38 protein-coding genes and 3 pseudogenes are annotated in these 48,243 nt (G+C 70.6%); 13 read left to right on the plus strand and 28 right to left on the minus strand.

The window, feature by feature from the left end; genetic code table 11:
- The 3 genes from NFU81_RS31190 to NFU81_RS31200 form a co-directional block, all read left to right on the plus strand.
- On the plus strand, nt 1-865 hold an 865-nt coding region (locus tag NFU81_RS31190; RefSeq protein ID WP_251497449.1), incomplete at its 5' end, for a helix-turn-helix transcriptional regulator.
- Between the two features lie 134 nt (nt 866-999).
- A complete protein-coding gene (locus tag NFU81_RS31195) occupies nt 1,000-1,587 on the plus strand; it encodes a TetR/AcrR family transcriptional regulator (RefSeq protein WP_251497453.1) in 588 nt (195 codons plus the stop codon).
- A gap of 151 nt (nt 1,588-1,738) precedes the next feature.
- Nucleotides 1,739-2,536, plus strand: coding sequence for an SDR family NAD(P)-dependent oxidoreductase (locus tag NFU81_RS31200; protein WP_251497456.1), 798 nt, complete (start codon nt 1,739-1,741; stop codon nt 2,534-2,536).
- A gap of 4 nt (nt 2,537-2,540) precedes the next feature.
- Here NFU81_RS31200 and NFU81_RS31205 read toward each other — a convergent pair whose 3' ends face one another.
- Nucleotides 2,541-4,022, minus strand: coding sequence for a glycosyltransferase family 39 protein (locus NFU81_RS31205; protein WP_251497459.1), 1,482 nt, complete (start codon nt 4,020-4,022; stop codon nt 2,541-2,543).
- Nucleotides 4,023-4,985: 963 nt separating this feature from the next.
- Between NFU81_RS31205 and NFU81_RS31210 the strand changes: the two genes are divergently transcribed.
- On the plus strand, nt 4,986-8,372 hold the full coding sequence (locus NFU81_RS31210; RefSeq protein WP_251497462.1) for a lectin: 3,387 nt from the start codon (nt 4,986-4,988) through the stop codon (nt 8,370-8,372).
- 369 nt (nt 8,373-8,741) lie between these two features.
- Here the strand turns inward: NFU81_RS31210 and NFU81_RS31215 are convergent, their stop codons facing one another.
- Nucleotides 8,742-9,011 carry a hypothetical protein gene (locus NFU81_RS31215; protein ID WP_251497465.1) on the minus strand — a complete coding sequence of 90 codons (270 nt, stop codon included), beginning with the start codon at nt 9,009-9,011 and terminating at the stop codon, nt 8,742-8,744.
- Nucleotides 9,012-9,165: 154 nt separating this feature from the next.
- On the minus strand, nt 9,166-9,564 hold the full coding sequence (locus NFU81_RS31220) for an ArsR/SmtB family transcription factor (RefSeq protein ID WP_251497468.1): 399 nt from the start codon (nt 9,562-9,564) through the stop codon (nt 9,166-9,168).
- A gap of 103 nt (nt 9,565-9,667) precedes the next feature.
- Between NFU81_RS31220 and NFU81_RS31225 the strand changes: the two genes are divergently transcribed.
- The gene (locus tag NFU81_RS31225; protein WP_251497471.1) at nt 9,668-11,626 is read left to right on the plus strand and encodes a heavy metal translocating P-type ATPase; all 1,959 of its coding nucleotides are present in this window, start codon (nt 9,668-9,670) and stop codon (nt 11,624-11,626) included.
- Between the two features lie 20 nt (nt 11,627-11,646).
- Here the strand turns inward: NFU81_RS31225 and NFU81_RS31230 are convergent, their stop codons facing one another.
- A complete protein-coding gene (locus NFU81_RS31230) occupies nt 11,647-12,036 on the minus strand; it encodes a MerR family transcriptional regulator (protein ID WP_251497474.1) in 390 nt (129 codons plus the stop codon).
- A gap of 121 nt (nt 12,037-12,157) precedes the next feature.
- On the opposite strand from NFU81_RS31230, the gene NFU81_RS31235 reads away from it, so the two are divergent.
- The gene (locus NFU81_RS31235) at nt 12,158-13,231 is read left to right on the plus strand and encodes an alkene reductase (RefSeq protein ID WP_251497477.1); all 1,074 of its coding nucleotides are present in this window, start codon (nt 12,158-12,160) and stop codon (nt 13,229-13,231) included.
- 113 nt (nt 13,232-13,344) lie between these two features.
- Here NFU81_RS31235 and NFU81_RS31240 read toward each other — a convergent pair whose 3' ends face one another.
- From NFU81_RS31240 to NFU81_RS31260, 5 genes are all read right to left on the minus strand, one after another.
- Entirely contained in the window at nt 13,345-14,184 is an 840-nt protein-coding gene (locus NFU81_RS31240) for a hypothetical protein (protein ID WP_251497480.1), read from the minus strand.
- A gap of 185 nt (nt 14,185-14,369) precedes the next feature.
- On the minus strand, nt 14,370-14,948 hold the full coding sequence (locus NFU81_RS31245) for a hypothetical protein (RefSeq protein WP_251497483.1): 579 nt from the start codon (nt 14,946-14,948) through the stop codon (nt 14,370-14,372).
- Between the two features lie 177 nt (nt 14,949-15,125).
- The gene (locus tag NFU81_RS31250) at nt 15,126-15,539 is read right to left on the minus strand and encodes a PIN domain-containing protein (RefSeq protein ID WP_251497486.1); all 414 of its coding nucleotides are present in this window, start codon (nt 15,537-15,539) and stop codon (nt 15,126-15,128) included.
- Complete coding sequence (locus NFU81_RS31255; RefSeq protein WP_251497489.1) at nt 15,536-15,799, minus strand: CopG family transcriptional regulator; 264 nt, start codon at nt 15,797-15,799, stop codon at nt 15,536-15,538. The genes NFU81_RS31250 and NFU81_RS31255 overlap by 4 nt, the downstream gene beginning before the upstream one ends.
- Nucleotides 15,800-15,907: 108 nt before the next feature.
- Nucleotides 15,908-16,462: a hypothetical protein gene (locus NFU81_RS31260; protein ID WP_251497492.1), complete on the minus strand. Its 555-nt coding sequence runs from the start codon at nt 16,460-16,462 to the stop codon at nt 15,908-15,910.
- Between the two features lie 245 nt (nt 16,463-16,707).
- On the opposite strand from NFU81_RS31260, the gene NFU81_RS31265 reads away from it, so the two are divergent.
- Entirely contained in the window at nt 16,708-17,973 is a 1,266-nt protein-coding gene (locus NFU81_RS31265; protein ID WP_251497495.1) for an MFS transporter, read from the plus strand.
- A 126-nt stretch (nt 17,974-18,099) separates the two neighbouring features.
- Here the strand turns inward: NFU81_RS31265 and NFU81_RS31270 are convergent, their stop codons facing one another.
- The 6 genes and pseudogenes from NFU81_RS31270 to NFU81_RS31295 form a co-directional block, all read right to left on the minus strand.
- A complete protein-coding gene (locus NFU81_RS31270; protein WP_251497498.1) occupies nt 18,100-19,035 on the minus strand; it encodes a quinone oxidoreductase family protein in 936 nt (311 codons plus the stop codon).
- 39 nt (nt 19,036-19,074) lie between these two features.
- On the minus strand, nt 19,075-20,214 hold the full coding sequence (locus NFU81_RS31275) for a glycine amidinotransferase (protein ID WP_251497501.1): 1,140 nt from the start codon (nt 20,212-20,214) through the stop codon (nt 19,075-19,077).
- Nucleotides 20,215-20,336: 122 nt separating this feature from the next.
- Nucleotides 20,337-21,698, minus strand: coding sequence for a preATP grasp domain-containing protein (locus NFU81_RS31280; RefSeq protein ID WP_251497504.1), 1,362 nt, complete (start codon nt 21,696-21,698; stop codon nt 20,337-20,339).
- A 143-nt stretch (nt 21,699-21,841) separates the two neighbouring features.
- A pseudogene (locus NFU81_RS31285) lies at nt 21,842-22,363 on the minus strand (MaoC family dehydratase); the annotation flags it as partial.
- Nucleotides 22,364-22,527: 164 nt separating this feature from the next.
- Entirely contained in the window at nt 22,528-23,763 is a 1,236-nt protein-coding gene (locus tag NFU81_RS31290) for an aminotransferase class I/II-fold pyridoxal phosphate-dependent enzyme (protein WP_251497507.1), read from the minus strand.
- A gap of 118 nt (nt 23,764-23,881) precedes the next feature.
- A complete protein-coding gene (locus NFU81_RS31295; RefSeq protein WP_251497510.1) occupies nt 23,882-24,715 on the minus strand; it encodes an HpcH/HpaI aldolase/citrate lyase family protein in 834 nt (277 codons plus the stop codon).
- A 355-nt stretch (nt 24,716-25,070) separates the two neighbouring features.
- Between NFU81_RS31295 and NFU81_RS31300 the strand changes: the two genes are divergently transcribed.
- Entirely contained in the window at nt 25,071-26,843 is a 1,773-nt protein-coding gene (locus tag NFU81_RS31300) for an nSTAND1 domain-containing NTPase (protein WP_251497513.1), read from the plus strand.
- Nucleotides 26,844-27,202: 359 nt separating this feature from the next.
- Here the strand turns inward: NFU81_RS31300 and NFU81_RS31305 are convergent, their stop codons facing one another.
- From NFU81_RS31305 to NFU81_RS41410, 4 genes and pseudogenes are all read right to left on the minus strand, one after another.
- Entirely contained in the window at nt 27,203-27,727 is a 525-nt protein-coding gene (locus NFU81_RS31305) for a hypothetical protein (protein ID WP_251497516.1), read from the minus strand.
- Nucleotides 27,728-27,754: 27 nt separating this feature from the next.
- Nucleotides 27,755-33,538, minus strand: a complete 5,784-nt coding sequence (locus tag NFU81_RS31310; RefSeq protein ID WP_251497517.1) for a ricin-type beta-trefoil lectin domain protein — start codon at nt 33,536-33,538, stop codon at nt 27,755-27,757.
- Between the two features lie 529 nt (nt 33,539-34,067).
- The gene (locus NFU81_RS31315; protein WP_251497520.1) at nt 34,068-34,367 is read right to left on the minus strand and encodes a hypothetical protein; all 300 of its coding nucleotides are present in this window, start codon (nt 34,365-34,367) and stop codon (nt 34,068-34,070) included.
- Nucleotides 34,368-34,700: 333 nt separating this feature from the next.
- Nucleotides 34,701-35,172 (minus strand): annotated as a pseudogene (locus tag NFU81_RS41410) (transposase); the annotation flags it as partial.
- An 805-nt stretch (nt 35,173-35,977) separates the two neighbouring features.
- Here NFU81_RS41410 and NFU81_RS31325 point away from each other — a divergent pair.
- Entirely contained in the window at nt 35,978-36,886 is a 909-nt protein-coding gene (locus NFU81_RS31325; protein WP_251497526.1) for a hypothetical protein, read from the plus strand.
- Nucleotides 36,887-37,020: 134 nt separating this feature from the next.
- Nucleotides 37,021-37,362, plus strand: a complete 342-nt coding sequence (locus tag NFU81_RS41415; protein WP_422665334.1) for a DUF6928 family protein — start codon at nt 37,021-37,023, stop codon at nt 37,360-37,362.
- A gap of 45 nt (nt 37,363-37,407) precedes the next feature.
- On the opposite strand, the gene NFU81_RS31335 is transcribed toward NFU81_RS41415, so the two are convergent.
- The 5 genes and pseudogenes from NFU81_RS31335 to NFU81_RS31355 form a co-directional block, all read right to left on the minus strand.
- On the minus strand, nt 37,408-37,674 hold the full coding sequence (locus NFU81_RS31335) for a SpoIIE family protein phosphatase (protein WP_251497529.1): 267 nt from the start codon (nt 37,672-37,674) through the stop codon (nt 37,408-37,410).
- Nucleotides 37,563-39,377 (minus strand): SpoIIE family protein phosphatase, encoded by a 1,815-nt coding sequence (locus NFU81_RS31340; protein ID WP_251497532.1) that lies wholly within the window; start codon nt 39,375-39,377, stop codon nt 37,563-37,565. The genes NFU81_RS31335 and NFU81_RS31340 overlap by 112 nt, the downstream gene beginning before the upstream one ends.
- Before the next feature lie 127 nt (nt 39,378-39,504).
- The gene (locus NFU81_RS31345) at nt 39,505-39,843 is read right to left on the minus strand and encodes a hypothetical protein (RefSeq protein ID WP_251497534.1); all 339 of its coding nucleotides are present in this window, start codon (nt 39,841-39,843) and stop codon (nt 39,505-39,507) included.
- Nucleotides 39,844-39,859: 16 nt separating this feature from the next.
- A pseudogene (locus NFU81_RS31350) lies at nt 39,860-40,585 on the minus strand (nucleotidyl transferase AbiEii/AbiGii toxin family protein); the annotation flags it as partial.
- A gap of 57 nt (nt 40,586-40,642) precedes the next feature.
- Nucleotides 40,643-40,969, minus strand: a complete 327-nt coding sequence (locus NFU81_RS31355) for a hypothetical protein (RefSeq protein WP_251497538.1) — start codon at nt 40,967-40,969, stop codon at nt 40,643-40,645.
- 520 nt (nt 40,970-41,489) lie between these two features.
- Between NFU81_RS31355 and NFU81_RS31360 the strand changes: the two genes are divergently transcribed.
- Together NFU81_RS31360 and NFU81_RS31365 are read left to right on the plus strand one after the other, a co-directional pair.
- A complete protein-coding gene (locus tag NFU81_RS31360) occupies nt 41,490-41,675 on the plus strand; it encodes a helix-turn-helix transcriptional regulator (protein ID WP_251497540.1) in 186 nt (61 codons plus the stop codon).
- 64 nt (nt 41,676-41,739) lie between these two features.
- Nucleotides 41,740-43,119, plus strand: coding sequence for a tyrosine-type recombinase/integrase (locus NFU81_RS31365; protein WP_251497543.1), 1,380 nt, complete (start codon nt 41,740-41,742; stop codon nt 43,117-43,119).
- A gap of 224 nt (nt 43,120-43,343) precedes the next feature.
- Here NFU81_RS31365 and NFU81_RS31370 read toward each other — a convergent pair whose 3' ends face one another.
- From NFU81_RS31370 to NFU81_RS31385, 4 genes are all read right to left on the minus strand, one after another.
- Complete coding sequence (locus tag NFU81_RS31370; RefSeq protein ID WP_251497546.1) at nt 43,344-43,856, minus strand: hypothetical protein; 513 nt, start codon at nt 43,854-43,856, stop codon at nt 43,344-43,346.
- Between the two features lie 480 nt (nt 43,857-44,336).
- Complete coding sequence (locus NFU81_RS31375; RefSeq protein ID WP_251497549.1) at nt 44,337-44,810, minus strand: hypothetical protein; 474 nt, start codon at nt 44,808-44,810, stop codon at nt 44,337-44,339.
- 74 nt (nt 44,811-44,884) lie between these two features.
- Entirely contained in the window at nt 44,885-45,478 is a 594-nt protein-coding gene (locus NFU81_RS31380; RefSeq protein ID WP_251497551.1) for a 2'-5' RNA ligase family protein, read from the minus strand.
- Between the two features lie 41 nt (nt 45,479-45,519).
- Nucleotides 45,520-46,770 carry an IS256 family transposase gene (locus tag NFU81_RS31385; protein WP_251497554.1) on the minus strand — a complete coding sequence of 417 codons (1,251 nt, stop codon included), beginning with the start codon at nt 46,768-46,770 and terminating at the stop codon, nt 45,520-45,522.
- A 394-nt stretch (nt 46,771-47,164) separates the two neighbouring features.
- On the opposite strand from NFU81_RS31385, the gene NFU81_RS31390 reads away from it, so the two are divergent.
- Nucleotides 47,165-47,923, plus strand: a complete 759-nt coding sequence (locus NFU81_RS31390) for a DUF6928 family protein (protein WP_251497557.1) — start codon at nt 47,165-47,167, stop codon at nt 47,921-47,923.
- Nucleotides 47,924-48,243: the final 320 nt, after the last annotated feature.

The following is a 48,243-nucleotide window of genomic DNA, read 5'->3' on the forward strand; positions in this document are numbered from 1 at the left end:
CCCCGGCTCCGCGCCCGGGGCCGCGGCCGCCCGGCGCCACCTCACCCGGCGGCTCGCGTCCGTCCTGCGCGACGCGGGCGATCTGCCGCGGGCCCGCGAACTGGCCCTGTCCGCCCTGGCGGAGGAGCTGGGCGGCGGCGACGCGCCGGTCCCGGTTCCGGCCGTCGGGGGAGACGGTGCGGCGGGCGCGGGTCCAGGCGGTGACGGTCCGCCCGGGGGGCGCGGCGCGCTGCTCGCACGCTACGTCCTGGCCACCGTCCGCTGGCGGGAGCACGACTCGGCGCAGGCCCGAGCGCTCTTCGCCGACGCCGCCGAGCAGATCGGCACCCTGCCGGAGTCCGCACCCGAGCGCCCGGAGTGCCTGGAACTCCTGGCGATCACCCTTCACGCATGGCGCCGCGTCACCGACTGGCGCCGGCTGACCGCGACCCTGGCGCTGGCCGACCACCTGCGCCGCCAGACCGGCCGGCCCCGCCCGAAGCCGCTGCGGGACCTGGTCGCCCCGATCCTCGCCGCCGCCGCCCAGGAGCTCACCGCCGCCGAGTACGCCCGGGCCGTCCGCTCCGGTCCGGGGCTGCCCTGGCAGACCCCCCTGCGGCTGATCCCGTCCGACCCTCCGGCGCCGCCACCGCCCCCGGCGCCGGCCCCCGCCCAGGAGCCCGACGTCCCCACCGGCGTCGCGACCGCCCTCACCAAGCGCGAGCTGGAGGTCGCCCTGCTGGTGGCCGAGGGCATGACGAACCGCATCATCGCCCGCGAGCTGGGCATCGCCGAATGGACCGTGGTGAACCACCTCCGCAAGGTGATGCGCAAGCTCGGCTGCCAGTCCCGCGTCCAGGTCACCCGCCGCCTGTCCAGCCCCTGACCCCGCGGGTTCAGGGGCCCGACCGAGAATGGACCGCCTGGTTCACACCAGAGACCAGGGCGGGGCCGCCGGCGGGCGGTTCTGCGGCCGCATGAGTGGACCATGAGGTCCAGCCGGGTGCGACAATGGACCGCATGAACCGAGGTATCACCGCCAAAGGCCTGGCGACCCGGCAGCGCATCGTGGTCGCCGCCGCCCTGCTGGCACGGGAGAAGGGTGCCGCGGAGACCACGCTCGACGACGTGCGCGCGGCGACGTCCACCAGCAAGAGCCAGCTCTTCCACTACTTCCCCGACGGCCGCGCCGACCTGCTCGTGGCCGTCGCGGAACACGAGGCCGACCAGGTCATCGAGGCGCAGCAGCCCTACCTCGGCGACCTCGCGACCTGGGAGTCCTGGCAGGGCTGGAGCCGTGCGGTGCTGGCCCACTACGCGGAGCTGGGCGAGCGCTGCCCGCTGAGCAGCCTCACCTCCGAGCTGGGCAAGTCCTCGCCCGAGGCGCGTGCCGTGGTCGGTGCGCTGTTCGCCACGTGGGAGGCCGCGCTACTGCGCGGCACCATGGCGATGCTCCCGGACCGGGTGGCGGCCGTCCGGCAGGCCAGGAGCATCCTGGCGGCGGTCCAGGGCGGCGTCGCGATGCTCCAGGGTACGGGCAGGACCGAGTACCTCGAAGCCGCCCTCGCCGCCGCGATCGCCCCCTTGAAGACCGGGGCCGCGGCCTAGCCCAACTCTGGACTTGCCAGTCCAGTCTTTTTGGTGCACGGTGGTGTGAGGCAGCGCCGCGCCGGACCCGTCAGGGTCCGCGTCGGCCAGGCCCCACCTGTCCACCCGCGCTCGCGCCCCGCGGGAGCGCGCATCAGAAGGAAGCAGCCCGATGGCATCGGATTTCGAAGGCAAGCGCGCACTGGTCACCGGTTCGAGCAGCGGCCTCGGCGAGGAGATCGCCCGGCGGCTGGCGGCGGAGGGCGCGTCCGTCGTCGTCCACGGCCGGGACGCCGCCCGTACCGAGGCGGTCGCCAAGAGCGTCAGGGACGCCGGCGGGGACGCGTCGGTCGCCATCGGCGACCTCGCCACCGACGAGGGCGCGGACGCGGTCGCCGCGGCGGCGCTCGCCGGCGGCCCGGTGGACATCCTGGTCAACAACGTCGGCGTCTACGACCCCAGCCTGAGCTGGACCACCGTGTCGGCCGCCGACTGGGCCGACATCTACAACGTCAACGTGATCTCCGGGGTGCGCATGATCCAGCGCCTCGTGCCGGCGATGCGCGAGCGCGGCTGGGGCCGGGTGATCCAGATCAGCAGCGTGACCGGCCACCGCCCGCAGGCCAGCCAGCCCCACTACGCCGCCACCAACGCCGCCCGCAGCAACCTCGCCGTCTCGCTCAGCCGCGAACTGCGGGGCACGGGCGTCACGTCGAACGCGATCGCCGCCGGCGGCATCCTCGTCCCCAACTCCGTTGACCACCTGGTCTCCATGGGCAGGGAGCAGGGCTGGGGCGAGACCTGGGACGAGATCGAGCCGAACCTCGTCGCCGCCCTCGGGCCCAACGACGTCGGCCGCATCGGACGGATGGACGAGTACGTCGGCATGGTCCTCTTCCTGGCCGGCCCGGCGTCCGGCTACGTCACCGGCGCGAACCTCCACGTCGACGGCGGCTGGCGCGACGCCTGACCGCTCATCCGGCGCGAGGGGCTCGACGTCCCGGCGCCTGGCGGTGCCCCCCTGCCGGCGGGGCGGCACCCGCGCTCCTCCGGCTCGGCGCTTTCGCGCCCGCCCGCTCGTAGACCGTCACCCTCCGGCCGCGCACCTGCCTGTCGGCCACCACGACGAAATAGTCCCTCAGCACCGCCATCTTCGCCCTGTCCCGCTTCGTGACCACCGGTTGCGCCACCGGGACGGCGTCCGTCACCAGCAGGATCCGCTGCTGCGCGAGCATCGCGGCCCGTATGCGGTCGGGTCCCGCCTCCACGCCCGCCAGGGTCGCCGACCTCTCCGGGCTCTCGGCCAGCGCGATGTCGCGCAGGCCGGAGAAGGCGCCGGGGGAGACGGACGCGGCATCGCGGCGCGTCGACGGGACGAAGACCACCGCGTTGCCTTCCTCCTTCATCCGCTGCACGTCGGACGCCATGGCCAGGACGTCGTCCACCCGGCTGGCCGGGGACCGCTCGGCGCGCGACTGCGGCAGCAGCGCCGCCAGCGCCACGGCGACGACGCCGGGGAGAACCACCGCCGACACCCTCGGGAAGCGGGGCCGCGCCGCCCGTGCCGCCGAGTCGACGGCCCCGCCGATGAGCAGCGCAAGCCCCAGCAGGCTGAAGAGGACGTACCGGTCGAGGAACAGTGGCTGCACGAAGGACAGCCCCACCAGGCCGAGTTGCGGCACCGCGAGCAGCGGCAGCCCCACCGTGGCCACCGACACCCGTCCCGCCCGGGGCCGTTCCGCGGCGGCGCATACCCCGCCGATCAGCAGCAGGACAGCGGGGCCGATCATCATGTGCCAGGTCAGCGGCGGTATCCAGGCCACCTGCTGTGACTGCCCGCGGCTGAAGAGGATCAGCGGCAGCACGCCCGCCGCGGCACCCACGGCCGCCGCCCCCCACCGCAGCCGCACCCCGCGCCCGGCCCTCGTCCAGACCAGCGTCGCCAGGTGGGCCGGCAGGATCAGCAGCGAGAGCCAGTTCAGCAGCCCGCACGCCAGGACGGCGCCGCCGTATCCGACCCAGTGCGCGGTACGGGCCTGCCCTCTGAGCACGGTCACCAGCAGCAGGGTCGCGAGGGCGGCCCCGGCCGCGACCAGCGCGTAGGACCGGCCTTCCTGGAGGTAGAACTGCACCGGCGGGAGCAGTCCCAGGGCCGATCCGGCCGCCAGCCCCGCGGTCCGCCCGGCCAGCCGGTCGCCCACCACCGCCAGGCAGCCCGCCGCCCCCGCCATCGCGAGCACCGACGGCAGCCGCAGCGTGGTCGTACTGGCCCCGAACACCTCGAACACCCCGTGCATCAGCAGGTAGTAGAGCCCGTGCACGACATCGTCGTTCCCCAGCGTGCGCCATATCTCGCCGGTGGGCCGCTGCGCCACCAGCCAGGTGGCGGCCTCGTCGCGCCACACGCTGTTCTGCCGGGAAAGCCCCCACCACCCCAGGCCCGTGGTCCACAGCACGGGAACCAGCCAGACGGGCAGGGCGGGGCGCCGCCGGTTTTCCGGCGCGGCCGCCGGCGCCTTTCCGCTCCGCGAGTAACGGCGCGTCGGCCGAGAGGTGGTGTCTGAGGGCAAGTGGATTCCCGGGGCGGGTCATGGAAGAACACGGAGTGCCGGAGAGCGGGGTTCCGGAGAGCGGGGTTCCGGAAAGCCGAGTGCCGGAAAGCGGAGTGCCGGAAAGGCGAATGGGCCGATCCCTGAGGGCGAAGCGTACGTGTCGTTGCCTGTCCACGGCGTCTCCCTTTGGTGGTTGGTGTGTTCGGATGCAATTCCCCTTGCGGCAGGAGTCATTGACGCCATCCGCCGATCATCGGCATGAATTCGCAGTTCTGCGTGGTGATGCGGGCACGTCGCCGCAGCCCCGTCCGTGTGCTCTGCGAATTCCGTTTGCCGCTGGTGAACTCGCACGGGATTCATAGTGATTTCTCTCACCGGGCCGTATGTCAACCAAATGGCCGGGAGGCGCGTCAGCCTCTCAGTTCGGCGCGGCGCGTAGTAACGCGCGTCAACCGGCTTCACTTCGATCGGACTCGTAGCCACGGCAACCCCCGGGAGTAGCTGGAACACCCTCTTGCTCACTCAAAGCTATCGACTTGCTCACGCAGTGTCACTGCCTCGAACGGGTGATCGTACGTTCACGCGATTGCCGCCTCGCGGTGAGCGCGGTCGCCTCGCTCGGCGAGCGAGGCGCCGCGGACCGCCGTCCGCCAGACGGGTGGAACACGCACCCGACTCGTGCACGAGCATTGACATGGCCTCGCCATTCACGTTTGACTCGTCGCTCGTGCAGGCCTGGCAACGTTGTCATCGCTTCGCCCCAGCCTCCTGGGCCACAGAGGGCGAAACGCGTGCCGCCGTTGCCGGCCGAGGACGCCATCAGTCCTCCCTGGGCACCCGTGCGCACGAATCGCGGAGGCAGTCTCGATGATTCCCTTGCGTCGCCCGGACCACCCTCGCCCCAGCGGCCGTTCCCGGACCGGCGGTGCCGCGCTGCGGCGGCTCGCCGTGGTCGGGTCCCTGCTGAGCCTGGCGGCCCTCCCGCTGCAGTCCCTGGAGAGCGCGTCGGCCGCCGCGGCGCCGTCGCCGGTCACGGACCCGGCGTCCCTCGTCAACCCGCTGATCGGCACCTCGGGCGCGGTCAACACCTTCCCCGGCCCCGACGTGCCGTTCGGAATGATGCAGTGGGGTCCCGACACGACCCCGCACCGCGCCCAGGGCGGCGGCTACGAGTACGACAGCACGAAGCTCTCCGGCTTCAGCCTCACCCACGTCTCGGGTCCCGGCTGCGACGTCGCGGGCGACGTGCCGATCCTGCCGGTCTCAGGGGCGCTGTCCGGCAACCTGTCCGACACCACTGCGCAGTTCGCGCACAGCGACGAGAAGACGGCCATCGGCTCGTACACGGTGACCGACGCCTCCGGCGTCACCACCGAGCTGACCGACACCACCCGCGCGGGCCTGGGCCGCTTCACCTTCCCCGCCGGCTCGGACGGCAACCTGCTGCTCAAGCTGAGCGGCGGCGCCACGCAGGTGGACGGGACGCGGGCCAAGGTGGTCAGCGACCGCGAGGTGAGCGGCTCGGTCGACAGCGGGCACTTCTGCGGTGCGGGCAACCGCTACACCCTCCACTTCGACATCAGGTTCAACCGCCCCTTCGCGGCCAGCGGCACCTGGGTCGGCAGCACCGTCAACCCCGGCGCGAAAGCGCTGACGGCGGGCCGTACCGCCGCTCCGGCAGCGAGCGCGGGCCGCAACGGCAGCGCGCTGAAGGAGCAGGGCTTCACGGTGCCCGCCTCGCCCTCCCCGGTCGTGCACCCGGCGGGAGCCAAGGGAACCGCGGCATCGGCGGCCGCCAGTGCCCCCGTCACCGGCGCCAACGGGATGTACCTGACCTTCGACACCGCGTCCTCAGCCGCGGTGACCGCGGCCGTCGGCATCTCGTACACCAGCGACGACAACGCCTCCGCCAACCTCTCCACGGAGATCAGCGGCTGGAACCTCGACAAGTTGCGCACCGCAAGCCATGACGCCTGGAACGGCGTCCTCGGCCGTATCGCGGTCGGCGGCGGCAGCCACGACCAGCAGGTGCAGTTCTACACCGCGCTCTACCACGCGCTGCTGCATCCGAACGTCTTCTCCGACGACAACGGCCAGTACATGGGCATGGACAACCAGGTCCACCGGCCGGCGAAGGGCCAGAAGGCGCAGTACGCCAACTACTCGGGCTGGGACACCTACCGCTCGCAGACCCAGCTGATGGCCGTCGTCGCCCCGAAGGTGACCGGCGACATCGTCACCTCGATGCTCAACGGCTACGACCAGACGGGCCTGTTGCCCAAGTGGGCCTCGAACAACGGCGAGAGCTACGTCATGGTCGGCGACCCCGGCACCTCGATCATCGCCGACGCCTACGCCTTCGGGGTGCGCAACTTCGACTCCGCGCACGCCCTCGAAGCCATGAAGCACCAGGCGACCACGCCCAACCAGGACCGCCCCGGCGAGGCCGTACGCGCCGCCAAGGGCTACCTCCCGCTGGACGAGAACGACTACGGCTGCTGCAACTTCTACGGCCCGGTGTCCACCCAGCTGGAGTACGACAGCGCCGACTACGCGCTGGCCTCGTTCGCCAAGTCGCTGGGCAGCACCGCGGACTACACGGCCTTCGCCACCCGCGCCCAGGACTGGATGAACGTCTTCAACCCGCAGACCGGCTACATGCAGGGCCGCAACAAGGACGGCAGCTTCGCCGGCGGCTTCACCCCCGGCACCTCCAACGGGTTCGTCGAGGGCACCTCGGCGCAGTACACCCCGATGGTCCCGTTCGACCTCAGCCAGCTGATCACCGCCCGCGGCGGCTCGGCGGCGTACGCCTCGTACCTCGACAGCCTGCTGGACGACATCACCGAGCCCGGCGGCACCGACGCGGACCTCTCCAACGAGCCGAGCCTGGAGATCCCCTGGGAGTACGACTACCTCGGGCAGCCTTGGAAGACCCAGGCCGCGGTGCGGCAGGCGCAGACGAAGCTCTACTTCAACGCCCCGGTGGGCTCGTTCGGCAACGACGACCTGGGCGCGATGAGTTCCTGGTACGTCTGGTCGTCGCTGGGCATGTACCCCGAGACGCCCGGCACGGACACCCTGGCGCTGGGCAGCCCGGCCTTCCCGGTCGCCAAGGTCACCTTCGGCAACGGCAAGCAGGTCACGATCAACGCCCCGCAGGCCGCGCCGGACGCCCCCTACGTGCAGGCGCTCGACGTCAAGGGCAAGGAGTGGAACGCCGCCTGGCTGACCTTGGACCAGTTCCGCTCGGCCACGTCGATGGACTTCGCGCTCTCCACGCAGCCGAGCACCTCGTGGGCGACCGGCCCCGACGCCGCTCCGCCGTCCGACACCACCGGCGGCGAGCGGGTGCTGGCCGCGACCGGCCCGACCAGCGACGGCCTCATCGTCGCCCCGGGCGCGAGCGGTGACGCGACGCTGCGGCTGACCAACCTCGGCAGCAAAGCCGCCACCGTCGACTGGACGGCGACCGCGCCGGACGGCGTGACCGTGGACACCTCCGCCGGCTCGCTGACCGTGCCGCCGTCGGGCTCCGCGCAGGCGCAGGTCCCGGTCACCGCGGGCGCCACGGAGGGCGCGTACTCCGTCGACTTCGCGCTCACCGACCACACCAGCGGCGCGGACCTGGGAGGCGCCACCCTGCGGGTGGCCGTCGCGCAGCCCGGCGCGCTGTGGCCTTACGAGTCGAACGAGGGCGTCTACGCCGACGGCACCCACTTCAGCGGCGGGTTCGACGACGGCGGCTGGGCGTACTCGCAGAACGCCCTGACCGCCGCGGGCGTCACCAGCGGCGGCAAGGTCACCGCGGACGGGATCACGTACACCTGGCCCACCACCGCCGCGGGCCGCCCCGACAACCTGGAGGTCAGCGGGCAGACCATTCCCCAGCCGGCAGGCTCCTCCGGCGCCTTCCTCGGCCTGCTCGGCGCCGCCGCCAACGCGCCGACCGACGGCAGCGGCGTCCCCGGCGAGCTGACCGTCACCTACACCGACGGCAGCACCGCCAAGGCGACCGTGGCCTTCTCCGACTGGACCCTCAACGGCGGTGCCCGCCAGCCCCTTCCGGGCAACACCGCGGCAGCCACCACCGCCTACCGCAACACCGGCAGCGGCGGCCGGGACACCGTCAAGGCGTACGTCTTCTCGGTGAAGGTGCCGCTCGACCCGGCCAAGACGGTGGCGTCCCTGACCCTCCCGGTCACCGGCGCCTCCGGCACGGTCCACCTGTTCGCCTTCGGCTACGGGAGCTGAGCCCCGCCGTACCGCCCGGGGCCGCGCAGGTCCCGGGCGGTACGGCCCCCGCGCGGCGAGATCCGCCGGACCTCGGCCGGGCGCGGTTGGCGGCGCAGGAATGGGTACGCGCACCGTATGACCGAAGCTGCGCACACGCACATGACCCCCGACCTCCCACCAGCAGTCAAGGCCCCGGACCTGCCAGGCGCCGTACGGAGCGACGGCGACCGCCGAAAGCGCAGACCGAGCCACGAGGACAAGCCCCCCGCACCCGCCAGGCGTCCCGCCGGCCCCCGGCCGACGTCCTGAAGCACCGCTGCCGGCGCCCGCCGCTGCCTCGTGGCGGCGGCGGGCGCCTGCTGTGCTGAAACGCCCGTCGGTCAGGCGCTAGTGGGAAGCCGCGGGTTCGTGGTGGCCGCGGTGGATGAGGACGGCGGCGTCGACCGCCGCGACGACGAAGAGCACCGCGCAGATCGCCGCGAGGATGGAGAGCGACGCGCTGCCGTCCGGGCCGGCGCCCGACGCCCACCAGGCCAGCAGGCCGGACGCGATGAGCAAGACCGGCGCGCAGATCAGGGAGAGCATGACGCGCGGGTCGCGGGCCGACTGGGCCTGCACGGGCTCGGTGCCCGAGCGGCGGTTGGCGGTTGTGGTCACGGGGCAGCTCCTTCGCTCCGGGGGCCGGGGACCGGCGCACCTCAGCTGGGCTCTGCTGGCGCGGACCGCAGACGGGCATCCCCGGGCGACGCGCCCTTTTTGCCAGGCTACGCCCGATTGGCGGCGCGCGTCCGCCCACCGGAACTGCCGGAGCCTACGGTGCCGCCTGCGCCTGCGCCTGCGCCTGCGGCCCGGCGACCGCGTCGGTGACGCCGAGGCGCAGGTGCTCGACGTGGTAGAGGGCCTGGTCGAGCAGCTGGGCGACGTGGTCGTCGTGGAGGGCGTAGACGACGGAACGGCCGCGCCGGGTGCCGGTGACCAGGCCGAGGTTGCGCAGTAGCCGGAGCTGGTGGGAGCAGGCGGACTGCTCCATGTCGACGGCGGCGGCCAGTTCGGTGGCGGGCAGCGGGCCTTCGCGCAGCCGGGCGAGGATCAGCAGCCGGGAGGGCGTGGCCAGGGCCTGGAGGGTGGCGGCGACCTTCGGCGCGTTCTGCGGGGTGAGCGCGGCGCGTGGTACGGCGTTCTCGGTCGGCGTGCTCGCTCCGTGGCCCATGAGCTCATTCTATGGATATGAACGAATGAATGGCTGTTCAAGTATTCCTGTACGGTGGGTGGCTCCTCCGGTCCGACGCACCGCACGAAGGGCTCGTCCTGCCATGTCCACCACCGAGACCAAGCCCCCCGAGCCCCGGCCCGCCCCGCCCCCGGCGCCCCGGCGGCGTACCCGGGTGCTGGCGCTGCCGGAGGCCCGCTGGGCGCTGGCGGCCCTGGTGCTCTTCCTGGCCGCCCTGCCGCTGGACCTGGCAGGCGCCCCGGCGTGGACGTGGGGGCCGCTGTACGCCGCCGCCTACGCCGCCGGTGGCTGGGAGCCGGCCTGGGCCGGGCTCGGAGCGCTGCGGGACAGGACGCTCGACGTCGACCTGCTGATGGTGGTCGCCGCGATCGGCGCCGCCGCCATCGGGCAGGTGCTGGACGGCGCGCTGCTGATCGTGATCTTCGCGACGTCCGGCGCCCTGGAGGCGCTGGCCACCGCTCGCACCGCGGACTCGGTGCGCGGCCTGCTCGACCTCGCACCGGCCACGGCGACCCGGATCAGCGACGGCGGAGCCGAGGAGGCCGTGGCCACCGACCGGCTGGCGGTCGGCGACACGATCCTGGTGCGGCCCGGCGAGCGGATCGGCGCCGACGGCCGGGTCCTGGACGGCGCAGGCGACGTCGACCAGGCCACCATCACCGGCGAACCCCTGCCGGTGGCCAAAGGCCCGGGCGACGAGGTCTTCGCCGGCACCCTGAACGGCACCGGCGCGCTGCGGGTGAAGGTCGACCGCGACCCCGCGGACTCGGTGATCGCCCGGATCGTGGCCATGGTCGAGGAGGCCTCCAGGACCAAGGCCCCGACGCAGCTCTTCGTCGAGAAGGTCGAGCAGCGCTACAGCCTGGGCATGGTCGCCGCCACGATCGCCCTGTTCGCGGCCCCGCTGCTGTTCGGCGCCGCCCTGCAGCCGACGCTGCTGCGGGCCATGACGTTCATGATCGTCGCCTCGCCCTGCGCGGTGGTGCTGGCCACGATGCCGCCGCTGCTGTCGGCGATCGCGAACGCCGGACGCCACGGCGTCCTGGTGAAGTCCGCGGTCGTCATGGAGCGGGTCGGGCAGGTCGACGCGGTGGCGTTCGACAAGACCGGCACCCTGACCGAGGGCACCCCGCGCGTCACCGACGTCCGCCCGCTGGCCGGGTCCGGCCTGGACGCGGCGGCCCTGCTGCGGCTGGCCGCCGCGGCCGAGCACGCGAGCGAGCACCCGCTGGCCCGAGCGGTCGCCGACGCCGCGCGCGGCCTGGACGTCCCCCCCGCCGCCGACTTCGCCTCCACCCCGGGCGTCGGCGTCACCGCCACCGTCGAGGGCCGGACCGTCGCGGTCGCCAACCCCGCCCGCCTGCCGGACGCGGCAGCGGGCCGGGCCGCCGCCGAGGTCGTCGCCGGGCTGGAGGACGAGGGCCGTACGGCGGTCCTGGTGCTGGTCGACGGCACGGCCGCCGGGGTGCTGGGCATCGCCGACCGGCTGCGGGAGGAGGCCGCCGGCACGGTGGCCGCACTGACCGCGCTGACCGGTACGAGCCCGTTCCTGGCCACCGGCGACAACCCGCGTGCCGCCGCCCGCCTGGCCGCCGAGGCCGGCATCGCCGACGTACGCGCCGGGCTGCTGCCGCAGGACAAGGCGGCCGCCGTCCGGGAACTGGCGGAAACCGGGCGGAAGGTGCTGGTGGTCGGCGACGGCGTCAACGACGCGCCCGCACTGGCCGCCGCCCATACCGGCATCGCCATGGGCCGGGCCGGCTCCGACCTCGCGCTGGAGACCGCCGACGCCGTCGTCGTCCGCGACGAACTGGGGACCGTCCCGACCCTCGTGAGCCTGTCGCGGGCCGCCCGGCGCCTGGTGGTCCAGAACCTGGTGATCGCCGGCGTGTTCATCACCGGCCTGGTCGTCTGGGATCTGGCAGGCCGCCTCCCCCTGCCGCTCGGCGTCGCGGGCCACGAGGGCTCCACCGTCATCGTCGGCCTCAACGGCCTGCGCCTGCTGGCCGACAGCGCCTGGCGGCGGGCCCGCCCGGCGTAACCGTCGGCAGGTCCTGCCCGTCAGGCGGCGGGCGCGCAGGCCCGCTGCTCCTCCTGCGCCTGCTGGCCGTTGCGCGCAACCTCCATCGTCGCGTCCAGCGCGTCGCGGGTACTGATCAGCAGCGCGATGTGGGACGAGAGCTTCTCGCGCTCCTGGGCCATCCGTTCGAGCGCGGCCCGCGAGTTCTCGATGCTCGGCGAGTCCACGCAGGGCAGCAGCTCATGGATGGTGCGGCTGGACAGTCCGGCGGCATACAGGCGCTGCAGGAAGAGGACCCGCCCGACGTCGCCCTCCTGGTAGTGGCGCTGCCCGCTGGGGCTGCGCTCGCTCGTCAGCAGGGCCTGCTCCTCGTAGTACCGCAGGGACCTGACGCTGACGCCGCTGCGCCGTGCGAGCTCTCCGATGCGCATTCCGCCACTCCTCGCGTGGTGCCGCTGTGACGTGCGCCACGCCACTTGCCTCTCACATCAATGTCAGGTTTTAGCGTAACCAGTGGCCCGGACATGGGAACCGAACACGAAGGAGTCCCTCATGACGACGCTGCTCAGCGGCTACCGCCTCGGCGAGCTGGCCCTGCCCAACCGCGTGGTGATGGCACCGATGACGCGGGGGCGCGCCACCCCTGACGGCCACGCCACGCCGTCCATGGCCACGTACTACGCCCAGCGCGCCACGGCCGGGCTGCTGGTGACCGAGGGGGTGCAGCCGAGCCTGATCGGCCAGTCCAACCCCGGCACCCCGGGGCTGCACACGGACGCGCAGACCGCCTCCTGGCGGCAGGTCACCGACGCCGTGCACACCAACGGCGGCCGCGTCTTCGCGCAGTTGATGCACGGCGGCCGCGTCTCGCACCCGGACACCACAGGCCTGCAGCCGGTCGGCCCCTCGGCCGTACCTGCCGCCGGCGCGGTGTTCACCCCCACCGGCCCGCAGCCCGCGCCGGTGCCGCGCGCCCTGGAGACCCACGAGGTGCCCGAGCACGCCGAGTCCTACGCGCAGGCCGCGCGGCGCGCAGTCGAGGCGGGCTTCGACGGGGTCGAACTGCACGGTGCCAACGGATACTTGATCTCGCAGTTCCTCTCCTCGAACGCCAACCTGCGCAGCGACCGCTACGGCGGCCCCGTCACCGGCCGGATCCGCTTCGCCGTCGAGGCCGCGGCCGCCACCGCCGACGCGATCGGCGCGGCCCGCACCGGCATCCGCCTCTCGCCGGGCGGCACCTTCTGGGGCGTCCAGGAGAGCGACATCCCCGAGCTCTACGCGGCGCTGCTGACCGAACTCGCGCGCCTCGACCTCGCTTACGTGCACATCGAGGCCACGGCGGACGAGCCGACGCTGGTGGCGCTGCGGCACGCCTGGCCCGGCGCGCTCATCGTGAACCCGGCCCTCCCGCTGTCCCCGAAGCAGGCCGACCGCGCCGCCGCCGACCACTGGCTCGGCCTCGGCGCCGATCTGATCAGCTTCGGCCGCGCCTTCCTCGCCAACCCCGACCTCGTCGACCGCCTCCGCACCGGAGCACCGATCGCCCCGGCCGACGAGTCCACCTTCTACACCGGCGGCGACGCGGGCTACCTCACCTACCCGACGCACCAGTACGCCGCGTAGCCGCAGCCTCTCGTGACGCAACGCCGACCGGCCTGCCGCCCGTCTTCCGCAGCGACGGCGGGGGGCCGGGCTGTCCCGGCCCCCCGCTTCGGCGTCGTGGAAGTCGCGGTGCGTCAGGGCTTCTTCGGCTCCAGGGTGATCGGCGGAATGCCGGGGGTGGTGGGCAGCAGACCGGGAAAGCCGTTGGCACCAGGTGTGACGGGGTCGGGCTTGCGGACCGGGCGGCCGGCGCTGTCGCAGACCTCAGGCGCGGACGGCGGGGCGAGTTGGGAGTACGCGACGCGCTTGGTCGGGAACGAGATCTGCTGGCCGATGAGCCCGCCGGTGGTGATGTCGGTCGGCAACTCCCGCTCGGTCAGCGGCTTGCCGACGTAGATCGCCCACATGTACCCGACGCAGGGGGTCGTGGCGCCGGAGGCCGCGCTCTTCGGCGCGTAGACGTTCCGCACCGACCGCCCGTCGACCCGCACCTGGCTCCGGGCCAGCGAGGCGGTGGTGAAGGCGTACTTCGGCGTGCCGCCGTCCGCCACGGAGCCGTTGCCGGCCGCCCGGTAGGTGACCTTCCAGTACTGCACCTGGACGGTGACCGGAGAGCACAGCGGCCCGTCGAAGCCGGCCGAGGACTTGTCGAACCGGACATGGCCCCACTTGCCGTCGGTCCAGGTCGTGGAGCCGATCTGCCCGAACTTCACCCATTCCGCCGCCTGCGTGTCGGACCACCCGCGGTCCTGGTGGCAGCCGCCGGGCCCGGTCGGGTACACGGGCGACGGCGGGGCGTGCACGGACGGCGAGGCGGACGACGCGGCCGCGGACGGCGACGCGGCCGTGACCGAGGGGTCCGGCGACGGTGCGGCGTCGTCGCCCCCGCCGCCCGAACACCCGGTCACCAGCAGCCCCGCCGCGACGAGGACGGCGGCTGGCAGGCCGCGGGCAGGGCCGTACAGCCGGTTCATGCGCATTCCCCCTGATACCCCCGGAAGCAGGCGGCCCCTCGCCGCCCGGCTCGTCTCACGCGCCCGCCCGCACGGCGGCGACCGGGTCCGGCCATTCTTCCATTCGCGCGGCGCCGCGCATGGCCCGAACTCACTTTGTGCCGAGCTGAATTGGGCCAGCCCGGCACACCGCCGCAGGCTCCCGGTCAGGCCTCGGGCACCCACTCCGTCGGCGGGGGCAGCCGGCTGTAGTGAACGCCTCTGCCGCTGTAGAAGGCGAGGTGCAGGGTCTCGCCGTCGAGCTCGATCTCCAGGGGCGGCGGGTTGGGCACCCCGGCGATCGGGTGGCGGACGCCGTCGACGTGGACGCGATCCCCCTTGACGTTCCAGGCGTCGGCGTAACTCTGGGCGCGTTCACGGGTCCAGGGCCGCCGCAGCTTGCGGGGAGTGGCCGGGTCGTGGTCGTAGCCGTTGAGGCCGCGGACGAGGCCCTCGCTGTAGACGCCCTTGACCCGGAAGTTCTCCAGGTCGTCGACGCGCAGGATCATGTTGACGTAGCGGCGGGTGTTCCCCCGGTGCCGCCCGACCGCCCGCACGCGCCGCCAGCCCGGGTCCCAGGGGACAGGCGGAATCCACAGCAAGGCCCCTGCCGCGAAGTGCTTGGTGCCCCGCTGGAGTTCCAGCCCGAACTCCCCGCGGGCGATCTCCTGCGACACATTGGCCACCAGGCACCACCCCAACAACCCGTCCGGTACGTCGTCTTCGCTCACCTCTGCGTCTGCCACGCGCAAATCATCGCGCCTGGCCAGGCACGTGCGAAAGCCGTTATCGCGCGTGTGAGCACCTGGGTGCGGAGAGCAGCAGGAGGAGAACAGGCCCGTCTGATCCGCGGGATGGGACAGGGTGCCCGCTGCCTCTCGACGCGAACGACGGACGTGATCGTCGCTCGGGACCGGTGAGGATCAGACTTTGATGACGGTGGCGTGCCCGTCGCACAGGGCCGCGAGGTCATCCGGGTCGGAGGTCAGAATCGTGACCGGGCCGGGGGCGGCGAGGGCGGTGGCGCTGAGCATGGCGTCGATGGCGTACTTGTGGCCGTGCAGCCCGGCGCCGGCGAGGAGGGCGGCGGCATGGCGGGCGACGGGCTCGGTGACCGGTTCGACGATGAGGCGGGCCAGCGTCCACTCCAGGGCCGGACGGTTGATCCGCGGGTGGACCACCTCCACCAGCGTGGCCGCCGACGTGATCACCCGGAGATCGTCGGCTCGGGCGAGTGCGAGCCATCCCGTGACGGATCGGTCACGCAGAACGGCCTTCGCGAGCCCCTCGCTGTCCAGGACCAGCGTGCCGCCGGGAGCGGCCGGAGAGCGGCTCACGCGGCGTTCGCCCCGCCCGGTGTCTGCTGCTGCCGGGCCTGATGGAGCTGGTCGCGCAACGCCTGGACCTCCTCGTCGGTGACGGGGCCGTGCTCGGCCTCGGCGACGCCGATGAGCTCGTTGAGGTTGTCGCGCTCGATCTGCCGGGCGACGGCGGCGGCGACATAGGCGGACAGGCCGGAGGGGCCGCTGCGGGCCTTGGCGGCCTCGGCGATATCGCGCGGCATGGTGATCGAGTACTTGCCGGTGGGCTCACTCATGCTACTCATCTTACCGCGAATCCTCCCGAGGCCGCGTTCCCCTGAGCGCGGAGGAGTTCCTCCGCGGGACAGCCGTAGTCTTCCCGGCTTTCGGCAGGTCCCTGCACGTCAGGGCTCCTCGTCGTCGAACTCCTCGACGCTCGGCGGCAACCACGACTGCCGCGCACGGTCCGCCCGCCAGGCCTCCTCCACCTTGGCCATGGCGGCGGGGTGTTGGCATTCGGCGGTGTGCGCGGGTATCACCACGTCGTCCGGCAAGGACTCGAACCCGCTGACCCGGACCGCGATCTTCGCCACGGGGTGGGCCGAGTGCCGAGCGGGGAGCGTCACCACGCGCCACCAGTACCGCCGCGGCACTTCCTTGGCCCGTGCGGGGACGATCGAGAGGTTCACCCACCGGTCGTAGTTGGTGGGCATCGTGCGCACTTCCATCCCGCACCTGGGACACCCGGCAGGCTCGATCCACCCGACGTCATCGGGATCGGGTTCGGGTCTCGGCGGGTCCGTGGCGTCGTCGATCTCCGCCAGCTCGTTGGCCAACCGGTTCCAACACCGGTCACACCGAACGACGTCCAGCGGTATGACCCCCCGCTCGTACGCCTCCCGTCCCGGGTCGCGGCACTCCTCGCACACAAGCTCCTGGTCGGTGCGTTCTCTGCCCATACGTTCGAGTGTGAGCACCTGGGTGCGGAGAGTAGTAGGGCGAGAACAGGCCCATCTGGTCCGGGAGATGGGGGCGAATCTCGTTCCGGGGCTCCGTCCGACCCCGTCGCACTAGGCGGAGGGGTTCGGCGCCCGGCATACTCGCGTGAGCGGCATGCCGCCGGCGGCGGGTACGGGGAGTGGTGCCGGGCCGACGGCAGGGGACGTTCAGCTGCGGTACCGGAAATCCTGCGGAGGGACCCGGCATGGGCATGAGGAACACGCTGCTCGACGTCGCCCCGTTACGGTCGTCACCCGCATTCAGGCGGCTGTGGGCCGGACAGGCCCTCTCCGGGTTCGGCAGCCAGATGTCGCTCGTGGCCGTGCTGTACCAGGTCTGGCAGAAGACCGGCAGTACGGTCTGGACCGGCGCTGTCGGACTGGCGCAGGCGCTTCCGCTCACCGTGCTCGGGCTCTTCGCCGGCACGCTGATCGACCGGGTGGACAGGCGAAAGTTCTATCTGGCCACGACGAGCGGGCAGGCCCTGTGCGCGCTGCTGCTGGCGCTCCAGGGATTCCTCGGGCACGTACCCCCGGGCGGGTTGCTGCTTCTGGTCACGGTGCAGTTCTGTTTCGTCGCCGGCAGCGGTCCCGCCTCACGCACCTTCGTCCCCCGGCTGCTCCCCGCGCACCAGCTGTCCGCCGGGCTCGCACTGAACCGCATCTCCTTCCAGAGCGCCATGCTCCTCGGGCCGGCCGCGGGCGGCCTGCTCATCGGCGGCGTGGGCGTCGGCGGCTGCTACTCGGCCGACGCACTCACCTTCGCCGCGGCGATCTACGGCGCCCTGGGCCTGCCCCCGATGCCGGCCACCCGCGACGCCACGCGGCCGGGGCTCAGCGGCGTCAGGGACGGTCTGGCCTTCGTGGTCCGCACCCCGGTCATCCGGGGAGCGCTTCTCACCGACCTCGCCACCACCGTGCTGTCGATGCCGGTCAGCCTCTTCCCGCTCATCAACGAGGAGCGCTTCGGCGGAAATCCGCGCACGCTGGGGCTGTTCCTGTCCGCGATAGCCGTCGGCGGGGTCGCCGCGTCCGTCCTCTCCGGAGCCTTCACCCGGCTTCCGCGCCCCGGCCTGGTGATGCTCGGCGGATCTGCCTCCTGGGGCGGCGCACTCGTGCTGTTCGGCCTCACACCGCTGGCCTGGCTCGGCCTCGGCTGCCTCGTGCTGGCAGGCGCGGCCGACACCGTCTCCGTGGTGACCCGCGGCGCGATCGTTCAGCTGCACACCCCGGACGAACTCCTGGGCCGGGTCGCGGCCGCCGAGCAGATCGTCGGACAGGCCGGACCCGACCTCGGCAATATGGCGGGCGGCCTCGTGGCGGCCGCCACGACAGGCGTGACGGCCCTGATCGGCGGCGGCCTGGCCTGCATCTGCGCCGTGACGTGGATCGGGACGGCCACGCCGGGACTTCGCAGGCTCCAGGCACCCGCTCCGCAGCCGGCGGCACCCGCCGACCCGCAGGTGGCGTGATCCGGTACCGCCGCCGGGCGTACGACCCGCGGGCAACTGAACGTGCCACGCCGCGTCCTGGCTGCCGGCCGGCACGACCCGCCGCCGGGGCCACCGCCCGCCAAGCCCGCCTGCCAAGCCCGCACGTCAAGCCCGCACGTCGACCAGAACCTTGCCCATCGTCTCGCGTGCCGCCATCGCCGCGTGGGCCGCGCCCACCCCGGCGAGCGGTACGACCCGGTCGATCCGGGCGGTCAGCAGTCCGCGGCTCGCCAGCGTGAAAAGCACCTGCGAGGCCCGCGCGAACACCGCAGGTGCCGCCAGGATCTGCCGCATCCACAGCCCGTGCACGCCCACGGACCTGCCGGTCAGGTCGTCGAGGGCCACCGTGTCGGAGGCCCCGCCGCGCGCGCCCACCGACACCAGCCGGCCGAACGGGGCCACGGCGGCCAGACCCGCCCGCAGCGCCGGGCCGCCGACCGAGTCGAGGTAGAGGTCGACGCCGTCGGGCAGCGCCTCGGTCAGCTCCTCGGGCCGGGCGACCGCCACGTGCGCGCCCAGGGAGCGTGCGAACGCCTGCTTCTGCGGGGTCGACGCGATGGCCGCCACCGGACCGGCGCCGAGCGCGAGCGCCAGCTGCACGGCGAGGTGCCCCACTCCGCCGGCCGCGGCGGTGACCGCCACGCTGTCACCCGGCCGCAGCCGCCCGGCGGTGACAAGGGCGCCGTACGCGGTGCACCCCTGCTCCAACAGGCCCACCGCCTGCATGTCGTCGATGTCCTCGGGGACCTCCACCGCATACGCGTCGCGTACGGCGGCCACCTGGGCGTACCCGCCGCCTTCGCGCAGCAGCGCGACAACCCGGCGCCCGTCGGAACGGCGCCGCCCGACCACGTCGGCGCCGAGAACGGCGGGGAGCCGCGGCGGCGCGTACACCCCCTCCCGGATCTCCAGGTCGGCGAAGTTGAGTCCGGCGAGGCTGACGTCGATGACCGACTCGCCCTCGCCGGCCTCGGGTTCCGGCACCGTCTCGGGCCGCAGTTCCTCGGGCCCGCCGAAGCCCCGCAGCACCACGGCCCGCATGGTCGTCCTCCTTCGGTCGTGGCGCGGACGCCGGGTCGCTCAGTAGTCGAGGTAGTCCTCGGGTCCCGAGCCCTCGCGCACGGTGTCGAGGGTGAAGCAGTGCAGGCCGCCGCCGAACAGCCGGCGGTGCCGGTGGCGCACCGGGACCACGGTGAAGCCGCGGCCTTCCAGGGTGCGGGCCAGTTCCGGACAGGCGGCGTTGACCATCACGGTGTCCGGCGACACCGACAGCACATTGAGGTCGATGTAGCGGCTGGTGAGGATGAGATCGCCGTCGTCGTAGTCCGGGAAGTTGTTGTCCTCGGGCTCGGGCGGGAAGATCATGTCCCATCGCTGGAGTGCCTTGGGAAGCTGCTCGGCGACATCCGGGGTGCGCACCAGCAGCAGACCGGGCCGCAGCGCCAGGACGGTGCTGTCGATGTGGCTGTCCGCGAGCCGGTGCAGCCGGTGGACGCGGAAGCGCCCCTCCAGGTGTCGTTCCAGCCAGTCGCAGCCCAGGGCGTGGTTGGCGTTGGAGACGTTGACGAACACGTCCCGGCCCAGCCGCAGGCACTGCGCCCCGTCGATCATCATCTCGAACCCGGTGTCGTACGGCGAGGGCCGGGGATCGGTGATGGTCTCGAAGAGGGAGCCCTTGTCCGCCTCGGCCACGTAGGACAGGTCGAAGGACGCGTCGGTCATCATCGGGCGGGGCATCACCGTCCAGCGTCCGCCGCGGCGGAAGTACTCGGCGTAGACGGGCTTGAGGAACTGCGTCTCGAAGTAGCGCGAACGGACCAGCGGAGGGGTCTCGATGATCTCGTCGCCGAACACGATGCTGTTGTCACGGATGTTGAGCGGCGGGACGACGGCGGCGGCGAAGGCGGGCGTGTGCACCTCACCGGTCGCGGCGTCGAGTGGCAGCGGACGGTGGACGGTGATCGAGAGCTGGGCGAAGGTGTCGGCCATCTGTTCGACGTCCTCGCGCAACTCCTCCACGTAGCGCTGCTTGATGGGTGAGCGCCTCCCCGTGCCCGCCCCGGGGCTGACATGGCGCGGGTAGTAGATACGGCTGTAGGGCGTCTCGTCGTGGAAGAAGAGGTCGAAGGACAACTCCCTCGCGTGCGACGTGTAGTTGTCGGCGGACCCGAGGACCACCTCGCGCAGCGGAGACCAACTGTCGTAGCTGTTCAGGAGCATGGTTCGGCCTTCTCTCGGCGTCGGTTGCGGGTGGGGGCGCGGTAGGGGGCGGTGCGGTACGCCTGCGGTGGCGGGCACGGTTTCGGCGGCACGGCTCGACGGGCGGGCGGCGGTCGGTGTGTTCAGGACGCGGCCTTCGCCAGCAGCGGCACCAGCTCCGCCTGCCGCGCGCGGGCTCCGGTGACGTCGTCGGCGATGACGCAGTACATGACGGCGCCGGTCAGCGGCCCGAAGGCGTTCACCAGGACCACGCCGGTGCCGGACGCCGGGTCGAAGCCGAGCCCGGCCTCTTCGAGCGCGGCGGCGGTCGCGGGGAAGGGCGGAGCCGCGCACTCACCGCCCAGCAGGACCCGCCGCCGGCGCACCGCGGGGTCCAGCAGCCGCCCCGCCATGGCGGTGTGCAGATGAGTGGACCCGGTGATCCTGCCGTTGGCCTCGCAGAAGCGGATCTCGCCCCGCACGGTGACGTAGGCGTCCGCGCTGATCGTGCCCCGGTAGCCCAGGGCGCGATACGCCTCGCACAGGTGCCGGCCGACCGCGGTCAACTCGGCCGTGGCCTCGCCCGTCAGCCGAGCGGAGGCCGGGACGATCTCACCGACCACCACCGGGTCCGTCAGCATCTCGCCGGTGCCGGTCAGATCCACCCGATCGTCGGCGACCACGAACTCCGCGTACACGGGCACGGCGCCGACGTGGTACTGCTCGACCACCAGCCGGTGCCGTCCGCCCTCGGTCAGCCACGGCCAACGGTCCGCCACGTACGCGTCGATCGCCGGGCCGTCGGGCAGCAGCACGGCGCGGGGGGCACCCGCGGGCTCGACCCCGGGCGCCGGCGTCAGGATCTCGTTCCCCAGCCCGCCGCCGCCGAACTCGCGCTTGGCGATGGCGCAGTGGCCCTCGTCGAGGAGGGTGGCGATCGCGCGGACCGCCTCGCCGCGGTCGTTGACCACCGTGCCGCGCGCGATCGGCACACCCGCCCCCGCCGCCACCGCGCGGAAGGCCGCCTTGCTGTTGACCAGCGCACTTCCGCCCTGGGCGTGGAACGCCCAGCCCGGCAGCGCCGCCTCGGCACCGAGACGCCGGGCGAGGTCGGCCACCGTGGCATCCGGGTAGACCGGCGTGATCCGCAGCCCGGTCGGGGCCGCGGTCCGGCCGTGTTCTCCGGGTCCGTGCAGCGCTTCGCGCAGCGCGTCCTCCAACGCGGGGTCCGCCAACCGGTCCGGCGTCAGCAGCCCGGAGCCCAGCCGGCCGGGGGCGGGGGCCAGTACCGTGAACGAGCCACGCGGTGTTCCGGTCAGCGCCGTGACGTAGTCGGCGAACGCCTCGTCGGGGAGGGTCGGCAGGACCAGCACATCGCCTTCACGTGCCCACCACAGCAGGCGGTGGGCACCGTGACCGGCGGCTTCGCGGGACTGCTCGGACAGCGCGGTGAGGTCGCCGACCATCTCCTCGGTGCGGGTGTTGCCGATCAGCACGGTCCTCACGCCGGCTCCCCGGGTACGGCCGAGACCGTCCGCAGCGGCCCGGGCGAGTCCTCGGCGAGGTCGGGAGACCCGCCCGGGGCGCCGGTGGCCGTGCCGGTCCCGGCGCCGGGACCGCGGCCCTCCGCCGCGCCGCCGGCACTCGCCCTGCACGGCACCAGGAAGCTGCGCTCGTAGACCAGCACCACCTCGCCGGTGGACTTGGTCCCTGTCGTCCGGCAGGACACGATTCCCTCGCCGGGGCGGCTGCGCGAGAGCCGTTTGGTGAGGACCTCGCTCTGCGCGTAGAGGGTGTCGCCCGCGAAGACCGGTGCGGGCAGCCGGATGTGGTCCCAGCCGAGGTTGGCCAGAGCCCGGCCGCTGGTGCTGCGCACCGTCATCCCGCCGACGATGCTGAGCGTCACGAGGCTGGAGACCAGCGGCTTGCCCCAGGGCAGCGTCGCGCAGTGGGCGGCGTCGATGTGCAAGGGGGAGACGTTCATGGCCAGCATGCTCATCAGTACGTTGTCGGTCTCGGTGACCGTGCGCCCGGGGCGGTGCTCGATGACGTCGCCGACGGTGAACTCCTCGTAGCAGAAGCCCACCGACTCGCGGTACCGCCGCTCGCCGATCCGCTCGTAGCCCGTGGGCGCCGCCGCGGCCGGGTCCGTGGTGCGTACGTCGTCCATGCGTGTCCTCTCAAGGGGAATCGACTCGCCGGATCGGGGCGGGTGCCCGGGGGCGGGACAACGGGTCCGCCGCTCGGTGCGGCGCGCCGGTGGACCGGCCTGGCGGGTCCGACCGGCCGGCCGAGGGTGGCGGGCCGGGGGGTGGCGGGTCGGGGGGTGGCGGGTCAGAGGGTGGCGATCACGTCCTTGACGCTGTCCGCGAACTCGTCGATCTTCTCGGCGCTCAGATCGGAGCGGAGCATGATGCGCAACCCCGCCTCGCCGCGCGGGACGATCGGGAAGAACACCGCCGAGCTGTAGAAGCCCCGCCGGTAGAGCTCGGCGGACAGCCGGACGGCGTCGTCGGCCTCCCCGACGGTGATCCGGCGGACGGGGAGCCCGTTGCCCGCGAAGGGCGTGGGGTAGACGCGGTCGAAGTGGTCGATGTTCTCGTGCAGGCGCCGCTGAAGTTCGCCCAGTTCGGGCGAGCGGTGGATCGCGGCACTGGCCAGCGAGGCGCCCACCAGCGGCAGTGACATGTTCTGCGACCATCCCACCGGACCGGCGTGCCGGTGCAGGAACTCGAACATCGCACGACTGCCGAGCATCGCTATGCCACCGCCGGTGCCGAAGCCTTTGCCGAGGCTGGCGACGATCACCGTCAGGTCGTTCATCTCCAACTGCGAGCGGACGAAGCCCTCGCCGTGCTCGCCGACGAGGGAGAGCGAGTGCGAATCGTCGATGTAGAGGAACAGCCCGTACCGGTCCTGGAGTTCCTTCAGCCCCGCGAGCGCTGTGGACCCGCCCATCGAGTACGCGCCATCGGCCACGTACGCGACCCGCGGATACTGGCGGCAGATCTTCTCGAGCTGGTCGAGGTCGTTGTGATCGCAGGTCAGGACCAGGGTCTCCTCCGCGCACACGGGCTTGACGTAGGACATGCAGAAGTGGCAGTAGCGGTCGAAGACCATCACCCGCGGCTGCCCGTCGTCGCCCAGGTGGCCCGAGGCGATCAGCGGCAGGATGCCCGCGGTCAGCGCGGTGCAGGAGGTTCCCGGCAGGACGTGCGCGCCGAACAGCTCGCCCAGCTCCTCCTCCATGCGGACCAGGAGGTTGTGCCGGATGCGGGTCGTCGAGACCACCAACCAGGTCGCCTGCGCCTCCTGGAGGGCGTCGATGGCACCCTGGATGACCGCCGGGTGGTGGTTGAGCCCCAGATAGCCGACCGAGCACATGTTGACGAATTCGTGGCCGGTCTCCGCGACCACCAGACGGTTGTTGGCGTCGGGGGTGTCGACGTGGATGCCGATGAGCCCGGCGTCCGACGCCTTGCGCCAGGCGGGGTCGGCGACCTCCAGCATCGAGGAGTTGTTGCGGTGCCGGTGCGGGCCGGTGATGTCGAGCGGGAGGCTCTGCGTCATGTCGGACAACTCCCTCGCGAGGTGCACGGATGGTTTCTCACAGCTGGTGCTGCGGGGCGCGAGGTCCCGAGAAGGACGGCCGGGCGCCCCGGGGGGCCGGGCGACGCCAGGACGGTGGTCAGCCGAACTCCTCGATCAGCCGCTGGGATGCCTCGAAGAAGGGCGCTCCGACCATCGAGCCGTCGACGACGGTGGCGTCCCTGCCGTTCTCCCGCCCCGCAGCGACGACTCTGCGCGCGTGCTCCAGCAGTTCGGGGCCGGGGGAGAACGCCTCGTTGACGACGGGAATCTGCCGGGGATGGACCGCCACCTTGCCGCTGAAGCCGAAGTCGCGTGCCGCGGCGGCCTCATGACGCAGCCCCTCGATGTCGAGGGCCTCGAAGTACGGGGCGTCCATGGCCTCGATCCCCGCTGCGCGGGCGCCGTTGACCACGGTGGCGCGCGCGTACGCCAGCGACTCCCAGGTGAGCCGGGCACCCACCGCGAAGGCGTAGTCGGCCGAGCCGAAGACCACGGCCTGCAGCCGGGACGAGGCGGTGGCGATGGCGGCCGTGTTGAGTAGGCCCCGCGGCGTCTCCACCACGGCGAAGAACTCCGTGTCCGGGCAGTTCGGGGCCAGCGCGTGCTCGACGATCTCGATGTCGCGCGCCGACTCGGTCTTGGGGATCAGCACGAGCGCCGGCTTGACCGGGTAGTGCCGCAGCGCGAGCAGGTCGCGCAGGCCGTCCGGTTCGGTCACGGCGTTGATCCGGATCGCCAGGCGCGCGGGGCCGCGGGGCTCCGTGAAGAAGTCCGCGGCCAGGCGCCGAGCCTCCTCCTTGCGCTGCGCTGGTACGGAGTCCTCCAGGTCCACCATGGCGATGTCGGCGCCGGAGGCATGGCACTTCGCGTACCGCTGTACGGCGGTGCCCGGTGTGGACAGGAGGGAGCGGCAGTACCGGGAAAACTTCATGGGGGGTCTCCCGACGAAGGCGACGCGCTCTTGAGGGCGGGAAGGGTACGGCCGGTCAGGGTGGACGGCGCCCGCTGCCACATGCCTACCTGATGTCGCGTTGTTCAGGTGTCCGCCGCGCGTCCTGAACAACAATCTCGAACAACGTCGAACACCCGGATCGCCGTATTGCATGTGATAAGCGGTCAAGTCGTCCGCCGTGAGGAATTGGCGAAATCAGCGATGCCGCCGTTCGTAGGCTTGTGCTTACCGTGTCAGGACGCTCTCTCGGATGCCGCACGAAATGCCACAGCAGATCGGTCGGACGTCCCCAGCATCGCCGCCTCCCGGGACGGACGCCGGGAAAGGGGTTCCGGTGCCACGTCAGGAGAGGCCGCTGGACGAGGGGGGCACCCCGCTGCTGCGGTTCGCCGCCGATCTGCGGCAGTTGCGGGCGAAGGCCGGCGCCCCCACCTACCGGCAGCTCGCCCTGCGCGCCCACACCTCCGCCGCCAGTCTCTCGGTGGCGGCGGGCGGGCGCAGGCTGCCGACTCTGGCGGTGACGATCGCCTACGTGGAGGGCTGCGGCGGTGACGTGGAGGCGTGGCGGCTGCGCTGGTACGACCTGGCCGAGTCGTACGGGACGGCGGAAGGACTCGCGGGGGCGGGGGGACCGGCTGCGGCGGGGGGACTCGTGACGCCCGCGGGACTCGTGACGCCCGCGGGGCTCGGGTCCGGTCCCGGCGCGGGCCCGGCGGCACGACGCGCCGGCGGTGGTCACGCGCCCCCGCCCCTCCGCGCCACGGCGGGGCAGCCGGAGACCGTGGGCGCCGTCCCCTATCCCGGGGCGGCCCCCTTTCGCACCGCGGACGCGCGATGGTTCTTCGGACGCGAGGCGCTGGCCGCCGACCTGCGAGAGCGGCTGCGCCACCGACGGGTCGTCACCGTCACAGGACCGTCCGGCGCGGGCAAGACCTCCCTGCTGAACGCCGGGTTGATCGCCCCGCTGCGGGCCGAGGGCCACGTGGGTCCTGTCGTCCTCCTCACCCCTGGCGCCGACGTGCTCCGGAACGCGGCACGGTGGCTCGCCAGGCTGGGCGGAGTGCCGTCCACGGGGTCCGGCGAGCCGGTGCTGGTGGTCGACCAGTTCGAGGAGCTGTTCGCCCCGGGGTGGCCGCCGGCCGAGCGCCGCCGGCTTCTGGACCTGCTCGGTTCCGCCGTGGCGGCCGGGCGGGTGCGGATCGTCATCTGCTCCCTCGTGGACGCCTGCGACCTCCGGCCGGGCCGGTCGCCGTCGTCCTCCGTCTTCTTCGACGACCCCCTCGTCGTCGGGCCGATGGCGCCCGAGGACCTGCGCCGGGCGGTGACCGAGCCGGCGGCGCGGGCCGGGTACTCGGCAGGGGAGGACCTGGTCGCCGCTCTGGTCGCGGCAGCCGCGGGCCAGCCGGGGGCACTGCCGCTGGTCGCCGTCGCGCTGCGCGAGGTGTGGCTGCGCCGCGACGGGGGAGTGCTGAGCCTGTCCGCGCTGCGCGCGATCGGCGGTCTCGACGCGGTGGCCGCCCGCTGCGCCGAGACGGCGTGGGCAGAGCTGCCCGAGGCGCTGCACGGCCGTGCGCGCTCCGTCCTGCTCCGCCTGACCGCCGCCGAGCCCCCGGCGGTGCGCCCGGGACCGGCGGCCGTCGCGCTGTCGGACCTGGACGACGATCCGGTCACCAGGATGGTGCTGGAGCGTTTCTCCCGCGCCCGTGCACTGACCCTCGACCGGCACAGCGTCCGGTGGGCGCACACGTCCGTGACCCAGGCGTGGACCCGTCTCGCGTGGTGGCTGGAGACGGAGGCCCAGGACCTGCGCGTGCAGCGCCGCCTGACGGAGGCCGCCCGCGCCTGGCACGAACGCGGGCGCCCGCACGAGAGGCTCTACCGCGGTGCGGACCTCGCCGACGCCCGCGTCCTCTTCGGCCGGGACGGCTACGAACCCACGCCGAGGGAAAGGGAGTTCCTCGACGCCGCCGCACAGGCCCGGCTCAGCCGGCGGCGCGCGGCGGCCGCGGAGCGGATACGGCTGCGCGGCCAGCGCCGGATCATCATCGTGCTCACGGCCGCCCTGATGGCGGTCGTGACCGCGGCACCGCTGATCGCACTGCGCTGAGCTCGAGCCCGTCGGGGGTTCTGGGCTGCACGTGAGTCCGGTGGCCGGTCTGGGTGGCCGTCCGCCCAGCCTCTGGCGTACGGCCAAGGCCTCAGGCCCATGCCGGACCTGCCGGCGTCCGCCCGCCCCCTCGCCGAACAGGACCATCCGCCGCGCTAACGATCGGTTCGCCCGGCACCGGCGTATCAGCACGCCAGACCGCAAGAGCGCCTGGACGAGGGGATCCGCCGCCGCACCGGCCGCCCGCCGCCCCGTCCACTCCTCGCGGCCCTCCTCCTGGAGCCCGACACCTCGGCGCCGGGCCGCGATGCCGGAGGCAGCGGGGTACCCGCGGGGCGGAGGCACGAAGAGGCACCCTCTCAGTGCCGGCGGAAGCTCGGGGACTCGATCCCCCAGAGGTCGTTACCGCTGAAAGGGTTTTGCGCCAAGCGCCCCTGGAAGGTGCGCACCAGGAACTCCACGATGCCGCAGTCGTAGCGGGTCCATGCCGGCTCGTCGAAATTGTGGTGTCTGCGGCAGGTGACGACGTGCCATCCGTCAGGCTCACCGACGGTGCTCCAGAAGGCGCTGTCGCCATCGGGGTTGTAACCCCACATGAACAGGCCGCCGTGCACCAGGTACTCCGGCTCGATGCCTTCTACGCCTTCTTGCATCTCGGCGGCGCTCTGAAGGATTCCGAAAATGTTCCCGATCTCGGAGGGACGGACCGGGGGCAGGATTCCGAGATAACCCGAGACTTCCCCCGGACCGTATGTCTCCATCAGCCAGAGATAGTCCGCGGGCAGCGCCGTTCCGTACCCGCGGACGATCTCGTCCCGGTTGGGGGGAACCCATTTCTCAGCGGGCGGTTCGAGTATCCGCAAGAGCTCATCTTCTGAAGTCATCGCAATCCCTTTACGCTCGGATGTCGACTACTGGCTGATGTTGACCCACGCGTTCCGGTTGGGGCTCCACATCTCATTCTGAATCGTGGCGCTGATATTGATGGGATTGTTCGTGCAGTTCGCAACGCACTTGGCCGTCATCTTGATGGCGTAAGGTATCACGTTGCTCCCGTCGTATTCCGGGACCACCACGTAGGCGACGGTTTGTTCCTGGGGGCCCGCTACGGCGGCCTTGATCTGGCTCTCGTAGGTCAACATGTTCGGGGTCAGCACCCGCACCCCGGCAATGGGGAAGGCGTTCGCAGCGCGGGTGCAGGTTACCAGGTTGTCGGTTCTGTCCCCCTTACCGCCGAGCTGGTCCCCTATCAGGTGGCACGCGTTGATCGTAAAGGACACCGGAATGGGGTCGAGCGCCTCGGCCCGGTCCCGGCCGTCCTGGTAGCCGGCCACGTCGTAGCGGGTGCTGTCGGTCCCGGAGCCCTTGGCCAGCGGCTTGGTCAGGCAGGCGACGCCGATGGTGGCCCGGCCGCCCGGCCCGAGCGGACCGTAATCGATCTCCCCGGGCTTGACCCGCCCGCCGCACACCTGGTCCAGGTTGTGGGACAGATCCTCCAGCGCCTTCGCCTTCTGCAGCTCCTTCAGAAGCTCCTGCATCTCCTTCAGGGTCTGCTTGGCCTTCTTCACGTCCTTGATGAACTTGGCGATCTTCGGTGACAGTTCGACGAGCTTCGCGACGAGGTCCCCTGCTTTGAGCAGCTTCGTGACCGGGACCAGATCCACCAGAGTCCACACGCAGCCCTCGACATCGCCCTTGTCGAAGCAGGCCTCCACATCGTCCACGCCGATGAAGTCCAGGATCAACTGGCCCCCGTTGTCGATGATGAAAGTCTGGAGGTCGGTGCCGACCAGGGCCTGGGCCTGGTTGTAATTGTCGACGCATGTCTGGCCGCAGCTTGCCAGCAGCAGCGCCTGATCACTCGGGTCGAGCGCCGGCTGACCCGATGCCGCCTGGGCCGCTGCCGCTTGCTGGGCGGCGATTCGGTTGGCTGCCTCCTGGGCGGCTTGGTCCGCCTCGGCGGTCGCGGCGGCGGTTTGCGCCGCATCCGCGTCGGACTGTGCGGTGGCCGCGGCAGCGTTGGCGCTTGCCGCGGAACTCGCCGCGTCATCCGCGTGGTTTTGGGCATCGGCCGCGCTCTCGGCAGCGCCGCTTGCAGCCGCGCCGGCCGACGCTGCATCAAGCTCGCTCGCTGTCGCCGCGGCCTGGGCTGCGGCGGCGGAGATACCCGCCGCCGCCGCGGATGCGTGGGCGTCGTCCGCATCGGCCTGGGTTTGGGCGTCAATCGTGTGAATCCGGCCCGCCGTGGCCTTGGTGGTGGCCGCGTCGGCCGCAGCCTGCGCGGCGGAGGCCATCGCCGCGGCCGCGGAGTGGGCCGCCTGCGACGCCGAGGTCGCGGCGTCGGCCGCGGCCTGCGCCGCCAGCTTGGCGTCGCCGGAGGCGGCGGCCGCCGCGGCCTGCGCCGCCGCCGCGAGAACCGCGGCCTGCGCCGCCTGGGCCGCTGCGACGTCGGATTGCTGCTGCGCCATGGTCTTGGCCGCCTCGGAGGTCAGGGACGCGAGCCCGGCCGCGGAGTCGCGCGCCGCGTACGGCGCCGCCAGGTCGATGGCCTCGTTCGCCGGTGCGGCCACCGTCGCCGCCTCCGCCGCGGCCGACTGGGCGGCCTGTGCGGTGGCGAGCGCCTGGCCGGTGGCCGTCGCGGCGTCGGAGGCCGTGAGAGCCGCCTCGGTCTGCGCGCCGTCGGCCGCCACCTTGGCCTTGTCGGCATCGGTCTTCGCCTGCGCCGCGGAGGCCTGGGCGGCGTCGGACTGCGCCGCCGCTATTCCGGCCTGGGCGATGGCGTCTGCGGCCAGTGAATCGCCCTTCCGTGCCGCAGCATTGGTCTGCTCGGCGGCCGCGTCCGCGGTGACCGCGTCCGAGTTCGCCGTCTCCGCGGCGGACCTTGCCCGTGTGGCCGCGGCCTGCGCCGCCGCGGCGGCATTGGACGCCTGGGTGGCACTGGCGTTGGCCTCGTCGGCCGCGACGCCCGCCGCGTCGGCGTCCGCCTGGGCCTGTTGGGCGGCTGCGGTGGCCCCCGCGGCGGCGTCGGTTCCCTGATTGGCGGCGGCCACAGCGGCCAACGCCTGCGCCTTGGCGTCAGCGGCGTGCTTGGCCCGCTGTGCCTCCTCGGCGTTGGCTCGAGCTGCGGCCGCGGTCGCCGCCGCCTGCTGCGCCGTGGCGTTGAGACCCTGGGCAGTGCCGGCCGCCGCGGCGGCGGCGGCTTCCTTGGTCGCCGCCGTGGCGGCCTGCGTCTGCGCGCTCGCGTCGGCCGCGGCGGCGTTGGCGCGCTGGGTCTCCGCGGTCGCCTTTGCATTCGCGGCGATGGTGGCCTGGTTCGCCGCGTCCGCCGCGGCGGCGTCCGCCTTGGCCAGCGCGGCCTTGGCCTGCGTCTCCGTAGTGGCGGCGGCGGCCTTGTCAGCCGCAGCCGCGGTGGCCGCGGTGGCCGCCGCGGCGGCCTGATTCGCCGCCTGAGTGGCGAGCGCCGAAGCCTGCGCCGCGTTGTCCTGCGCAGTCTGCCGCAGGTACAGGGCGCGAGCGGCGTGCGCCTGCGCACTGGCATTCGCCAGCAGTGTCGCGGAGTCGGCCAGCGTGGAGTTGGTGGCCGCCACCGCCGTCTTCATGGCGTTGGCCGTCGCCTGCGCCGCGGCCGCGGCGGCGCGGGTCACCTGCGCCGACTGCAGCGCGTAGGACAGTCCTCTGCCTTCCGGCAGGCCGGACGCGGTGGCGGTCGCGTACGCCGTGTCGCGTGCGGCCTCCGCCTTGGCGGCCGCGTCCTGGGCGATCAGCGCCTCGTTCTGCGCGGCCGACGCGAGTGCGACAACCTTCGCCCTGATCAACCCGAGGTCGTGCGTCGCGTGCGACATGTCCACGCTGGACCAACCGGACTGGTTGGCGGTCTTCTGGCCCTGTGCCCACAGGATGCCGCCGGCCGTCCATGCGTAGTCAAGGCCGTCGTGCATCGTCTCGGCACTGGCCTGGAGCGCTTCCAGGGCCTGCATCTCATCGGCGAGGATGTCGGCGCGGGGCTGCGCCTGGGCGTTCAGTTCGGTCTGCCACTCGGCCCAGGCCGTTTCCTCCACCTCGATCAGCACGTGGTCGGGATCGAACGGGTTCGACGGATCACCGGAGGCCCAGCGTGCCTTGAGGGACTCGACCTCGACCCGGAACTCCTGCGTCCCGGCGACCGGTGCCACCGTGGGATAGCCGTCGTACTGAATGAACCGGCGGACGTCGTCGGCCGAACCCTGGTTCGCCTGGTCGCGGTAGAAGTTCCAGTACCACGCCTTGCTCGGATCCGCCGCCGCGTGGGTGGCGGCGATGGCCGTCACCTTGTCCTGCGCGGCCTGGTCTGCGTGCGTGATCGGCAGATTCGCGGTCATCGCCTGGCCGGCCAGCCAGAACGTCGAGTCCCTCGACATGAAGTTGGTGACGTCGGCGTCGAAGTCGGGCTGGGAGCCGTAAGCGCCCATGGGGTAGGCCGACAGGAATCGGCTGATCCCGTCCGTTCGCTGCCCGCGTGCCTGGTCCGCGATGGCTGCCTTGGCGACATCCTGGTCAGCAGGGGTATTCGGGGCGTTCTCCCAGTTCTCGCTCACGTAGTCCGACCAGGGCTCGTTCAGGGCGCTGTCCGGGCCGGCCAGCGTCTGGGCGATGGACGTCCGCACCCCGATCCCGCCTGCGTGCAGCAGCATCGCGAGATGCGCACGGGTGTCCCGGGCAGTCGCCGCCTCGTCCATCGCGGCTTCGCGGGCGTTGATGTCCCCCGTGCCTGCCGGGAGTGTCGACGACGTCGCCGCCACCGGGCCGACGAAGGTGTGTGAGGCGTGAGGGATGTCCCACACCTGGGCGGTGGTGTTGCTGCAGGTGTAGAGGCGCAGCTGCGTGCCGTTGGCCGTCGACTGGTTCGGATCGTCGAGGCAGCGCCCGGTGTTCGGGTTCAGTAGGAGCGGTCGATTGCTCGTGTCGTACCCGACCGCCCATTGCTGGTCGAGGCTGCCGCCGCACTTCGTCAACTGCACCAACGCGCCGTTGGCGGTTCCGGCCTCCCCGCCGGCCACGGCTAGGCAGAGCCCGCCGGCCGTGAGGGTGCCGTCGAGGTTGAGCTTCCACGGCAGCAGCGGACCGGTGGTGTAGCCCACGCCGCAGGTGTAGAGCACGACCGCGGTGCCGTCTGCCGGCGCAGCGAGGGTGGATGCGGGGATGGCGCACTTGTTCATTGTGGCGTTGGTGATCGGGCCGCTCGGCGGTTCGGGGGTCGCCGGCGGGGAGAAGTGCTGCGCAAACGTGTCGTTGCAGGTGTAGATCTGCAGCGCGACGCCGTCGGCCGTCGACGCGTTCGGCGTGTCCACGCAGCGGCCCGACACGGGGTTGTACAGCTGGACGCCGCCGGTCTTGTCGTGCCGGAACCGCCACTGCTGGCTGCGCCAGCCGTGGCAGTCGAACAGTTGGACCGGGCGGCCGTTGTCGGTCTCGGCCGTGAGGTCGCTCTCGGTGAGCCAGTTGGTGGTGCCTATCCCGACCCGGGCGGCGACAACGCCGGTGCTCAGAATGACGGCCTGGACACCGTTCGCTCCAGCGGCGATCGACGGATGGAAGATATCGGTGTCGACGAGGCCACTCTCCCTCGTCCACCCGTTGAGTGCGATCCCCTTTTTGGCGTCGGCATAGCCGCTCGCGTCGATCACCATCTGGGTGCCGTCGGAGCCGGCTGCGAGCACGGTCCTGCCGTGGTAACTGACGGGGTCGACGATCGGGTCGCTCTCCCTCGTCCAGCCGTTCAGCGCGATGCCGGTTCTGGCATAGACATCGCCGTTACTGCCGAGGAGCATCTGGACGCCACCGTTCGTGGCGATCGCCAGGGCGCCTGGGGCTTGTTCCTTGGTCCAGCCGGTGGAGGACCCGATACCCGAGCGCGCGTAGACGGCTCCATCGCTGCCGATCATCATCTGGGTGCCGTCGGAGCCCACGGAGATCGCCTTCGCCCCGGTGCCGCTCTCCGTGGTCCAGCCGGTGCTCGAGCCGATCCCGCTGCGCGCGTATACGGTGCCGTCACCGTCGAGGTAGAGCTGAACGCCGCCATTGGTGGCGATCGCCTGGACGGATGAGCCGCCCTCGCTGGTCCAGGGGGTCGCAGCGATGGTGTTGCGTGCGTAGACGGTGTTGTCGAAGCCGATCATCATCTGGGTGCCGTCGGAACCGGCCGCGATCTTCTGGACGCCGGTGTCGCTTTCCTTTGTCCAGCTGCCGTCCAGGGCAATCTGGGGGCTGATGCCCGACCCGCCGGCGGGTCCGGTCACATTCCTGGTGTCCTTCGCATACACCTCGCCGGACGTGGTCAGCAGCATCTGCACCGTGCCGCCCTCGGCGACAGCCTTCGCTGCACCACCGTTGGCGCTGGTGACGTCGAGGCATTTGCCCGGCGCGCCGGTCAGGGTGAGCGTCCCGTGGACGCCGAGGTCCCAGTCGTAGTCCTCGCTCGGGGTGAACGTCCAGTCCTGATTTGCCAAGCCCGTGCACGCCGAGGAGTCGACCGTCGAGTGATTGGTCGTACTGCCTGAGAGATCGTCGAGGCACTTGCTGAGGCCGTCGTTGCGCACGGCGCCGTCGGCCGGGGCGTTGAGGTCCAAGATCTGGGAGGCCTCGGTGTTGCCCAGGTTCCAGTCCGCCGCGGCCTGCGCCGCCGAGGACGTGGCCGCCGAGAACACCAGGGAGAGCACTGCCACCAGGGTCGTCGCCCCAGTGGCCCTACGACTGAACAAGTGCTTTGAGGCTCTCGAAGAGCGCACGACTACAGCACGCGACGACACAATTCCCCCACCCGAGTCCCCTGCTCCATGAGGACCCGGACAGCGGAAAGCATGCTCCGCCGCGGGACCCCCCCGGGCGAGAGGTTAGCGAGGCGGCGTCGTGCACGACAAGGGCGCTTTTCAACCGCCAACTGGCCGACTTTTGCGAGTATGTTGCCCAGTTGGGATCATTCGAAGGGGTTTGTTGTGGCGGACAACTGCTGGAGCTACTCCACCGCCACGGACCGGGTGGACCGGCCCGGCCTGCGAAATGAGGCCCCGTGGCGGCAGATCATCGGCAGAGCTACTGTCAGGTGATGTCGTGGCGGATCATGCCGCCCTGCTCCCTGCGGCTGGCGTGGTCCGTCCCGTCGAGAGTGACGTAGTACAGGGCGCTGAACTGGGCTCCCGCCTGCACAACCTGGCCTTGACCGGGTGACGCAAGGGAGGCTGGGCAGCGTCAGTCGATTATTGGGCCGGCAGCCGACCAGCGCTGGCCAAGGGGCCTCTGATGTCCGGATTCCAGCCGAGTACCGCTCGCATCGACGACCGCATAGTCGACAACGATCTTGCATGGGTCGCCGTCCTCATATAGCCAAACGGTGACGCAGCCCTTCGAGACATACGTGTCGAACCAGACATCGGCACCCTCCGCGTCGGAACGGACTGTCAGTGCGTCCCCTGGTTTCATCCAGTAGTCCTCGCAGTACGGTTCGATGAAGAGACAGAGCTCGGTGTCGCCCCGGTTCTCTATCGGCATGCTGTTGCGACCCACTGGATCCCCCCCCAGATCGATGCTCCTCGGCCCCCGACACGCTAGCCGATGGCGTTGTCACGCTACTTCGGGCGGACTTCACTGTCGCCTTGCGGGACAAGTCATAGAAGCACGGCTACGCAAAGTGCCTTAGCCGCTTTTCCGCCTATTTCTACTTGAAAGTTCGAAACGTTCGAGTTCGGCAAGAGATTTCTTTTCGAATGCTCGTGACAGGTTCATACGGGCGGGATGACGGGGATAGGCGGGGTAGAAAAGCAATCGACAAGAGTGCTGTCGCTAGGGCTGTGAACTGGCCTCGAACGCCTCCCGGACCAGGACTTTCAGTTCCGCGTCGCGCACGGCACGCGCCGAGGGTGGGCGGGCCTTGGCTGCGTAGTAGGTGGACGGGCAATACCGGGCTCGGTCAGCACGGTGCAGATGGGCTCGACGCCGCCGAAGGGGTCCCGGTACTCGTCGATGAACGTCACGAGCGAAGATCGGCCGGTCGAGTTCGGCCGCGAAGAAAGGCGAGGCCGCCTTGAGGATCTCGTTCGCCCGCCGGAACTCGGCGACTTCCTTCATTCAGGGCCTTGAACTGGGCTGATTCTTCCGTTGTCGTCCCCGGCCGGGAACCGGAGTCGATCTGGTCCCGGCGGACCCACTGGCGCACCGTCTCGGCCGCACCGATGCCGAGCTTGCTCGCGACAGCGTTCGTCGCGGCCCACTCGGTCTCGTGGTCGGGGCGCACCTCGGCGACCATGCGCACCCCGCGACGCTGCAGCTCAGCGGGATAAGGGGAGGGACGTGCCATAACTCGAACCTCTCAGAGAATCGAGCCTCCACTGAACCCGGAACCGTTCATGTTCCCCGGCAGGACGAACCTGCGCACACGGCTCTGGAGGCTGGGGAAGCTGTTGTTCGCCCCGAGTGGTTGACCTGGGCGCTCGGCGTCCTGGGGGCTGGGGAACGGCTTGATCATAACGCCCCTATGCCGTGGGCAAGCCAGCTGGCTCGGTGCATCACCGCTCAGCGAAGGTGCCACCAACCTGCGGGAGTCCTTGACCCTGGCCGGTCGGGAGAGCGACGTCCCCTACCTGTGCGCCGACCTCAACGCCTTCGGGCAGGGGTACGTCGAACTCGGCCGCGTAGCCCCGGACACGGCCGGACGCCTTGCGGAACACCTCCGCCGTGGCCTCGCGTTCGTGAGGCCATTGACGGTCGCCTTCGAGCGTGATGGTTGCTGTACTTCGCTGCGGTGCAGAATCTGGCGGGGATGCTTAAGGCGGTGTACCAGGCAGTGCCCGACGCCCTACGAGCGAACAGGCGAGCAGGATTCGGAAGCCCACTGGTCCGCGCGTCCGCAGCACGCCACCGGGCCACCGGCAGCGCTTGGCCTCGCTGGGATGACCAGCCGTACAGCCGCGGGGCGACGGCAACACGGGCGCGTTCATTAGGCCGCCTCGCGTATCTCCGTGGACCACCAGGCGTAAATCGGAGAGGCGGCCGGGACTGCCGGTGGCCGAATGGGCACTTCTTGCCTGACCTCCTGCCTCACGCGTACGCGGCCCCTGACGGGGGCGGGCGCTCTCGGCGGGCGCGACTTCCAAAGGAGTGACATGCTCAGCCGCAAAACCCTCGTCCGGACCGCCCAGGTGCTCGGCATAGGCACAGCCGCCGCGCTGTCGTCGGCCGCGCTGGCCACCCCCGCTTCGGCCGCCACGCTGCCCGTGGCCTGCAGTGCGACTGCCCTGCAGAGCGCGATCAACACTGCGAACAGCACCCCGGGCGGTGACACTCTCATCCTGGCACCCGGATGCACGTACCGCCTGACCACAGAACTGCCCGCGATCACCTCCCCGATCGTCATCAACGGCAACGGCGACACGATCACCCGCCAGACCGGGACCTTCCGCATCCTCACCGTCAACGGTGGTGACCTCGACCTGCGCTCAGCCGTCATCACCAACGGCGATGCGACGGGCAGCTCCGTACAGAACGGCGCCGGCGGCGGCATCGTCGTCACCGGGAACGGCACCCTGACGGTCAACGCCAGCGTCATCCGCAACAACCACGCCAACTTCGGCGGCGGACTCAGCGTGTTCAACGGTTCCCAGGCCCGAGTGAACGCCTCCCTCGTCAGCGCCAACAGCGCAGCCCAGAACGGCGGCGGCATCGTGAGCGACGGCACCCTGACCGTCAACGCCACCGTCGTCAGGGGCAACCAGGCCGGCAACGCGGGCGGCGGCATCGCCAACATCGGGACACTGACAGTCAACGCCAGCACCATCCTCGGCAACTCCGCGCCGAACGGCGGCGGCGGCCTCGCCAACGGCGTGCCCGCGGCCCCCGGCGGCACCTCCACGCTGACCGCCAGCGTCATCAGCAACAACACGTCCAGCGGGACGAACCCCGGCGGCATCTACAACAACCAAGGCACCGTAACCCTGCGCGTGACGGTGGTCATCGCCAACAACCCCAGCAACTGCCTCAACAGCCCGACCGCTGTCCCAGGATGCATCGGCTGATAACCCGGTGCCCCCGCCAACGAGCCGCCAGCGGTGCGAACCCCCCGGTGGCTCGTTGGCCCACGTCTCCTTGCGTCCGACGTGACGCCCTTCGCCTCAGAGTCAGCGGTGGGGAATCGGAGAAGCGCTCACAGATGAGTGCGCACTCCCAGCCGATTGTCCTCGACGGTCAGCGGAAGCGTCCGCTTCCTTTCGAAAGGCCCTACTGGGCAGGCGAGCGTCCGGCCGACATCATCCGCTGGCCGGACCGGGACGAAGAACCGTACGCGCTGCCCTTCCACCCTCGGGAACTGGGCGAAGACGCCTTGCGAGGTCTCTGCGGCTTCATCCTGGAAGGCCGGCCTGAGCCGGACGACGTCGACGCGGACACCATCCGACTGCACGGATTCCAGGTGCGGGACCCGCACGGTCCCGACCCTGTGGAGCAACAACCCGGACGAGCTCGCGGCCCGGCTGCGTATTCACGGCTGCTATAGCGCAGCCGGCAGGATTCGAACCTGCGCAAGCCGGGCCTCGACCCTTCACAGACGCCGGATGACCAGTACGGCAGCGTCGTCGAGGTGGTCCACCGCGTCCGCCGCATCGAGGACCCGGTCGGCGGTGGCTTCGGTACCGAGGCCCTCGTTGAGGGCTTCGGCGGCCAGCGTTCCCGCTCGGTCCAGGCCGGCGTCCAGCGTTAGTCCCGGTCCTTCGACCACCCCGTCCGTGACCAGGACCAGCGCGCTGTCGTGGTCCAGCGTGAAGGTCTCCTCGGGGTAGTCGGTGTGAGGAAGAACCCCCAGGACCAAGTTGCCGGGGAGATGGAGTACCTCATGCCTGCCATCCGTGCGTGCACACAGAGCAGGGGCACGTGGCCGGCGCTGGTCCCGGTGACCCGGCCGTCGCGCGGATCGATGTGCAGCATGGTGCAGGTGGCGAACCGTGCGGCGCCCATCGTGACGAGGAGTTCGTTGGTGCGTGACAGGACGGTCCCAGGAGCCGGTTCGTCGGCTGCGATCGCACGCATGGATGCGCGTACTTGTCCCATGAAGGCCGCGGCGTCCACGTCGTGTCCTTGAATGTCGCCGATCTCCACCGCGACCGCGCTGTCGGGCAGGACGTAGGCGTCGTACCAGTCGCCGCCGATGTCGAGACCGTCCCGACTCGGGCGGTAGCGGGCGGCGACCTCCAGGCCTGGAAGATGTTCGGGCAGCGTTGGGAGCATGCTCTGCTGGACGGCCTTGGCCAGTTCAAGGTGAACCTGCTGTGACTTGACGCGTCCCAGCGCCTGTCCCGCGAGGTTGGCCAGCGTGCCCATGAGGGCCAGCTCGTCCGGAGACGGCTGATAGTCGCGATCGAATATCACCGCCCATGCCCCGAGCGGCTGATCGTCCGCCCGGCCGAGTGGTGTGACCAAGGCGGCGCGACCGGAATCGGGCAGGTCGAACCACGACAGTGCTGCCCCGTGTGGCCAGTGCTGGAGGTAATCCTCCTGGCTGCCGATGAGCTGCGGCTCGCCGGTGCGGATAGCAACGGGTAGCGGATCCGGGTCGCCCAGGGACATCCCGTGCAGGGCGTCTGCCTCCTCGGTGGACACACCCGCGTCGGTAGAGACGTGCAGGCTGTTGTCTTCGACGAGCGCGAGGACGGCCCCGGTACCCTCGAAAGTTGTCGCGAGCCGGGTCAGGACGACCTGCTGAAGCCCCTGCTCTGTGGTCGCGGTGATCAACGCTGAGGAGAAATCGGCGATCAAGCCCGCGCGTTCCTGCTCAGCGACCAGTGCGGCTTGCATGTCCGTTTTCTGTGTCTTCTGCTCGGTTTCGTCGCGGACCACCCCGAAGGTCAGCTGGGGGCCGCCGTAGCCGATGTCGATGCGGCGGGCCTGGCAGACCAGGTCGTGCCAGTCGTCGTGGACGGTGTGGAACCGGATCTCGATCCATGGAGACTGGGCGGTCGTCGGCCGCAGCAGTCGCCTCAGCGCCTTCTGGTCATCTGGGTGCACTCGCCTCATTGCCCAGGACAAGGGCATCGCGGCCTTCGGGAAGAGTGCGGCCATCGCAGGTGCGCCGCCCATCCATTCCAGCTGGCGATCGGAGGGGGAGTACATCCACACGCCGAGGCCGGCGGCTTTGGCTGCGAGCCGGAAGGGGATCAGCAGGCTGGCCAGGTCATTCTCCGCGCCAAGTGAGTGCACCCACACCAATCGCTCATCGCTCTCGGACTCCTCCACCAGCTTCGCCTCGACCAGGAAGACCAGGGACGCGGAGCCGGGCCCGGGGAACTCGAGCACGTTCATCGCGAGTCGCTTGCCCGTGGCTCCCTGCGCCACCAGGCGTTCCGCAGAGACCCGCTGCCCCGACGGCAGCAGTTCGGCGAAGTCACGGCCCGCACACTGCTCGGCGGTCCTGCCGAGCACTGTCGCCATCGCGGCGTTGAGGCGGCGGATGACACCGCCGGTCGTCACGAAAGCCGAGGGATAAGGTTGGTGGAGAAGTTCATCCAAGGCGTCCATCTGCGGCTTCCTGGAAATCGTAGATTGCCACACCCCTTCCTCAAGCGTATTCCCGACGTTTCCTACGTGCGCGGGACGTTTTGCGGGAGGGCCTCGAACCATCTCGACCTATGGCCGCCGCTGAGGCTCAAGGCAGACATGCGGCACGCCCATCCGGAACTGTCTTGACGAGGCGATCGCAGCGCTCTGCAACTGAACTTGATCGGGTGATGTCGGGCTGTTGGCCGGACAGCGCGCAGGGGGCCTCGGTAGTCCTGGGGCGGTGAGATACGCGCAGGGTGCCGGCTTGACCGACGTCGGCCCGGAACCCGGCCGGCACCTCGTCGGCGTCGTAGCCGCCTGGGTAGGACATCATCCCGGTGTCCAGCTCCCACGCGGCCGGGCCGCCGGGCACGCTGCCGCCGCCGAGGTCGACCAGCACCGGGTGCGGGCCTGCCGACCGTGCGTCCAGCTTCTGCTGAGCCATAAGCTCTGGCGGGCCGTCAGCGGTTCCTGTGGCTTGCGGGGCTGTCGCCAGGCGGAGGTGTCGTGAGCTTGGAAGTCGGACTGCCGGTCGGCCTCTGGACGGGGCCCAGGTGGTTGTCCTGGGACGGCCGCAGCTTGTCAGTTTGGCGAACATCGAGTTCCAGTTGGTCGGCCCAGGACTCGATTGCGGAACGCAGGCGGGTGACGGCTTCGGCGTCGAGGCAGTACTTCACGTAGTCCTCGTCGTCCCAGCGCCTTGAGGCGCGCAATGCTTGGGCGAACATGCGGCGGTCGAAGCCCGGATCGCGTTCCTCCGCCAGGCGCAGGAGGTCCTCGGCCGAGTAGCGTCCGCTGGTGAGGGCGGCGTGGACGTCGACGTAATCGCGGGCTTCTGCGCGGGAGTAGAGGGCGGAGACCTTGTTGGCGACCGCGTCGTCGGGGTGCAGGACCGGGCCGATTCCCATCATGACGGGCGGCTCGGCACGCCAGTCGTAGCCCATCTCCACCTTTGTCTGCCGACCGTCTTCATCGGTGACCAGCAGGCGCGCGAAGGAGTCTCCGGATCGCATCAGCTCGACCGTCAGTCCGTCGGAGGCGTAGGCGTCCCGTACTGCGTTCACCGCGGCGTCGAATCTTTGCGGATCGCCCTGATCGGTGAAGAGGTCGACGTCGTCGGAGACGCGGTTGAGAATGCCGTGGGCCTGTACGGCGTATCCGCCGGCGAGTACGAAGCCGTCCCCGGCTGCGGCCGCAGGGCGAGCCGGGTCAGACGGACGTGGAGGTGGTCCATGCGGATCACACTATGCGGCGGCAGCGGACCTCAGCTGGGGGAATCTCTCCTGCCACAGCGATTTCGCACGTACGGGCAGCCAGAGCGAGGGCCACAGGTGCAGCAGCAACCCTCCGTCAAGAAACCGCCGCAGTTCGGAGACGTCCATGGCTTCGCGGATGACTGTCTCGTAGAGGCGACGCCGGTCCTTCTCGATGGTGAGGTCGTAGCGGCGCTGCTGGGACCAGTCCAGGCTCAGTGGCAGGCTGACGACCCCGCTCGTCGGCCCGGCCAACTCGCTGAGCGACTCGGGAACCGTGTACGGGCGGATGTCCGCGTAGCGCGCCCCTGGGTGCATACAGGCAGTATGCCCCGCGCGGCTGGGGAGACGCGACCCTGCGGAGACAGTCCTGCATGGCGTTGGGCTGTAACGGTTAGCTATTGGACTTTCGCCAGTAGATCGTTTGGTCGGCGGATCCCGGGTGAGCGGCACACCTCCCTCGCGATCGTTGAACAGGTACAGAGACGGCGAGCGTCATGCGGAATGAGGTCGCTGCCCGCGCGGGGAATTCGGGCGGCACGTTCGCGCGAACCCCGGAGCGAAGCCCAAGGACATCGCAGCGCTCCCGGACATCGACGCGGACACCATCCGCCGTACCTGCTCCCGCATGGCCGACGGCGGCCAGCTCACCAAGGACGGCAGCGGCCGGTACTACCCAGAACACCGACACCCGCACCGACCCCGGACAGGGGGTGTCCCAGGTGTCCGACTGTCCGGTTACCCCATCGGACCAGCACGAACGACCCGGACACCCACAAGAGGCACTGTCCGGCCTGTCCGACCTTCCGCCCACCGGCGCACAGGGGAGGCACTGAGCATGAGCCGGGAAGAAAAGCTCACCATTGCCGAGATCATCGAGGATCTCGGGGTTCCCCCGTCCACCTTCCACCGGTGGCGCGCCACCGGTAAGGGGCCGCGCGCCATCAAGCTGCCGAACGGCGCGGTGCGTGTCCGCCGGTCCGAGTACGAACGGTGGCTCGCCACCTTGGAGGAAGCCGCGTGAGCACGTCCGAAGAACTCCCGGGTCGGCCCGGGAGGGCTACTCCCTCGACGTACGGCTGTGGAAGGTGACCAAGACCGGCAGGAAAGCCCGGCCCTACCGTCTGCGGTGGGTCGTGGCCAACCAGGTCCACGGCAACACCTTCACCACCTCCGCGCTCGCGGAAAGCCGCCGCTCTGAACTGTGGCTGGCCATGAAGCGCGGCGAGGCGTTCCACGTCGAATCCGGCTTACCTGAGTCGGAAGTGAGGGCCGCGGAAGAGGCTTCGGCGGAAGCCGCCGCGGCTGCCCCGGTGCGGTGGTTCGAGTTCTGCCGGGAGTACGCAGAGGCCCGGTGGCGCACGAGTGCGGCAAAGGCCCGCGAGAGCCTCGCCGACAGCTTCGCCGCGGTATCGCTGGCCATGGTGACGCGCGGGGAAGGAACGCCCCCGGATACGGAACTGCGCCTCGCGATGCGGTGGGCCGTTGTTCCGGCTCACCGTGAGGACGAACCCCCGGCGAACCTCAAAGCCGCCTATGAGTGGCTGCGCACGTCCGACCGGCCGGTCATCGACCTGTACGACCCGAAGGTGTTCCGGGAAGTGCTCTACCGACTCGGCTACCGGCTCGACGGCAAGCCGGCGGCCGGAGACACCGTGAAGCGGCGCCGCCGGGCGCTGAACACCGCGCTTGAGTACACCGTGGACGCGGGAATCCTCACGGAAAACCCACTCCAGCGCAGCAAGGGCAAGCGTGCTGGCTCCACTGACGCGGTGGACCGGCGGGTCCTGGTGAACGCCCTGCAGGGACGCCAGTTGCTCACCGCCGTGTCGTACATCGGGTCATGGCACCGCAACCGCGGCCGGCGACTGGTGGCGTTCTATGCGGTGATGCTGTACGCCGGTCTGCGGCCCGCTGAGGCAGTGGGGCTGCGGCTGTCTGATTGCTACCTGCCGGAGGCGCCACAGTGGGGCACGCTGACCCTGCGGGAGACACGTCCGGTGTCCGGGAAGCAGTGGACGGACACGGGGGAGCGGCACGACCGCCGGGGACTCAAGGCCCGTGAGGCGGCCACCGACCGGCGGGTGCCGATCCCGCCTGTTCTGGTGGCCATCCTGCGGGCACACCTGGCGGAGTTCGGTACCGCCAAGGACGGCAGGGTCTTCGGCAACGAGCGAGGTGACGTGGTGGGCAGCTCTACCTACTGGCCGGCATGGGAGGATGCGCGGCCCTACGCGCTCCAGCCCGATCGGGTGGACTCGCCTTTGGCCGGCCGACCGTACGACCTGCGGCACGCCTGCATCACGCAGTGGCTGAACGCCGGGGTGCCCATCGCGGAAGTGGCCCGGCGGGTGGGCAACTCCCCGGAGGTGATCCACCGCCGCTATCACGGCTGCATTGATGGCCACGAGGAAGCGGCCAACGCCAAGATTGCGAAGTCGCTGGAGGAAGACGGCGACCCGGCATAGCCGCACTCCGCGCCGATCGCGTTATGCGGCAAGGGCTATCCAGCTATCCGGGAACGTATCTCTAGAGTACTGAAAGGGGAGCCTTTGTGGAATTCGACATTGGCGGAAGTGAAGCGCTGACTGGATTTTTCGGGTGGGTAGGAGGCCGCGGAAAGGTGCGATTGTATTCTGGTGCGTTGGCGGGAACGGTGGCCCGAATTCGCGCGACACGCATTGTGGTGCGCTTAGTGTTCCTGTTCGTCGACCCACGCGATGGCCTCAAGGCCAAGGCGACGAAAGTGTGGCCACCAGAGCCTCCTACCCGCTCCGCGACTCCGTTGACGGTCTTCAATAACGTCCATGCCATGTGGATAGAGATCGGCGAGCACAGGCCCCCATTCCTGCAAAACCAAGTCCTTCTCCACAAAGCCTTCTTCGACGTATAGGCCGAGGATATCCAGCATGGCGATAGCGCCTGATGCGAGCCGATTTTCTTCCTGGTATCGTCGGCGGAGGTATTCTGCTGACTTGGGCGAGTTGACTCTCTCTCTAAGGATCCCGCGACCACGAATCTGGTCCACTGATGAAAGCCTCTCGTGGAGCGACAGGAACAGGTCGCGCTTGTTCAAGTTTTGGGTCTGTCGCTCTGTCCGCTTGCGCGTATCCGCGCTGAAGCGATAGGCCTTGTATGCCACAAGGCACGAGATCAGGACCGCGACGGCAGTGATCCCGGAAACGACAAGAGCAGCGACGGCCATAGCGAAAACCTCACCATGCTTCAGCGGTGGAGGCCAAGTCGATGCGTCCAGACGGATGCAGTGCGGTTGGCCGCCACTTTCGGCTCACTGCCATTTGGATCTCGCACGCTCATGCAGTCGACTGTCAGCGGTGACTTGCGAGGTGACGATTGCCGACGAACGGCCGCCCAAGCGACGGACCGCTCCAAGGGTGTGTCGGAGGTGTGTCGCGACCAGTGAGTGACAGCGAGAGAGGGCGGGAGTCAGTGAGACTGACTCCCGCCCTCTCTCCATGGCATTCGCCCTGGTCAGCGGACTGTTCACGCTAGTTGTCGGCGAGTGCCCCCGGCAGGATTCGAACCTGCGCACACGGCTCCGGAGGCTGGGGAAGCCGTTGCCCCTTCCGGGCGGCTGACCTGGACGCTCGGCGTCCTGCAGGCCGAGGAACGGCTTGATCATTACGCCCCTATGGCGTGGGGAGCCAGTTGGCTCGATGTCTCACTACTCAGCGAAGGTGGTCTCCCCGAATGGCGTGAGTTCCCATCCGCCGAACAGGTCGTCGTTGACGCGGACCGCGAGTAGGACCGCGCCAGCCGCGGGACCGTCGCCCGAGCCTGCCTCTGTGTCGGTCCCTGCCGAGCCGAGGTGGAAGGCGACGACGGGAGTCCTGCGGTCACTGGTGGCGTAGCTGAGCGTCTTGGGACGGTCCGGGTCTGTGGGGCCGAAGGTGACAGACGGCGGACCGAACTCGGCAATGATCTCGTGCAATGAGCGGTCTTCCCCCGACCAGGTTGCGGAACTGTCCACGATGTCGGAGTGCTCAGCCGCCGTCAGTGTGCGGTCGAGGCGGAGCCAGCCCCGGCGGTGTGCATCCTCACCGTACTGGGATGCAGTGACATGGATTTCCGGTGCGGGGAAGCCCTCTCTCAGCATCATCGAAGGGGCCAGACGGGCGTTGGTATCGGGAATCCACACCTGCTCCCCGCCCCGCCCGTCCCTCGCTGCGAGCAGGTCAAGGAGACGCACCACCTCTCGCAGGCGAGCAATTGTCAAGAGTTGTGGATTGACACGCTGCCGGGTTGGCGAGGTGGGGTATTGCTCGATGCGCCGAGCATCGGAAAGTTCGCGTGAGGCCGCCAGCATTGACCGTCGCTCACGAACAGGCTCACCGACGAAATCGTCGCGGTGACGGGCAGCCGGTCGGCCAGTTCCGCCTCCACCTCGTCGAAGATCCGGGATGGCTGCCCATGGGCGACGGTCAGGTGCGGGATGACCTCGGCAAACTGTCCCCCGTAGGGCGGCGCCTCCGGCCATCGCGTGGCAATGGACTCGGTCAGCGCGCGAAGCGGCTGGTCTGGGGTCGGCGCCAGGTAGAGCACGTCAGGGAAGCGGCCACACTCGTCGAACCGGACCGCGAAGGAGTCATGCCCGGCGATCAGGGTCGTGAGATCACCGATGACCGCGGCACTGATGAGATCGACGTCGAGGAACGGGAAGAGCACCGTCACGTGGGCGGGAATCCCGGCCGCTGCGGAGGCGTCGAATCGCCGACGCCAGTGCTCAACCAGTGGTTCGGCTTCCGCCACCGTGGCAAGCAAGGCGGTCTGACCTGCTCGGTAACGTCCTGACTCGGCTTGGGACACGGTTGGATGTTCTCGGACGGCTTCCGTTCGCGCCACCGGTTTCAGGCAGCGTTGACCTCCTCGCGCTCGACCAGGACACCGTTCTCGAACCTCGCCCCGGAGCGGACCAGAGCAACAAGCTGAGCCCCAGTGATCGCCCGCCAGCGAGCCTGGGCCGACTCCACCAGCTTGAACACCATCGCCAGGGCTGCGGCCGGGCTGCCCGCGCCGCGAGTGACCTTCGTGCGGAGCTTGACCGTCGAGAACGTCGACTCGATCGGGTTCGTGGTCCGAAGATGGATCCAGTGCTCGGCCGGGAAGTCGTAGAACGCCAGCAGTTCGTCCTGGTCATCGGTGATCTTCGCGAGGGCCTTGGGGAACTTGGCGCCGTAGGTCTTCGCGAACGCCTCGATCGCCTTCTCCGCGTGGGCGCGGCTCTCGGCGTTGTAGATCTCCTGCATCGCCTTCGTGGCGCCCGGCTGTGCGGACTTCGGCAGGCAGTTCGTGACGTTGCGGGCTTTGTGAACCCAACATCTTTGCTGCCGGGCAGCGGGAAACACCTCGGCCAGTGCCCGCCACAAGCCCATGGCACCGTCGCCGACCACCAGCTCGGGGTCACGCATACCGCGTCGCCGGCAGTCGCGCAGCAGGTCGGCCCACGACTCGGTGGACTCGCGTAGGCCCTCGGCCAGCGCGATCAGCTCCTTGGTGCCGTCCAGGCGCACCCCGAGCAGGACCAGGACGCACGAGTGCGTCTGGCCGAGACGGACCTTCGGGTGCACCCCGTCGGCCCACACGTAGACGAAGTCCCGGTCGGACAAGTCCCGGTCCTGGAAGGCGGCGTGGTCCTCGCCCCACTGTTTCGTCAGCCTGGTCACGGTCGCCGGCGACAGACCGGCAGCGCCGCCGAGGAACTGCTCCAGCGCGGGCACGAAGTCTCCGGACGACAGTCCGTGCAGGTAGAGCAGGGGCAGCACCTCCGAGATCTTCGGGGACTTGCGGCACCACGGCGCCAGGATCTTCGACGAGAACCGCTTGCGCTCGCCGGTGGCCTCGTCCACGCGGCGGTCGTTCACCCGGGGCGCGGTGACCTCGACCGGACCTGCCGCGGTGACCACGGTGCGGGGGTGATGGCCGTTGCGGACCACCAGGCGCCGCCCGTGATCGTCGGTCTCGGCGGCCAACTCGGCTATGTACTGGTTGACTTCCGCTTCCAGCGCGGCGGCCAGCATGCGGCGGGCGCCCTCGCGGACGATCTCGTCGATCAGGGAGCCGGATTGGGTGGAGCCCTCGTCGGTGACTACGCTCAGCACAGGCGTGCCTTCCCGACCCGCGCTACGAACGCGGGCCTACTCGGAGACCATCACAGGATCATCGGGAAGGTACGCCCTCCGCATACCCTCTCGGGCTGATCCACAAGTCCTGAGCATTGCTCCTCGCAGGCCGCCGAACTCCGCAGGACGGCGCACTGCCTGGTTGAGTCTTTTCAGCAGACGTTCACGGTCGCTGACGTTGTCACCGGCCATTGCTGTCAGGCCCGTATCGGGCATCGCACCACGCGCTGGAACGGGTGACGAAACGTCAAGCGTCATACGACCAGTCTGCCAGCGCCTGGCATAGCCCAACGAACGCGGCCTGAGCAGCCTTGTTGTCAGTACCTGCGGCTACGGTGCGTCCCATCAACGGAAGCACTCTGGGGGAGGGGCCGTGGGGGCCAAGACGGGACTGCTGGTGTACGCAGACGGCGACGTGGCGGAACTGCTGCGGCAAGTGGGAATGGCAGGTGTTGATCAGACCGCTGCCACGATGCGGCGGCTCTATCCGGGTTGCGAGGTCGAGGAGTGTGAGGGCTCGACCCTGGGGGACGGCGTCTACCCGCCGAAGGGGACGGTGTATGCCGCCTCGTGGCCCGGCGTGGAGGTCATCGGCGATCAGAGCGTGATGATCGACTTCCCCTCCCAACTTCCGGAGCACTTCGTTGCGGCAAGTGCCGGCCGCCGACTCGTCCTGCACGCCATGCACAGCGTTGTGGACTGGCTCGCGTTCGCGGTGTGGGAAGACGGCCGCCTCGTCCGCTCCCTGAGCCTGTCCCCGGATAGCGGCATCATGGAGAACATCGGCGAACCGCTTCCTTTCGAAAGACCCTACTGGGCAGGCGAGCGTCCGGCCGACATCATCCCCTGGCCGGACCGGGATGAAGAACCGTACGCACTGCCCTTCCACCCCCTGGAAATGGGCGAAGACGCCCTGCGAGCGCTCTACGGCTTCGTCCTGGAAGGCCGGCCTGAGCCGGACGACATCGACGCGGACACCATCCGACTGTACGGATTCCAGGTGCGAGACCCCCACGGTCCTGACCTTGCGGAGCAGGAAGCGGAGCTGCGCAGGGCCATGGAAGCCATGGGACCGCCCCGCTTCTACAGGCTGGGTCCCGACGGCTCGTTGGTAGAGAGCGAGGGCATCTAGCACGCGGCTTCTTCGTCCTGAAAGCAACCCGGACGGGCTCGCGGCCCGGCTGCACATTCAGGGCTGCTGTAGCGCAGCCGGCAGGATTCGAACCTGGGCACACGGCTCCTCCGCCTGGGTGTGCTATTGATCCACCCAGGCGCTGAGCTGGGCGCTCATAGGCGGGGAGTCCTGGAACGGCTTGATCATTACGTCCCTGTGACGTGAAGGGGGCCTCCCCGTGAGTGGTGGACACGCTGATACTGGATCTGCTTGATCCGGAGGAAGCGAGAAGACCGCCGATGGCGATGAAGGACTACTCGGACGAGTTCAAGGCCGAT

It is taken from the genome of Actinacidiphila cocklensis, from assembly GCF_907177275.1.
Taxonomy (GTDB): domain Bacteria; phylum Actinomycetota; class Actinomycetes; order Streptomycetales; family Streptomycetaceae; genus Actinacidiphila; species Actinacidiphila cocklensis.

What these genes read in the sequence shown, in the direction of transcription:
- NFU81_RS31270 (WP_251497498.1), bottom strand. Translation starts at nt 19,035, where the DNA reads ATGCGGGCCGTGGTGCTGCGGGGCTTCGGCGGGCCCGAGGAACTGCGG.
- NFU81_RS31325 (WP_251497526.1), top strand. Translation starts at nt 35,978, where the DNA reads ATGCTCAGCCGCAAAACCCTCGTCCGGACCGCCCAGGTGCTCGGCATA.
- NFU81_RS41415 (WP_422665334.1), top strand. Translation starts at nt 37,021, where the DNA reads ATGAGTGCGCACTCCCAGCCGATTGTCCTCGACGGTCAGCGGAAGCGT.
- NFU81_RS31355 (WP_251497538.1), bottom strand. Translation starts at nt 40,969, where the DNA reads ATGCACCCAGGGGCGCGCTACGCGGACATCCGCCCGTACACGGTTCCC.
- NFU81_RS31230 (WP_251497474.1), bottom strand. Translation starts at nt 12,036, where the DNA reads ATGCGCATCGGAGAGCTCGCACGGCGCAGCGGCGTCAGCGTCAGGTCC.
- NFU81_RS31195 (WP_251497453.1), top strand. Translation starts at nt 1,000, where the DNA reads ATGAACCGAGGTATCACCGCCAAAGGCCTGGCGACCCGGCAGCGCATC.
- NFU81_RS31315 (WP_251497520.1), bottom strand. Translation starts at nt 34,367, where the DNA reads ATGCCGATAGAGAACCGGGGCGACACCGAGCTCTGTCTCTTCATCGAA.
- NFU81_RS31225 (WP_251497471.1), top strand. Translation starts at nt 9,668, where the DNA reads ATGTCCACCACCGAGACCAAGCCCCCCGAGCCCCGGCCCGCCCCGCCC.
- NFU81_RS31220 (WP_251497468.1), bottom strand. Translation starts at nt 9,564, where the DNA reads ATGGGCCACGGAGCGAGCACGCCGACCGAGAACGCCGTACCACGCGCC.
- NFU81_RS31210 (WP_251497462.1), top strand. Translation starts at nt 4,986, where the DNA reads ATGATTCCCTTGCGTCGCCCGGACCACCCTCGCCCCAGCGGCCGTTCC.
- NFU81_RS31345 (WP_251497534.1), bottom strand. Translation starts at nt 39,843, where the DNA reads ATGGCTCAGCAGAAGCTGGACGCACGGTCGGCAGGCCCGCACCCGGTG.
- NFU81_RS31265 (WP_251497495.1), top strand. Translation starts at nt 16,708, where the DNA reads ATGGGCATGAGGAACACGCTGCTCGACGTCGCCCCGTTACGGTCGTCA.
- NFU81_RS31260 (WP_251497492.1), bottom strand. Translation starts at nt 16,462, where the DNA reads ATGGGCAGAGAACGCACCGACCAGGAGCTTGTGTGCGAGGAGTGCCGC.
- NFU81_RS31340 (WP_251497532.1), bottom strand. Translation starts at nt 39,377, where the DNA reads ATGGACGCCTTGGATGAACTTCTCCACCAACCTTATCCCTCGGCTTTC.
- NFU81_RS31200 (WP_251497456.1), top strand. Translation starts at nt 1,739, where the DNA reads ATGGCATCGGATTTCGAAGGCAAGCGCGCACTGGTCACCGGTTCGAGC.
- NFU81_RS31235 (WP_251497477.1), top strand. Translation starts at nt 12,158, where the DNA reads ATGACGACGCTGCTCAGCGGCTACCGCCTCGGCGAGCTGGCCCTGCCC.
- NFU81_RS31290 (WP_251497507.1), bottom strand. Translation starts at nt 23,763, where the DNA reads ATGACGCAGAGCCTCCCGCTCGACATCACCGGCCCGCACCGGCACCGC.
- NFU81_RS31240 (WP_251497480.1), bottom strand. Translation starts at nt 14,184, where the DNA reads ATGAACCGGCTGTACGGCCCTGCCCGCGGCCTGCCAGCCGCCGTCCTC.
- NFU81_RS31360 (WP_251497540.1), top strand. Translation starts at nt 41,490, where the DNA reads ATGAGCCGGGAAGAAAAGCTCACCATTGCCGAGATCATCGAGGATCTC.
- NFU81_RS31305 (WP_251497516.1), bottom strand. Translation starts at nt 27,727, where the DNA reads ATGACTTCAGAAGATGAGCTCTTGCGGATACTCGAACCGCCCGCTGAG.
- NFU81_RS31255 (WP_251497489.1), bottom strand. Translation starts at nt 15,799, where the DNA reads ATGAGTGAGCCCACCGGCAAGTACTCGATCACCATGCCGCGCGATATC.
- NFU81_RS31370 (WP_251497546.1), bottom strand. Translation starts at nt 43,856, where the DNA reads ATGGCCGTCGCTGCTCTTGTCGTTTCCGGGATCACTGCCGTCGCGGTC.
- NFU81_RS31275 (WP_251497501.1), bottom strand. Translation starts at nt 20,214, where the DNA reads ATGCTCCTGAACAGCTACGACAGTTGGTCTCCGCTGCGCGAGGTGGTC.
- NFU81_RS31295 (WP_251497510.1), bottom strand. Translation starts at nt 24,715, where the DNA reads ATGAAGTTTTCCCGGTACTGCCGCTCCCTCCTGTCCACACCGGGCACC.